This is a genomic window from Isoptericola jiangsuensis (assembly GCF_048320105.1).
GTDB classification, from domain to species: domain Bacteria; phylum Actinomycetota; class Actinomycetes; order Actinomycetales; family Cellulomonadaceae; genus Isoptericola; species Isoptericola jiangsuensis_A.
The window spans coordinates 2,839,094-2,895,136 of the sequence record NZ_CP182942.1 but is presented as its reverse complement, the minus strand read 5'-3'; the positions used below and the strand labels follow the sequence as shown (position 1 = coordinate 2,895,136).

General features: G+C 73.0%; 53 protein-coding genes, 1 tRNA gene, 1 other RNA gene and 1 pseudogene (2 of these 56 only partly in view). 14 read left to right on the top strand and 42 right to left on the bottom strand.

The features are described from left to right. The 14 genes from ACNHYB_RS13285 to recR all read right to left on the bottom strand — a co-directional run. Positions 1–958, bottom strand: partial view of a 3-deoxy-7-phosphoheptulonate synthase gene (locus ACNHYB_RS13285; RefSeq protein WP_418275816.1) — the 5' portion only. The gene continues 164 nt to the left of window position 1, outside the view; 958 of the gene's 1,122 nt are visible here — the first part of the coding sequence; its start codon is at positions 956–958; its stop codon lies off the left edge, out of view. Between the two features lie 404 nt (positions 959–1,362). Further along, complete coding sequence (locus ACNHYB_RS13280; RefSeq protein ID WP_418275815.1) at positions 1,363–1,863, bottom strand: NUDIX hydrolase; 501 nt, start codon at positions 1,861–1,863, stop codon at positions 1,363–1,365. Between the two features lie 37 nt (positions 1,864–1,900). After that, positions 1,901–2,632, bottom strand: coding sequence for a glutamine amidotransferase (locus tag ACNHYB_RS13275; protein ID WP_418275814.1), 732 nt, complete (start codon positions 2,630–2,632; stop codon positions 1,901–1,903). Between the two features lie 79 nt (positions 2,633–2,711). Then, positions 2,712–3,518: an ABC transporter permease gene (locus tag ACNHYB_RS13270; protein WP_418275813.1), complete on the bottom strand. Its 807-nt coding sequence runs from the start codon at positions 3,516–3,518 to the stop codon at positions 2,712–2,714. Further along, positions 3,515–4,537 carry an ABC transporter ATP-binding protein gene (locus ACNHYB_RS13265; RefSeq protein ID WP_418275812.1) on the bottom strand — a complete coding sequence of 341 codons (1,023 nt, stop codon included), beginning with the start codon at positions 4,535–4,537 and terminating at the stop codon, positions 3,515–3,517. The genes ACNHYB_RS13270 and ACNHYB_RS13265 overlap by 4 nt, the downstream gene beginning before the upstream one ends. A gap of 31 nt (positions 4,538–4,568) precedes the next feature. Continuing rightward, positions 4,569–5,339, bottom strand: coding sequence for a hypothetical protein (locus tag ACNHYB_RS13260; RefSeq protein ID WP_418275811.1), 771 nt, complete (start codon positions 5,337–5,339; stop codon positions 4,569–4,571). Positions 5,340–5,344: 5 nt separating this feature from the next. Then, the gene (locus ACNHYB_RS13255; protein ID WP_418275810.1) at positions 5,345–6,118 is read right to left on the bottom strand and encodes a hypothetical protein; all 774 of its coding nucleotides are present in this window, start codon (positions 6,116–6,118) and stop codon (positions 5,345–5,347) included. Next, positions 6,115–7,098, bottom strand: coding sequence for an ATP-binding cassette domain-containing protein (locus tag ACNHYB_RS13250; RefSeq protein WP_418275809.1), 984 nt, complete (start codon positions 7,096–7,098; stop codon positions 6,115–6,117). Before ACNHYB_RS13250 ends, ACNHYB_RS13255 begins: the two co-directional genes overlap by 4 nt. Beyond that, on the bottom strand, positions 7,095–7,469 hold the full coding sequence (locus ACNHYB_RS13245; protein ID WP_418275808.1) for a GntR family transcriptional regulator: 375 nt from the start codon (positions 7,467–7,469) through the stop codon (positions 7,095–7,097). Before ACNHYB_RS13245 ends, ACNHYB_RS13250 begins: the two co-directional genes overlap by 4 nt. Before the next feature lie 196 nt (positions 7,470–7,665). Continuing rightward, a complete protein-coding gene (locus tag ACNHYB_RS13240; RefSeq protein ID WP_418275807.1) occupies positions 7,666–8,781 on the bottom strand; it encodes an aspartate-semialdehyde dehydrogenase in 1,116 nt (371 codons plus the stop codon). A gap of 7 nt (positions 8,782–8,788) precedes the next feature. Then, positions 8,789–10,093, bottom strand: a complete 1,305-nt coding sequence (locus tag ACNHYB_RS13235; protein WP_418275806.1) for an aspartate kinase — start codon at positions 10,091–10,093, stop codon at positions 8,789–8,791. A gap of 120 nt (positions 10,094–10,213) precedes the next feature. Further along, positions 10,214–10,993, bottom strand: coding sequence for a TSUP family transporter (locus ACNHYB_RS13230; RefSeq protein WP_418275805.1), 780 nt, complete (start codon positions 10,991–10,993; stop codon positions 10,214–10,216). A gap of 9 nt (positions 10,994–11,002) precedes the next feature. Beyond that, positions 11,003–11,611, bottom strand: coding sequence for a DUF5063 domain-containing protein (locus tag ACNHYB_RS13225; RefSeq protein ID WP_418275804.1), 609 nt, complete (start codon positions 11,609–11,611; stop codon positions 11,003–11,005). 31 nt (positions 11,612–11,642) lie between these two features. Then, entirely contained in the window at positions 11,643–12,242 is a 600-nt protein-coding gene (gene recR / locus ACNHYB_RS13220) for a recombination mediator RecR (protein WP_418275803.1), read from the bottom strand. 274 nt (positions 12,243–12,516) lie between these two features. Between recR and ACNHYB_RS13215 the strand changes: the two genes are divergently transcribed. After that, complete coding sequence (locus tag ACNHYB_RS13215; RefSeq protein ID WP_418275802.1) at positions 12,517–13,803, top strand: alkaline phosphatase family protein; 1,287 nt, start codon at positions 12,517–12,519, stop codon at positions 13,801–13,803. Positions 13,804–13,808: 5 nt separating this feature from the next. Here ACNHYB_RS13215 and ACNHYB_RS13210 read toward each other — a convergent pair whose 3' ends face one another. From ACNHYB_RS13210 to ACNHYB_RS13175, 8 genes are all read right to left on the bottom strand, one after another. After that, positions 13,809–14,417: a response regulator transcription factor gene (locus ACNHYB_RS13210; protein ID WP_418275801.1), complete on the bottom strand. Its 609-nt coding sequence runs from the start codon at positions 14,415–14,417 to the stop codon at positions 13,809–13,811. After that, complete coding sequence (locus ACNHYB_RS13205; RefSeq protein WP_418275800.1) at positions 14,414–15,634, bottom strand: sensor histidine kinase; 1,221 nt, start codon at positions 15,632–15,634, stop codon at positions 14,414–14,416. The genes ACNHYB_RS13210 and ACNHYB_RS13205 overlap by 4 nt, the downstream gene beginning before the upstream one ends. A gap of 35 nt (positions 15,635–15,669) precedes the next feature. Then, positions 15,670–16,500 carry an ABC transporter permease gene (locus ACNHYB_RS13200; protein WP_418275799.1) on the bottom strand — a complete coding sequence of 277 codons (831 nt, stop codon included), beginning with the start codon at positions 16,498–16,500 and terminating at the stop codon, positions 15,670–15,672. Continuing rightward, on the bottom strand, positions 16,497–17,447 hold the full coding sequence (locus ACNHYB_RS13195) for an ABC transporter ATP-binding protein (RefSeq protein ID WP_418275798.1): 951 nt from the start codon (positions 17,445–17,447) through the stop codon (positions 16,497–16,499). The genes ACNHYB_RS13200 and ACNHYB_RS13195 overlap by 4 nt, the downstream gene beginning before the upstream one ends. Positions 17,448–17,550: 103 nt before the next feature. After that, positions 17,551–19,059: a serine hydrolase domain-containing protein gene (locus ACNHYB_RS13190; RefSeq protein WP_418275797.1), complete on the bottom strand. Its 1,509-nt coding sequence runs from the start codon at positions 19,057–19,059 to the stop codon at positions 17,551–17,553. After that, on the bottom strand, positions 19,056–21,662 hold the full coding sequence (locus ACNHYB_RS13185) for a glycoside hydrolase family 2 protein (protein WP_418275796.1): 2,607 nt from the start codon (positions 21,660–21,662) through the stop codon (positions 19,056–19,058). Before ACNHYB_RS13185 ends, ACNHYB_RS13190 begins: the two co-directional genes overlap by 4 nt. Positions 21,663–21,738: 76 nt before the next feature. Then, positions 21,739–22,137, bottom strand: coding sequence for an NUDIX hydrolase (locus ACNHYB_RS13180; RefSeq protein ID WP_418275795.1), 399 nt, complete (start codon positions 22,135–22,137; stop codon positions 21,739–21,741). Beyond that, positions 22,134–25,040 carry a DNA polymerase III subunit gamma and tau gene (locus ACNHYB_RS13175; protein ID WP_418275794.1) on the bottom strand — a complete coding sequence of 969 codons (2,907 nt, stop codon included), beginning with the start codon at positions 25,038–25,040 and terminating at the stop codon, positions 22,134–22,136. The genes ACNHYB_RS13180 and ACNHYB_RS13175 overlap by 4 nt, the downstream gene beginning before the upstream one ends. A 112-nt stretch (positions 25,041–25,152) precedes the next feature. On the opposite strand from ACNHYB_RS13175, the gene ACNHYB_RS13170 reads away from it, so the two are divergent. From ACNHYB_RS13170 to ACNHYB_RS13155, 4 genes are read left to right on the top strand one after another with little or no spacing between them, the layout of a single operon-like run. Continuing rightward, positions 25,153–25,329: a hypothetical protein gene (locus ACNHYB_RS13170; RefSeq protein WP_418275793.1), complete on the top strand. Its 177-nt coding sequence runs from the start codon at positions 25,153–25,155 to the stop codon at positions 25,327–25,329. A gap of 54 nt (positions 25,330–25,383) precedes the next feature. Beyond that, positions 25,384–25,965 carry a TetR/AcrR family transcriptional regulator gene (locus ACNHYB_RS13165; RefSeq protein ID WP_418275792.1) on the top strand — a complete coding sequence of 194 codons (582 nt, stop codon included), beginning with the start codon at positions 25,384–25,386 and terminating at the stop codon, positions 25,963–25,965. Continuing rightward, positions 25,962–26,693 (top strand): ABC transporter ATP-binding protein, encoded by a 732-nt coding sequence (locus ACNHYB_RS13160; protein ID WP_418275791.1) that lies wholly within the window; start codon positions 25,962–25,964, stop codon positions 26,691–26,693. Before ACNHYB_RS13165 ends, ACNHYB_RS13160 begins: the two co-directional genes overlap by 4 nt. Beyond that, positions 26,690–27,481 (top strand): hypothetical protein, encoded by a 792-nt coding sequence (locus tag ACNHYB_RS13155; protein WP_418275790.1) that lies wholly within the window; start codon positions 26,690–26,692, stop codon positions 27,479–27,481. The genes ACNHYB_RS13160 and ACNHYB_RS13155 overlap by 4 nt, the downstream gene beginning before the upstream one ends. Before the next feature lie 19 nt (positions 27,482–27,500). Here ACNHYB_RS13155 and ACNHYB_RS13150 read toward each other — a convergent pair whose 3' ends face one another. From ACNHYB_RS13150 to ffs, 11 genes and pseudogenes are all read right to left on the bottom strand, one after another. Further along, positions 27,501–30,191, bottom strand: coding sequence for a Tat pathway signal sequence domain protein (locus ACNHYB_RS13150; protein WP_418275789.1), 2,691 nt, complete (start codon positions 30,189–30,191; stop codon positions 27,501–27,503). Next, on the bottom strand, positions 30,188–30,850 hold the full coding sequence (locus ACNHYB_RS13145) for a DUF1961 family protein (RefSeq protein ID WP_418275788.1): 663 nt from the start codon (positions 30,848–30,850) through the stop codon (positions 30,188–30,190). Before ACNHYB_RS13145 ends, ACNHYB_RS13150 begins: the two co-directional genes overlap by 4 nt. Further along, positions 30,847–31,551, bottom strand: a complete 705-nt coding sequence (locus ACNHYB_RS13140) for a rhamnogalacturonan acetylesterase (RefSeq protein WP_418275787.1) — start codon at positions 31,549–31,551, stop codon at positions 30,847–30,849. Before ACNHYB_RS13140 ends, ACNHYB_RS13145 begins: the two co-directional genes overlap by 4 nt. Then, positions 31,551–32,435, bottom strand: coding sequence for a carbohydrate ABC transporter permease (locus tag ACNHYB_RS13135; RefSeq protein WP_418275786.1), 885 nt, complete (start codon positions 32,433–32,435; stop codon positions 31,551–31,553). The genes ACNHYB_RS13140 and ACNHYB_RS13135 overlap by 1 nt, the downstream gene beginning before the upstream one ends. Then, on the bottom strand, positions 32,435–33,406 hold the full coding sequence (locus ACNHYB_RS13130; protein ID WP_418275785.1) for an ABC transporter permease: 972 nt from the start codon (positions 33,404–33,406) through the stop codon (positions 32,435–32,437). The genes ACNHYB_RS13135 and ACNHYB_RS13130 overlap by 1 nt, the downstream gene beginning before the upstream one ends. Positions 33,407–33,469: 63 nt before the next feature. Beyond that, entirely contained in the window at positions 33,470–35,008 is a 1,539-nt protein-coding gene (locus ACNHYB_RS13125; RefSeq protein ID WP_418275784.1) for an extracellular solute-binding protein, read from the bottom strand. A 33-nt stretch (positions 35,009–35,041) separates the two neighbouring features. Next, complete coding sequence (locus ACNHYB_RS13120; protein WP_418275783.1) at positions 35,042–35,695, bottom strand: DUF624 domain-containing protein; 654 nt, start codon at positions 35,693–35,695, stop codon at positions 35,042–35,044. A 231-nt stretch (positions 35,696–35,926) separates the two neighbouring features. Continuing rightward, complete coding sequence (locus ACNHYB_RS13115; protein ID WP_418278052.1) at positions 35,927–36,526, bottom strand: methionine ABC transporter permease; 600 nt, start codon at positions 36,524–36,526, stop codon at positions 35,927–35,929. 59 nt (positions 36,527–36,585) lie between these two features. Beyond that, a pseudogene (locus ACNHYB_RS13110) lies at positions 36,586–37,691 on the bottom strand (methionine ABC transporter ATP-binding protein). A gap of 94 nt (positions 37,692–37,785) precedes the next feature. Next, complete coding sequence (locus tag ACNHYB_RS13105) at positions 37,786–38,748, bottom strand: MetQ/NlpA family ABC transporter substrate-binding protein (RefSeq protein WP_418275782.1); 963 nt, start codon at positions 38,746–38,748, stop codon at positions 37,786–37,788. Between the two features lie 391 nt (positions 38,749–39,139). After that, positions 39,140–39,236: signal recognition particle sRNA small type (gene ffs / locus ACNHYB_RS13100), an RNA gene on the bottom strand. Between the two features lie 147 nt (positions 39,237–39,383). Here ffs and ACNHYB_RS13095 point away from each other — a divergent pair. Both ACNHYB_RS13095 and ACNHYB_RS13090 read left to right on the top strand, forming a co-directional pair. Next, a tRNA-Ser gene (locus tag ACNHYB_RS13095) sits at positions 39,384–39,468 on the top strand. 165 nt (positions 39,469–39,633) lie between these two features. Next, positions 39,634–40,215, top strand: coding sequence for a GNAT family N-acetyltransferase (locus tag ACNHYB_RS13090; protein WP_418275781.1), 582 nt, complete (start codon positions 39,634–39,636; stop codon positions 40,213–40,215). 20 nt (positions 40,216–40,235) lie between these two features. Here ACNHYB_RS13090 and ACNHYB_RS13085 read toward each other — a convergent pair whose 3' ends face one another. After that, a complete protein-coding gene (locus ACNHYB_RS13085) occupies positions 40,236–40,769 on the bottom strand; it encodes a hypothetical protein (protein ID WP_418275780.1) in 534 nt (177 codons plus the stop codon). Between the two features lie 208 nt (positions 40,770–40,977). Between ACNHYB_RS13085 and ACNHYB_RS13080 the strand changes: the two genes are divergently transcribed. The 3 genes from ACNHYB_RS13080 (at position 40,978) to ACNHYB_RS13070 (ending at position 43,973) form a co-directional block, all read left to right on the top strand. After that, on the top strand, positions 40,978–42,882 hold the full coding sequence (locus ACNHYB_RS13080) for a glycoside hydrolase family 35 protein (protein WP_418275779.1): 1,905 nt from the start codon (positions 40,978–40,980) through the stop codon (positions 42,880–42,882). Between the two features lie 88 nt (positions 42,883–42,970). Then, positions 42,971–43,267 (top strand): type II toxin-antitoxin system VapB family antitoxin, encoded by a 297-nt coding sequence (locus tag ACNHYB_RS13075; protein ID WP_418275778.1) that lies wholly within the window; start codon positions 42,971–42,973, stop codon positions 43,265–43,267. Positions 43,268–43,304: 37 nt separating this feature from the next. Then, entirely contained in the window at positions 43,305–43,973 is a 669-nt protein-coding gene (locus tag ACNHYB_RS13070) for a LytR C-terminal domain-containing protein (protein WP_418275777.1), read from the top strand. 9 nt (positions 43,974–43,982) lie between these two features. On the opposite strand, the gene ACNHYB_RS13065 is transcribed toward ACNHYB_RS13070, so the two are convergent. The 5 genes from ACNHYB_RS13065 to ACNHYB_RS13045 all read right to left on the bottom strand — a co-directional run bounded on the left by ACNHYB_RS13065 (position 43,983) and on the right by ACNHYB_RS13045 (position 50,446). Continuing rightward, positions 43,983–46,106, bottom strand: a complete 2,124-nt coding sequence (locus ACNHYB_RS13065) for a glycosyl hydrolase (protein WP_418275776.1) — start codon at positions 46,104–46,106, stop codon at positions 43,983–43,985. Further along, a complete protein-coding gene (locus ACNHYB_RS13060; RefSeq protein ID WP_418275775.1) occupies positions 46,103–46,834 on the bottom strand; it encodes an HlyD family efflux transporter periplasmic adaptor subunit in 732 nt (243 codons plus the stop codon). Before ACNHYB_RS13060 ends, ACNHYB_RS13065 begins: the two co-directional genes overlap by 4 nt. Then, positions 46,831–48,612 carry a glycosyltransferase gene (locus ACNHYB_RS13055; protein WP_418275774.1) on the bottom strand — a complete coding sequence of 594 codons (1,782 nt, stop codon included), beginning with the start codon at positions 48,610–48,612 and terminating at the stop codon, positions 46,831–46,833. The genes ACNHYB_RS13060 and ACNHYB_RS13055 overlap by 4 nt, the downstream gene beginning before the upstream one ends. Before the next feature lie 275 nt (positions 48,613–48,887). After that, positions 48,888–49,811, bottom strand: coding sequence for an LLM class F420-dependent oxidoreductase (locus ACNHYB_RS13050; protein WP_418275773.1), 924 nt, complete (start codon positions 49,809–49,811; stop codon positions 48,888–48,890). A 65-nt stretch (positions 49,812–49,876) separates the two neighbouring features. Beyond that, positions 49,877–50,446, bottom strand: coding sequence for a disulfide bond formation protein DsbA (locus ACNHYB_RS13045; protein WP_418278051.1), 570 nt, complete (start codon positions 50,444–50,446; stop codon positions 49,877–49,879). A 117-nt stretch (positions 50,447–50,563) separates the two neighbouring features. On the opposite strand from ACNHYB_RS13045, the gene ACNHYB_RS13040 reads away from it, so the two are divergent. Next, positions 50,564–50,803 carry a hypothetical protein gene (locus tag ACNHYB_RS13040; protein WP_418275772.1) on the top strand — a complete coding sequence of 80 codons (240 nt, stop codon included), beginning with the start codon at positions 50,564–50,566 and terminating at the stop codon, positions 50,801–50,803. Positions 50,804–50,855: 52 nt separating this feature from the next. Here the strand turns inward: ACNHYB_RS13040 and ACNHYB_RS13035 are convergent, their stop codons facing one another. The 3 genes from ACNHYB_RS13035 to ACNHYB_RS13025 are packed head-to-tail and all read right to left on the bottom strand — an operon-like array spanning position 50,856 to position 54,095. Next, a complete protein-coding gene (locus ACNHYB_RS13035; protein WP_418275771.1) occupies positions 50,856–51,425 on the bottom strand; it encodes an ECF transporter S component in 570 nt (189 codons plus the stop codon). A gap of 37 nt (positions 51,426–51,462) precedes the next feature. Continuing rightward, entirely contained in the window at positions 51,463–52,341 is an 879-nt protein-coding gene (locus tag ACNHYB_RS13030) for an energy-coupling factor transporter transmembrane component T (RefSeq protein ID WP_418275770.1), read from the bottom strand. Further along, positions 52,338–54,095: an ABC transporter ATP-binding protein gene (locus tag ACNHYB_RS13025; protein WP_418275769.1), complete on the bottom strand. Its 1,758-nt coding sequence runs from the start codon at positions 54,093–54,095 to the stop codon at positions 52,338–52,340. Before ACNHYB_RS13025 ends, ACNHYB_RS13030 begins: the two co-directional genes overlap by 4 nt. Before the next feature lie 223 nt (positions 54,096–54,318). On the opposite strand from ACNHYB_RS13025, the gene ACNHYB_RS13020 reads away from it, so the two are divergent. The 3 genes in view from ACNHYB_RS13020 to ACNHYB_RS13010 are tightly spaced (at most 42 nt apart) and all read left to right on the top strand, a layout consistent with a single transcriptional unit that may run on beyond the window. After that, the gene (locus ACNHYB_RS13020) at positions 54,319–55,080 is read left to right on the top strand and encodes a TetR family transcriptional regulator (protein ID WP_418275767.1); all 762 of its coding nucleotides are present in this window, start codon (positions 54,319–54,321) and stop codon (positions 55,078–55,080) included. Between the two features lie 16 nt (positions 55,081–55,096). Then, complete coding sequence (pnuC, locus tag ACNHYB_RS13015; protein ID WP_418275766.1) at positions 55,097–55,789, top strand: nicotinamide riboside transporter PnuC; 693 nt, start codon at positions 55,097–55,099, stop codon at positions 55,787–55,789. 42 nt (positions 55,790–55,831) lie between these two features. Further along, positions 55,832–56,043, top strand: the beginning of a protein-coding gene (locus tag ACNHYB_RS13010) for a GOLPH3/VPS74 family protein (protein ID WP_418275765.1). It continues 481 nt past the right edge of the window; only the first 212 of its 693 coding nucleotides appear in the window; it begins with the start codon at positions 55,832–55,834; the stop codon falls past the right edge of the window.

The window sequence follows — 56,043 nt, the reverse complement described above, 5'->3', positions numbered from 1 at the left end:
CCGAGATGCCGCGCTCGCCGTCGGCCAGACGCGCCGCGATCTCCCGCACCACCTCGGCCTGGCGCACGTGGTCCTTGCCGGAGTTGCCGTGCGAGGCGTCGACGACCACGCCCGCCTCGACGCTGCCGCCGAGGCCCGAGGTGCGGGCCACGGCGAGCGTGCCCGCGACGTCGTCGGTGCTGTAGTTCGGCCCGCCGCGCCCACCGCGCAGGATCACGTGGCAGTCCGGGTTGCCGGCCGTCTCGACGGCGGCCGCGCGGCCCTCGGAGTCCGCCCCGAAGAAGGTGTGCTCGCTCGCGGCCGTGATGCAGCCGTCGACGGCGATCTGCACGTCGCCGTCCGTGGCGTTCTTGAACCCGACCGGCATCGACAGCCCCGACGCGAGCTGGCGGTGCACCTGCGACTCGGCGTTGCGCGCACCGATCGCACCCCAGGTCACGGCGTCGGCGATGTACTGCGGCGACGTCGGCTCGAGGAACTCGCACGCGGCCGGCACACCGGCGTCGAGCACCCCGAGCAGGACCTCGCGGGCCAGGCGCAGGCCGTGCTGGACGTCGTGGGAGCCGTCCAGGTGCGGGTCGTTGATGAGGCCCTTCCACCCGACGGTGGTGCGCGGCTTCTCGAAGTAGACCCGCATGACGACGACGAGGTCGTCGGCGAGCTCGCGCGCCAGCGGCGCCAGCCGGCCCGCGTAGTCGAGCGCGGCGGCCGGGTCGTGCACGGAGCAGGGCCCGACGATGACGACGAGGCGGTCGTCCTCGCCGCGCAGCACCTCACGGACCTCCCGGCGCGAGGTGGTGACGAGGTCGCTGCGGGTGGTGCCCAGCGGCAGCTCGGTCCGCAGGGCGCGCGGGGCGGGCAGCGGGTCGAGGGCGCGGACGCGCAGGTCAGAGGTTTCGGCCATCAGGTCAGTATCTCGTGCGGATCCGGCGGCGCGCGCGGCGGTGGTGCTGTTCATGGCGGTGCTCCTGGGTCGTCGTGCGGTGCGTGGTCGGGGCGGCCGGTTCCGGCACGTCGCCGCACGCGTTCCCATCCCGACCGGGAGCCCGTCCGACGACGAAGGGCCCGGACGCGTACGCGTCGCAGGCCCTGTGCTGGCTCCGGTGGAAGGTGTCGGTCAGGCGCGAGCCCGCCGAGCTCCCAGCGGAGCCGGCGTAAAGCGCCAATACCAACGGATGTTCACGACGCCGAGAGTACGCGGCGGCGCGCACACCGTCCAGGCGTGTCCACGATCCGGGCCACCAGCCGCCTCGGCCCGGCATCACCCGGTGCGGCCGCCCGGTCACGACGTCGTCCGCCACGACGTCGTCCGCGCGAGCGACGGCGCGCGATCCACGGCGCGCACCCGTCGACGACGGCGCGTCAGGTCCGGGCGAACAGGGCCGCACGGTCCGGGGAGGCGAGGAACTCCCGCTCCAGGTCGAGCCGTTCGCGCGAGGACTGCGCGAGGTCGTCCGGGACGTCGTCGGGCGCGAACCAGCCGACCTCGAGGGACTCGTCGTCCGCGACGCGCACGCCCGCGGCCGCGGCCGGGGAGACCGGCCGGCCCAGGAACAGGGTGTCGAGGTAGGCGGACCGGTCCCCGTTGGGGTAGGTGATCACCGGGGTGGCGAACACGCCGACGACGGCGGTCACCTCGATGACGACGGCCGTCTCCTCGGCGACCTCGCGCACGATCCCGACGGCCGGCTCCTCGCCGGGGTCGAGGATCCCGCTCGGCAGGGCCCACTGCCCGGTGTCGGCGCGACGGCCCAGCAGGAGGCGTCCGTCGTCGTCCCGCACGACGGCGCTCACGCCCGGGAGCCAGAGCAGGTCCGTGCCGATGCGGGAGCGCAGGGAGGCGACGAAGTCGGGGATCGGCATGCGGTGACCCTACCGACCGCCGTCGTGCGGCGACGGATCAGCGCCGGTAGCGCTCGACGAAGTTGCGCAGGATCCGCATCGGGTGGGTCACCGGGCGGGTCGACGCCCGCCCGATCACGGCGTCGGCGTCCTCGGGGGCGAAGTACCCGTACTCCCGGTACACCCGTACGCGCTGGGTCAGGCCCTCCAGGTCGAGCTCGGGGTGGAACTGCGTGGCGTACAGGTTCTGCCGCAGCCGGAACATCTGCACCGGGGAGCGGGGCGAGAACGCGAGCCGTACCGCGCCGGGCGGCAGCACCCGCACCGCCTCCTTGTGGCCGACGAACGCGGTGAAGGCCGGCGGCAGCCCGGCGAGCAGCGGGTCCTGCGCCCCTTCCCGGGTGAGCTGGATCGTCGCGAGGCCGACGCCCTCGCCGAACGCCCGGTCGATCACTCCCCCGCCGTGGACGCCGAGCGTCCCGACGCCGTAGCAGGCGCCGAGGAACGGGAAGTCGCGGTCGACCACCTCGTCCAGCAGGTGGGACATCTCCTGCTCGACGCGCCGCTGGGTGGCCGACTTCTCGTCGTCGGGGTCCGAGGAGTTGAAGGGCCCGCCGCCGACGAGGATCCCCGAGTAGTCGTCGAGGTCGACGGCCGGCATCGGCCTCGACTCCAGCCGGACCCGGTGCACCTGGTCCGGCCGGAGCCCGCCGAACCGGCAGAGCGCCGCGAGCTCGGCGTCCGCGGCGACGTCCTCGGCACGCGTCGCCAGCAGCAGGAACGGCTTCATGCCCCCGAGAGTAGGACTCAGCACGCCGCGGTGCGTGCCGAGTCCCGGCACGCGTGGATGCCCACGCGCGCCAGGACCCTCAGGACCAGCGGAACAGCCGGACCGCCAGCGGCAGGAGCACCGCCGTCCACACGGCCATGACGACGAACGGCAGCACCGGGACCCCGTCGCCGAACCAGCCGGTGTCCATGGCCTGGGCCGCCGCCCCCATCGGGGTGTACACGCCGATGTCGCGCAACAGGTCCGGCATGATCGGACCCGGCGTCCACAGCCCCGCCAGGAACAGCAGAGGGAAGTAGACCAGCGACCCGACCGCGTTCGCCGTCGACGGCTTGCTGACCAGCGCCGAGATGAACATCCCCAGGGAGAACATCGACAGGATCCCCAGCACGAACGCCCCGACGACGACGCCCGGCTGCGTGGGAGCCACGATGCCGAACGCCAGCTGCGCCACCACGAGGGCGAGGGCGGCGCCGACCAGGGTCGTGCCGATGTTGATGCCCAGGTGGGCGACGATGATCCCCTGCGGGCGCAGCGGCGTGGTGGACAGCCGCCGCAGCACCCCCTTGTCGCGGAAGGTCGCGAACGTGACCGGCAGCGACAGGACGGCGAGGGTGCCGATCGCCATGGCGAGCACGGTGGGCAGGTAGGCCGCGATCGGGGTGACAGCGTACCAGGCGGAGTCCGGCGGGATGCCCTCGGTCATCGGCTCGCGCATCCCGGGGATCGCGTAGCCGACGCCGATCATCAGCACCGACGGGAAGACCACCCCGAAGAACACCGAGGAGACGTCGCGCATCCAGACGACGGTCTCGATGCGCAGCAGGCGCCCGAAGCCGCGCCAGCCGTTGCCGGCCTTGCGTACGGGAACGGTCGTGGTGGTCATGGTCGGGCTCCTTCTCGGGCGAGGGCGGGCTCGGTGCTCGGGGTGGTGCCGGCGGCGTCGGTGCCGGGTTCGGTGCCGGCGTCGTAGCTGCGGCCGGTGACGGCGAGGAACACGTCCTCGAGGGACCGGGTGACGGTGCGGACGTCGTCGGGCACGAGGTCGGCCTCCGCCAGCGCGGGGACGACGGCGAACAGCACGCGCCGCGTCCCGGTGACGGCGATCTCGTCGGACGACCCGTCGACGGTCCCGACCCGCTGCACGTCGGCGTCGGCGTCGGCGAGCCGTTCGAGCACGCCCCGGGCGCGCTCCACGTCGTCGGCCCCGAACCGCACGACGACGGTGCGGTCGTCGTCGAGGCCCTCGATGAGTCCTCGCGGGGTCCCTGCCGCGACCACGGCGCCCCCGTCGATCACGACGAGCCGGTCGCAGAGACGCTCCGCCTCCTCCATGAAGTGGGTGACGAGCAGGATCGTCACACCGGTGTCGCGGACGCGCTCCACGAGGTCCCACGTGCTGCGCCGGGCCTGCGGGTCGAGGCCGGTGGTGAGCTCGTCGAGGATGGCGATGCGCGGGTTGCCCACGAGGGCGAGAGCGATGGACAGCCGCTGCTTCTGCCCGCCGGACAGCTTGGCGAACTGACGTCCGGCGTGCTCGGTGAGGTCGAGCATGGCGAGCAGCTCGTCCGGGTCGGCGGGGTCGGCGTAGAACCCGGCGAAGAGCCGCACCGCCTCACCGACGGTGATCTTGTCGTGCAGCATCGCCTCCTGGAGCTGGACGCCCAGGATGTCGCGGACGGCCTGCGGGTGCTTCTGGGTGTCGATCCCGGCGACGCGCACGGTGCCGCCGTCGGCGACCCGGAGCCCGGCGAGCGTCTCGACGGTGGTGGTCTTGCCGGCGCCGTTCGGGCCGAGGATCCCGAAGATCTCCCCGGGCTGGACGGAGAACGACACGTCGGCCACGGCGACCTTGCTGCCGTAGGTCTTGCGGAGGTTGCTCACCTCCACGACGGGTGCGGTCATGATGTGCCTCCTTCTGGGTGGGTGCGGTGGTTCACGGACGGAGCTGGACGTGGTGGAGCAGACGGCGGGCGAGGAGGACGGCGAGGGCCGCGGCGAGCAGTCCCCCGCCGAGGGTGCCGACGATGCCGAGCACGACGTCGTGGTACCCGCCGCGGAGCGCGGTGGCGAAGATGCCCGTGCGGGTGGCCAGGTCGGCGAGCACGCACGGGATCAGCAGCGCGGGGAAGAGGACCGCGCCGAACATCAGCAGCCGGGTGCGGGCGAGGGCGACGGCGGCGACGGCGGCGACGCCGACGAGCGTGTACGTGACGACGACGAGGCTCTCGCCCGCGACGGTGACCACCACGTTCGTGACGGACTCGAGGGGCAGCGGGGTGGCGCCGCCCGGCCAGGGGCGGTCCAGCCCGTCGAAGACGCGTTCCTCACCGAGGGTGAGCAGCACCGCCATGACCCCGAACAACGGGCCGACGAGGGCGGCGCCCGTCGTCGCGCCGGTCACGAGGGACCGGCGCGTGCCACCGGCGGCGAGGTGCAGGCGCAGGACGCCATCGGTCACGACCGCACCGACGGCGAGCGCCACCCAGCGTGCGGGTGCTCCGGCGAGCTCGTAGGTGAGCCCGACCATGTCACCGCCCCACCGGTCGATCGCGGCGGGGACACCGGCGACGAACACGGCCCACACGCCCCAGAACCAGGCGCCGGAGACGAGCAGCTGTCGCACGAACCTGCGGCGCGGGGCACGGGCGGCGACGAGGTCGCGGACGGCGCCGGCGGGTGGTGCCTGCACCGGGGTGGAGGTCATGGCGGTCACCTCGTCGGGCGGAGTCGGAGCCGGGACAGGTGGTAGCGGGCCCAGAGGGCCGCCAGGAGCACGGCGACGACGGAGCCGGCCAGCCAGAGGAGGTCGCCCGTCGACCCGGTGTCGGGACGCAGCCGGCCGAGGACGTCGTCGCCCGAGCCGGTCCCGGTGGCGAGCTCGAGCACGAAGAGGATCGCGAGGGACGGGACCAGCAGGACGGTGCCGCGCATCGCCCCGTGCGTCTGGTAGGCCGTCGCGACGGCGACACCGACCAGCACGTACCCGACGGTCACGACCGCCTCGGACAGTCCGTTGTGCACGAACCAGCCGACGCCCGGGTCGACGACGTCGATCGGGGCGTGCCAGGTCCAGCCCAGTGCGCCGAACACGGCGCGCTCGATGAGCAGCGCGGCGACGTTCGCCGCGCCGTACAGGACCGCGACGACGACCGAGGAGACGACGGACCCGGCGAACAGGGCCCGGCGCGTCCCGCCGGCGGCGACGTGGTTCGTCGTGATCGTCGCCACCATGATGATCGCCAGGGTGAACGCGAACCAGCGGGCGCTGTACTCGGCGCCCACGAGCACGCCGTTGCGCATGTCGTTGCCGGCGCGGTCGACGATGAGGGGTACCGCCACGGCGACGAGCGTGAAGATCACCCAGAACGCGGCCCCGACGATCATCGAGGAGCCCGCGACGGACCTGACGACCCGCCGCACGGCGCGGGCGTGCGCCCGGGCGGTGAAGGTGTCGCGCTCGGTGCGCGTGGTGGCGACGCTCATCGTGCAGCCCTCGCAGGGTCGGTGCCGCGGTCGCGCCGCGGGTCGGTGAGGCGGACGAACAGGTCCTGCAGCGGCAGGGAGCCGATCTCGACGCCGGCTGCGCGAGCGCCGGTCACGTCGTCGTCGTCGGGTGTTCCTTCGAGCGTGACCTGGACGGTGGAGCCGAGCTGCTGGCGGTGCAGGACGCGCCGTGCGCCCGCGATCCGCTCGACCGCCGTCGTCGGCCCGGTGAGGCTGAACCCGCGCGCCTGCATCTCCTCGGCCGTCTCGGCCAGGAGCACCGTGCCGCGGTCGACGACGACGACGTCCTCGAAGAGGCGCTCGACCTCCTCGACGAGGTGGCTGGACAGCAGGATGGTGCGCGGGTGCTCCGCGTAGTCGGCGAGGATCTCGTCGTAGAACGCGTACCGGGTGGGGGCGTCCATGCCGAGGTAGACCTCGTCGAAGATCGTCAGCGGGGCGCGGGAGGCGAGGCCGATGGTGGCTCCGACGGCGGACCGCTTGCCGCGGGACAGCGCGGCAGGCTTCTTGCGGGTGCTGACCTCGAACATCTCCAGCAGGCGGCCGGCGAGGTCGGCGTCCCAGGCGGGGCGCAGGTCGGCGTAGTACTTGAGGGTCTCGGAGACCTTCTCGTCGTCCTGCAGGTCGCCGCTCTCGCGCACGAGCTGGACGTTGGAGGTGACCCACGGGTTCTCCCAGGGGTCCTCCCAGTCCTCCACGGCGGCACCGTCCGGACCGAGGCGCACGGTGCCCTCGGTCGGTCGGGTGAACGCGGCGAGCAGGGAGAGCATCGTGGACTTCCCGGCCCCGTTGCGCCCCAGGATCCCGGTGATCACCCCGGGCCGGAGGTGCAGGCTCGCGCCGTCGAGCGCGGTCGTGGCGTCGTCCGCCACGAGGCTCCCCTCCTTCGTCATACGACGCTGCTTGCCGAACCGGACGACGACGTCGTCCAGCCGTGCGCCGAAGGGTGCGGGGGTCATGACTCCTCCGTCGGGGTGGGGTGGGTGCCGCGGACGTGGGCGACGATCTCCTCGGTGCTGATGCCGAGGACGGCGGCCTGGGCGAGCGCCGGGGCGAGGACCTCGTCGAAGTAGGCGGAGCGGTGCTGGTCGAGCAGGCGCTGCCGTGCGCCGGGGGCGACGAACATGCCGAGGCCGCGACGCTTGTAGAGCACGCCCTCCTCGACGAGGCCGCTGAAGGCCTTGGCCGCCGTGGCGGGGTTGATGCGGAACGTCGTGGCGAACTGGGTCGTGGACATGACCTGCTCCTCCTCCGCGAGCTCACCGGCGAGCACCTGCGCCCGGATCATCTGTGCGATCTGGACGTAGATCGGCTCGGGTCCGTCGAACACGCGGGCCTCCTCACGATGGTTCTCTAGTGCTGGGGTTCATTACTCAACTAATGAACCACGGATCCACGACGGCGTCAACTCCTTCCGGGCGATCCGCCGGCCGGGACGACACAGGGCCCCACGACGGACGAACCGTCATGGGGCCCTGCCACCTCGCGAGAGAGGTGCTACCTCGCGATGGACGTGCTACCTCGCGTCAGACGTCGGCACCCGCCGCCGCCTCCGCGAGATCGATCGTCGCCAGCTCGGCCAGGTCGGCAGCGACCAGCTCGGCGATCTGCACCGCGTTGAGCGCGGCGCCCTTGCGCAGGTTGTCGTTCGCCACGAAGAGCACCAGCCCACGACCGTCCGGCACGGACTGATCGGTGCGGATGCGCCCCACGAACGACGGGTCGGCGCCGGCCGCCGCGAGCGGCGTCGGGACGTCCGCCAGCTCGACGCCGGGAGCGCCCGCCAGCAGCACGCGGGCCCGCTCCGGGGTGATCGGCGCGGCGAACTCCGCGTGGATCGCGAGCGAGTGACCCGAGAACACCGGCACCCGCACGCACGTGCCGGCGACCGCCAGGTCCGGCAGACCGAGGATCTTGCGCGACTCGTGACGGAGCTTCTGCTCCTCGTCCGTCTCGCCCGACCCGTCGTCCACCAGGTTCCCCGCCAGCGCGATCACGTCGAACGCGATCGGCGCCACGTACTTCTCCGGCGTGGGGAAGTCGACGGCGGAACCCGAGTGGGCGAGGCCCTCCAGGTCGCCGGCGACCGCGGCCCGCGCCTGGTCGGCGAGCTCGCGCACGCCCCCCAGCCCGGACCCCGACACCGCCTGGTAGGTGGCCACGCGCAGCCGCTCCAGCCCGGCCTCGTCGGCCAGCGGCTTGAGCACCGGCATCGCCGCCATCGTGGTGCAGTTCGGGTTCGCGACGATGCCCTTGCCGGCCTCGGCGATCGCCTCGGGGTTCACCTCGGAGACCACCAGGGGGACCTCCGGGTCGAGACGCCACGCGGAGGAGTTGTCGATGACGACGGCACCCGCCTCGGCGAACCGGGGAGCGTGCTCGCGCGACGTGCCGCCACCGGCGGAGAAGATCGCGATGTCGATGTCGGCGAGGTCGTCCGTGGCGGTCGCCGCCACGTCCTCCACGACGATGTCGACGCCCTCGTAGGACAGCGTCGAGCCGGCCGAACGGGACGACGCGAAGAAGCGCAGGTCGCGCACGGGGAAGGACCGCTCGGCCAGCAGGCGCTGCATGACGCCGCCCACCTGGCCGGTCGCACCCACGACGGCGACGTCCACGCCGGACTCGTTGATCAGTGCCATCGGGGGCTCACCGACCCGTTCCGGCGTAGACGACGGCCTCGCCGTCGGCGGAGTCCAGCTGGAAGGCCGTGTGCACGGCACGCACCGCCTCGTCCAGCGAGTCGGCACGGGTCACGACCGAGATGCGGATCTCCGAGGTGGAGATCATCTCGATGTTCACCCCGGCGTCGCGCAGCGCGCCGAACAGGCGGGCCGAGACACCCGGGTGGGACTTCATGCCGGCACCGACGAGGGAGAGCTTGCCGATCTGGTCGTCGACCTGGAGCTCGTCGAACTTCAGCTCGTCCTTGACGGCGTTGAGCGCCGCCATCGTCGAGCGGGCGTCACCCTGCGGCAGGGTGAACGAGATGTCCGTCAGGCCGGTGGACGCGGCGGAGACGTTCTGCACGATCATGTCGATGTTCGCGCCGGACCCGGCCACGACCTCGAAGATGCGTGCCGCCTGGCCCGGCACGTCGGGCACGCCGACGACGGTGATCTTGGCCTCGCTGCGATCGTGCGCGACGCCGGAGATGATGGGGTCTTCCATGACTGCTTCCTCCTGCTCGTCGTGCGACGCGTTCGGGTCGATCTGGTCACCGTGGGTGCCCGTCACCATGGTGCCCTTGGCACCGGAGAACGAGCTGCGCACGTGGACGGGGACGTCGTAGCGCCGCGCGTACTCCACGCTGCGCAGGGCCAGCACCTTGGCGCCGGAGGCCGCCAGCTCGAGCATCTCCTCGTAGGTGGTGCGGTCGATCTTGCGGGCGGTGGGGACGATGCGCGGGTCGGCGGTGAAGACGCCGTCCACGTCGGTGTAGATCTCGCAGACGTCGGCGCCGAGCCCGGCGGCCAGGGCGACCGCCGTCGTGTCGGAACCGCCGCGCCCGAGCGTGGTGACGTCGTTGCCCGAGCTGACGCCCTGGAACCCCGCCACGATCGCGACCTGCCCCTTGGCGAGGGTCTCGCGGATGCGGAACGGGACGACGTCGACGATGCGGGCCTTGCCGTGCACGGCGTCGGTGAAGACGCCCGCCTGCTGGCCGGTGAAGGACTTGGCCTTCACACCGAGGGTGGTGATCGCCATCGCGAGGAGCGACATCGAGATCCGCTCGCCCGCGGTGAGCAGGATGTCCATCTCCCGCTGGGGAGGAACCGGACTGATCTGGGCGGCGAGGTCGACCAGCTCGTCCGTGGTGTCGCCCATGGCGCTCACCACCACGACCACGTCGTTGCCCGCGCGCTTGGCCTCCGCGATGCGCTTGGCCACCCGCTTGATGGACTGGGCGTCCGAGACGGACGACCCTCCGTATTTCTGCACGATGAGTGCCATGTGTGCTGCTTCCTGTCGCCGGCCTCCGTCTCTCTCAACGGTCCGCCGGGGCTGATGCTTGCGCCCAACATGGTAGCGGCAGGCCACCTCGGCGTCAGTTGCACCGTGCAGCGGCGGCGCTCAGAGCAGGTCGTCAAGGACGTCGTACCCCAGCTTGCAGATGAGCGCCCCGACCACGACGACGAACACGATCCGCACGAACCCGCTGCCCTTCGCGACCGCCATCCGCGCCCCCACGTACCCGCCGACGAGGTTCGCCAGCCCCATCGCCAGACCGAGCCCCCACAGCACCGCACCGTGCGGGACGAAGAACGCCAGCGCGCCCAGGTTGGTCGCGAAGTTGACGATCTTCGCCAGGGCGGAGGCCGGCAGGAACGCGTAGCCCAGGATGCTCACCAACGAGATCACCAGGAACGTCCCCGTACCGGGGCCGAGCAGTCCGTCGTAGGCGCCGATGACGGCACCGATCCCCGCCGCCGTCCACCGGTGCCGGTTGCCCTCCCAGCGCAGGTCGTCGTGGGCGCCGAGACCGGGCTTGAGGATCGTGAACACCGCGACACCGATGAGCACCACCAGGATGATCGGCGTGAAGAGCTCCGCCGGGATCTGGCTGGCCAGCGCCGCCCCGCCGTACGCACCGACCAGCGCCGCGAGCGCCATCGGGCCCGCCGTGGTCAGGTCCGGTCCGACGCGCCGGTAGTAGGTGAGCGCACTGACCGACGTGCCCATGATCGAGCCGAGCTTGTTGGTGGCCAGCGCTTGGATGGGCGAGATGCCGGGCACGAGCAGCAGCGCGGGGAGCTGGATGAGCCCGCCACCTCCCACCACGGCGTCGACCCACCCGGCGGCGAGGCCGGCGAGGACGAGGAGGAGGACCGTGGTGAGGTCGAGATCGAGCACCCGCCGATCCTAGGCGGAGCCGGTCGCCGCGGCGCCGGGCTCAGGCGTGCAGGGCGTCGTACTCCGCCTCGGCGGCGATGTCGTCGTCGACGTCGAGCCGCAGGTGGGCCAGCACGCCCTGGATGACGCGCAGCGCGGACGACGCCCGCTCCCCCAGCACGACAGGTAGGAGAACTGCCACCACCACAGGGCCTCGAGCTCGTGACCGTCGTCGTAGTGCTGCAGGCCCTTGGCGATCTCGGCGGCGACGCAGGCCAGGTCCCCGGAGACCGACGCGGCGGAGACGTCGGCACTGAGCACGGGGTCGGACACCTCGACGTAGTCGTCGAACCCGTCGAACATCTGCGCCAGGGCGGTGCGCAACGGGTCGACGTCGGTCTCGCGTCCGGCGTCGGGCTCGAAGCGTTCGACGGGGACGACGTCGACGATCGCGGCGAGGCGTGCCCCGGTGGCCAGCAGGTCGGAGGTGGCGAGGAGGAGCAGCGGGAGCTCGGCGCCGGGGAACCCGCCGGAGGCGACCTGGCTGGTCGTCGACAGGAAGGTGCGCGCCTCGGTGGACATCTGGACCGCGACGTCGCGGAGCTCGGAGTCTGCGGCGATCTCTGGCACGGTGCTCACCTGATCCTGTCGGGGGGCCTGCGCGCCGGGTTCAGCCCGCGACGACCCTTCTGCCCTCGAACGCGCGTCCGAGGGTGACCTCGTCCGCGTACTCCAAGTCTCCCCCGACGGGCAGCCCCGACGCCAGGCGAGAGACCGTGACGCCCAGGGGGGCGATGAGCCGCGACAGGTAGGTGGCGGTGGCCTCGCCCTCGACGTTGGGGTCGGTGGCGAGGATGACCTCGGTGACGACGCCGTCGGCCAGGCGGGTCATGAGCTGGCTGATCCGCAGGTCGTCGGGGCCGACGTTCTCCAGCGGGTTGATGGCGCCGCCGAGCACGTGGTACCGCCCGCGGTACTCCCGGGTGCGCTCCACCACGACGACGTCCTTGGGCTCCTCGACGACGCAGATGACGTCGTCGGCGCGGCGCGGGTCGGCGCAGACGCGGCAGGTCGCGGACTCGGCGACGTTGCCGCACGTCTCGCAGAACTGCACGCGGGCCTTGACCTCGGTGAGCGCGTCGACCAGGCGCCGCACGTCGGCGGCGTCGGTGGCGAGCAGGTGGAACGCGATGCGTTGCGCGCTCTTGGGCCCGACGCCGGGAAGCCGGCCGAGCTCGTCGATCAGGTCCTGGACCGCGCCTTCGTACACGTGCTCAGCGTACGGCCCGCAGCCGACACCGCCTGCGCTGCCCGCCTGCGCTGCCCGTCACGATCTGGTCGGCAGTTCGTGATCTGTTCGGCAGTCGCTCCTGCCGAAAAGATCACGAGCTGCCGACCAGATCACCGGCACGAGGGCACGGCGCCGGCGGTGCATGACGCCCGGGTGTCCGTCGACGATCGGGACGACGACGACTCGATGGCCGTCCGTCGAACCGTGGTGCGTCCGACGGCATCCATCGTGACGCCCGCCTAGGTTCCGGCTCATGAGTCGCCGCACCCTACGGCCGATCACGGCCGCCACCGCCGTCCTTTCCGCCCTCGCACTGACCGCCACCTCGGCGACCGTCGTCCAGGCGGACGACCACCCACCGGCCGATCACGTTGTCCTCGTCGCGCTCGACGGCTTCGACGCCGACTACGTCGGCCGTGCTCCGACGCCGCACCTGGACGCGCTCGTCGAGAACGGCTCGCTCACCACGTCGACCGGCGTCATGCCGTCGATCACGAACCCCTCGTGGTCGTCGGTGGCGACCGGCGCCTGGCCCTCGACCCACCACAACACCGCGTACTGGTTCGACCCGACATCCGGGACCGCCCGGGGCCAGCAGCGTGATCTCGCCGTGCCGACCATCGCCCAGGCCGTCCGCGAGCAGGGCGGGACCGTGTTCTCCGCCCAGTGGTTCATCCTGCAGGACTACGGTGTCACCTACGGCGACCCGCAGGGCCTGTACACCCAGCCGGGTGGTGACTGCTCACGGCGCGTCGACGACGCCGTCGCGGTCATCGCCGGAGAACCCGTCAGCTCCGGCGGGGCGATGGTGACCACCGAAGTGGTGCCCCAGCTGCTCACCGTCTACTGCGACACCCTGGACGCCATCGGCCACCGTGGCGGCGCCGAGGACCCTGCGCTCGCCGCCGCCCTGACCGAGGTCGACGCACAGATCGGCCGACTGGTCCAGGCCACGAAGGACGCCGGGATCTACGGGCGCACGGCTTTCATCGTCACCGGCGACCACGGCATGACCACGTTCGACCGCGGGTTCGCGGACGAGGCGCTGGCGGCGATCTCCGACGTCGGCTACGAGGCGGAGATCCTCACGGCAGGGCATGCGCCCGCCCCGAGCACCGACGTCGCGATCGTGGTCGGCGGGGTCGCCGACCTCACTCTGCTCGGCGACGCGGCGGGTGACCGCAGGGCCGAGCTCCGGATCCGTCGGGCGCTCGCCACGCTGCCGCAGGTGCGCGCCGTCTACGGCGAGACGGCGCAGCGTCTGATGCACATGAGCCCGCACCACGGCGACCTGATCGTCGAGCCGAAGCCGGGCTGGTCGTTCGGCACGGACCCGGCGACCGCCGTCGGACGGCACGGCGCGACCACCGAGCTGCAGGTGCCCCTGGTCATCGCCGGCTCCGGCGTGCGCGACGGACGCTCGCCACGAGGTCCGCGGCACGTCGACCTCGCCCCGACGATGGCGGCGCTGCTCGGGATCGAACCGCCGTCCGGCAGCGAGGGCAGGGTGCTGCGAGAGGTGCTGAGCGGCCGCCGCTGACCGGATCAGGAGATCCAGCCCTTTGCCCGCGCCGCCCGGGCGGCCTCGTGGCGGTTCGTCACGCCGAGCTTCGCCACCGCGGACGACAGGTAGTTCCGCACGGTCCCCGGTGCGAGCGCGGCCCGCACGGCGACGTCCTCCACGGGGGCGCCGTCCGCGGCGAGCTCCAGGACGTCGGCCTCCCGGGCGGTGAGGGGCGAGTCGCCGGCGGAGATCGCGTCGGCCGCGAGCTCCGGGTCGACGTACCGGCCGCCGGCGGCGACCTGGCGGATCGTGTCGGCCAGGACGGCGGCGGAGACCGACTTCGGCAGGAACCCCCGCACCCCCGCCGAGAGCGCCTTCTTGAGGTGCCCGGGCCGGCCGTGGCCGGTGACGATGACGACGCCGCAGCCCGGCACCTCGGCACGCACGGCCTCGGCGACCTCGATCCCGTCCGCTCCGGGCATCTGCAGGTCGAGGACGGCGACGTCGGGGCGGTGCCGGCCCAGCATCGCGATCGCCTCGGTCCCGCTGCCCGCCACGGCCACGACCTCCAGGTCGTCCTCCAGGTCGAGCAGCCGCGCGACGGCGTCGCGGATGAGGGTCTCGTCGTCGGCGAGGACGATGCGGATCATGGGGTCGCTCCGGTGGTCGGGACGCTCGCGACGACGGTGAACTCCTCACCGTCGGCCGTCGCGTCGAGGGTGCCGCCGACGGCGGCGAGTCGTTCGCGCAGGCCGGCGAGGCCGCTGCCGTCGGGACTGCGGCCGCCGTCGGCCGCGGCGCCGTCGTTGACGATCCGCAGCGCCACCGCGCCGCCGTCGTCGTCCAGGTCGAGGCGGCACCGGGTGGCCCGCGAGTGGCGCACGACGTTCGTCACCGCCTCCCGCACGACCCACGCCAGGGCCTCCTGGCGCGGCTGGTCGAGCGCCGGCACCTCCCCCACGACGCGCACCGTGATCCCGGCGGCACGCAGCACCGAACGCGCACCGGCGAGCTCGGTGGCCAGGTCGGCGGACCGGTAGCCGGCGACGACGCCCCGCACCTCCCGCAGGGACTCGTGCGCGAGGGTGCGGACCTCGTCCATCTCGTCCGCGGCGCGCGGGTCGCCGCGTCGGGCCAGCGCCGCCGACAGCTCGCTCTTGACGGCCACGGCCGACAGCGCGCGACCGACGACGTCGTGCATGTCGCGGGCGATGCGCAGCCGTTCCTCCGCGACGGCGAGTCGCCCGGCGACGGCGCGCGCCTCCTCCAGCTCGCGCACCACCTCGAGCACCCACATCGACAGCCGCACCGTGGCCAGCCAGAACAGGGTCGCCGCGTACAGGAAGACCGCGAGCGAGATCGTGCCCGCGGGCACGGAGCCCTCCAGCGCGGACGCCGCCACGACCAGCACGGGCACCGCGAGCGCCGACACCGCCAGGCGACGGAACGGGAAGCCGGTCGCCAGGGCTCCGAAGGTGGCGGCCCCGCACACGCCGATCGTCACCGAGCGCCCGTCGGACCAGTCGGACCCGCCCGGCAGCAGCACCAGCACGAGCCCGACCAGGAGCGCCGTGCAGACGGCCAGCGCGACGAGGGCTGGTTCGGCCCGACCGCCGGAGACCAGAGGACGGTCGAACCCGACGTGGACGGTCCACCAGCACACGGCGACGTGGACCAGGGCGACCACGGCCACCGTCCCGAGCGCCGCCTGCGACGGCAGCGGCGCACCGCTCTCCAGGAGTGCGAGCACGGCGTACAGGTAGAAGAAGGCTTCCAGCGGCACGAACAGGTAGAGGGTCACGCGGGTGTACAGCTCGACGCCACGGGCACCCCCGGCGAGGGACGCGGAAGGCCGGTGCGGACTCACCGCGCCAGCCTGCCACGTCCTCGGGTCGCGACGACTCATCGACGCGGTGCCCACCGCATCCAGCGCTTCGCGGCGAGCCCGGCCAGGCACGTCCACACGACCAGCACGCCCACGGGCTGCGCGGCGGCGGCGAACGTCTCGGCCACGCCGAGGGTGGCGCCGTCGACGTCCTGCCCGGCCAGACCGAGCCGCATCAGCTCGGTGACGGGCGCCAGCGGGGTGAACCGGGCGACGGTGCCGATCGTGCCGTCCGGGGGCATCGGGAAGATGCCGGCGAAGGGCAGCACCAGGACGATGACGGGCAGGGTGGTGAACTGCACGGACTCCACCGTGCGGGACATGCCTGCCGTCGCGGCCGCGAGCGCCGACAGGACGGCGGCTCCGCCGAGCCCGGCGAGGATCACCAGCACCGGGTTCACCATGCCGGGGTTCTCGACCAGCAGGGTGACGGCCACGTAGCCGAGGACGAGCTGCACCAGGATGATGACCGCCGGCGGCACGGCCGGGGCGAGCAGCACGTCGAGCCGCGTCGACGACCCGGTGAGGAGCCGTTGGAGGACACGGTCCTCGCGGCGTGCCACGTAGGCGGTGGTGACGTTGTAGTAGACGACGAACACGAGGGCCACGACCAGCAGCGTGTTCAGGACGCCGACGGCGGTCAGGCGCCCCCCGTCGCCGCCGACGGCTCCCATCGTGGTGAACAGCAGCACCATCGCCACGGGCAGGGCCAGCGCGTACAGCAGGGCGGTGCGGTTGCGCAGCAGCAGCACGGCCTCGGCGCGGGTCAGGGCGGCCAGACGGCGCAGCCGTGGTGCGGTCGGGCGTGCGGTGCGGTCGGTGGTCGGGGTGCGGGTCGTGGTGCTCATGCGGCAACCTCCTCGTCGACGTCGGCGCCCTGCGCGAGGGTCAGGAACGCCTGCTCGAGCGACGCGGCACGCGCCTCGAGCTCCTCCAGGACGACGCCGCGCTCGCGCGCCCAGGTCAGCAGGTCCTCCAGGTCGTGCTGCAGCGCGGTGGTCTGCAGCAGCACGCGGGCGCGGACGACGTCGGCCCCCACGAGCCCGGACAGCAGCGGCAGGTCCGACGGCGTGAGCGTCAACCGTTCCCCGCCGGAGTCGTGCGGCACGAACTCGATCCGGGCTGGTTCGGCGGACACGGTCTCCGCGACCGTGCCGGACCGCACGACGCGGCCGGCCCGCATGATCGCGACGCGGTCCGCGAGCTCCTCCGCCTCCTCCAGGTAGTGGGTGGTGAGCAGGACGGTGACGCCGTCGTCGAGCAGGCCGCGCACGAGCGCCCAGACGGCCCGGCGGCTCTCGGGGTCGAGGCCGGTGGTGGGCTCGTCCATGATCAGCAGGTCGGGACGACCGAGGATCGCCATCGCGAGGTCGAGGCGGCGGCGCTCCCCACCGGAGAGGCTGCCGACGCGGACGTCGGCGCGGCCGTCGAGCGCGAGGGAGGCGAGCACGTCGTCGACGTCGCGCGGGTCGGCGAGCGTGCCCGCCCACATGCGCATCGTCTCGGCGGTCGTGAGGTCGCCGGAGAACCCGGCCTCCTGCAGCATGATGCCGAGGTGCGGCACCACGTGCTGCCGCTCGGCGTACGGGTCGCGGCCGAAGATCCGGATCTCGCCGGCGTCGGCCGGGGCGAGGCCCTCGACGAGCTCGACGAGCGAGGTCTTCCCGGCGCCGTTGACGCCGAGCAGGGCGAGCAGCTCGCCGCGGCGGACGTCGAGGTCGACCCCGCGCACGGCCTCGAACTGGCCGTAGCTGCGGCGGACCCCGCGGACGGTGAGGATCGGCTGGTTGGTCATGCCTCCAGCCTGGTCGGACGGTGCCGCGTCAGGTAGTGCGGCGCGTCACCGGTCCGTGTGCGGTCGTCACGGCCGGGCCGTGACAGACGTCATGCGGCCAGGATCAGACGCCGAGTCCGGTGGCGCGCAGCAGTGCCGTCGGCCCGAAGGCGACGTTCTGGTCGACGGCGACCTCCACGTGGCGGCCCTCGCCGTCCCCGCCGAACTGCAGCGTGACGTCGAGCGCGAACGGGGTGCCCTGCCAGACCATCCTCGCCACGAGGGTGTCGTGCGCGGTCCATGCGGCGGCCGCGGCGACGGGGAGGGGCTCGCCGTCCAGCTCGACGCTGCCGCGCACCCAGTGCCCGGCGCCGCACCGCACCGTGCGCGGCGAGCCGTGCGCCCCGGTGGTCCAGGACAGCTCGATGACGTCGGCGTCGTGCCGGACGGCGACGCTGTGCCAGCGCAGGAAGGCCCGACCGTGCCCGCCCTCGTCGACGGCGGCGCCGTCGTGGTGCTGCAGCAGGAACTCGGAGCCCTCGACCATCGCGCCCACCAGGGTGGAGGCGCTGCCGCCGGGCACCGCGACCGCGAGCTCGTCGAGCGTGAAGGGCGCGCCGCCGTCGGGCACGGACGACGGGGCGCCCGGGGCCGACGACGGGACGTCGGTGCACGCCGGACCGAGCAGCTCGAGCACGGCCTCGAGCTCCTCGGCGGTGCGCGTGGTCCCGCTGGTGAGGACGACGACGAGGTCGAGGTCCGGGCGGACGACGGCGAACTGACCGAACGCGCCGTCGGCCCGGAAGGCCCCGAACCGGCAGCGCCAGAACTGGTAGCCGTAGCCCTGGTTCCAGTCGACGTTCTCGTCGGGACCGTTCGGCACCTGCGCGGACGTCATCTCGTCGACCCAGGAGGCGTCCACGAGCTGGTCGTCGCCCCAGCGGCCGCGCTGCGACCAGAGCTGACCGAGCGTGGCGAGCTGCTCGGTGGTGAGCGTCAGCCCGTACCCGCCGACGTCGATCCCGCGCGGGCACTGCTCCCAGGTGGCGCCCGTGATGCCGAGCGGGGCGAACAGCCGCGGCGTCAGGTAGTCGAGCAGCCGCTGACCGGTGAGGCGGTGCAGGATCGCGGCGACCAGGTAGGTCGCACCCGTGTCGTAGACGAACCGGGTGCCGGGCTCGTACGTCACCGGGGCGGCCAGGATGTCGCGCGCCCAGCTCGACCCGGGCCGGTGCAGGTTGTGCAGCGTGAAGCTCATGGTGTCCGTGGCGTGCCCGCTGGTCATCGTCAGCAGGTCGCGGACCGTCATCGCGGCGAGGTGGGCGTCCGGATGCTCCGGGGCGTCGTCGGGCAGCAGGTCGACCACGCGGTCGTCCACGGTCAGCAGGCCCTCGCCCACCGCGATGCCGACGGCGGTGGCGGTCACCGACTTCGACACCGAGTACATCCGATGGGGCTCGTCCGCGGTGAACGGGTCCCACCACGCCTCGGCGACCACCCGGCCGTGGCGCAGCACCATGAGGCTGTGCACGTCGTGGATCTCGTCGAGGACCTCGACGAGCCGGGTCAGCGCCGCCGGGTCGACGCCCTGCGACTCGGGGGTGGCTCGGGGCAGCAGTCGCGTCGTCGTCACGCCGGCCATTGTGCCGCAGCCTCCGCGGGGCGCTCCGGGAGCAGGTCGTTCGCCGAGACCACCGCGGCGGCGAAGGCCACGGCGTCGGCCCCCGACGTCGACGACACCCGCAGGGTGGCGGTCTCCCCCGCCCGCAGCGTGATCAGCCCGCCGTCCACGCGGGCGGACGGGTCGACGACGTCGGCGTGGCAGAACACGTCCCGCACCAGCGAGTGCGCGGTGAGGGTGAGCTCGCACCCGTCGTCGACGGTCTTCGCCTCGACGGTCAGGGCGTCCGGGTCGAGACGCTGGTCCACGACCTCCGCACCGTGCACGACGGCGGTCTCGAACGTCCGGTGCGCCGCCACGGCGACGAGGAGCTCGACCGAGGCGTCGTCGAACGTGGCGACGTCGTCGGGCACGGTGAGCGTGACGGCGCCGCGCGCCGGCACCTGCGCGACGAGGTCGACGGTGGCGAGCACCGCGCCGTCCACCGTCTCGCGCGTGACCGTGAAGGACTCGTCCACGGCGTCGCCCGTGTCGTTGACGAGCACCAGCGCAAGGGTGTCCGCCTCCGGCTCCACGCCCTCCCACGCCTCCTGCCACGCCTGCGGCGAGACCCGTGGCTGGAACGTCGCCAGACGTGGCGAGCAGGCGGCGCGCAGGGCGTACCAGAGCGGCTTGCGGTGCTCGTCGTGGTCGACGGCCGCCCACGACACCACCGGCCAGCTGTCGTTGAGCTGCCAGACGACGACGCCCGTGTTGTGCGGGGTGAGCGAGCGCGCGTGCTCGATGCCGAACCGCACGGCGTGCGCCTGGTTGAGCTGGGTGGTCCAGTGCCACTGCTCGATCGTGGCCGGGTCGGGCAGGTGCCCCTGCCAGCCGCGCTCCAGCTTCGCGTTGCCCAGGTTCGCCTTCTGGTGCACGAGCATCTGGTGGCCGAACGGGGCGAGCGGCTCGTCGTGCACGACCCGGGCCAGCGTCGACCAGGCGGGCGGCCCCTGGAAGCCGAACTCGGACAGGAACCGCGGCCGGTACCGCCGGTACACCGTGTAGTCCTCGCGGTTCCACACGTCCCAGATGTGCATCGTGCCGTAGCGCTCGTCGTTCGGGTGACGGTAGTCCCCGAAGGAGAAGGGGCTCGCCGGGGAGTAGGGGCGCGTCGGGTCCAGCTCGGCGACCACGCGCGGCAGCAGGTCGCTGTAGTAGGCGTCCCCCCAGCCGCGGCCCTCCAGCGGGCCGGCCCAGCCCCAGTCGACCGAGCCCCACGTGTTCTCGTTGTTGCCGTTCCAGAGCACCAGGGAAGGGTGCACGCTCAGGCGCGTCACGTTCTCGCGGGCCTCCGCCTCGATCTCCGAGCGCAGCGGCTCGTCCTCGCTGTAGGCCGCGCACGCGAACGGGAAGTCCTGCCACACGAGCAGGCCCCGCTCGTCGGCGAGGTCGTACAGGTCGTCCGACTCGTAGACGCCGCCGCCCCAGATGCGCAGCAGGTTGAGGTTGGCCTCCAGCGCGTCGTCGAGCCTTCGCGCGTACCGGTCGCGGTCCACCTGCGTGAGGAACGCGTGGTCCGGGATCCAGTTGGCGCCGCGCACCAGGACGGTCTCGCCGTTGACCTTGAGCAGGAACGGGGCGCCGGCGGCGTCCGGGGTGGTGTCCAGCTCGACGGTGCGGAACCCGACCCGCCCGGTCCAGCGCGCGGCGTCGTGGCCGGGTGCGACGGAGGTCCCCGGCACCCCGGCGGTCACCTCCACGTCGTAGAGCGGCTGGTCGCCGTGGCCGACGGGCCACCACCGCCGCACCCCCGCCACCCGGGCGCTCACCCCGGCCGACGTGCTGCCCGCCACCACGACGCCGGTCGCCTCCACCGCGGCACCGCCGGGTCCGGTGACGCGCACGACGACGGGAACGTCCGCGTCCGGTCCGACGCCGTCACGCTCGATCTCGACGTGCGCGGCCAGGACGCCGTCGAACCCCTCGCCGGCGCCCGCGGGGACGACGTCGACCAGCGGGCGCACCGACACGAGCCGCACCCCGGACCAGGCGTCGACGCCGATCGGCTTCCACACGCCCGCGCCCGCGACGTCGATCCCCCAGTCCCAGCCGAACGAGCAGGCCATCTTGCGGAGCTGGTTGTACTCGTGGTGGTTGACCCGCGGGAGCGCCCCGTGGCGGGCGGCACGGGCCGCGGCCTCCGGCACGGGGGCCGCGAAGGTCACCGTCAGGGTGTTGTCACCGGCGCGCAGCAGCTCTCGCACGTCCCACCGGTAGGAGCGGTGCATGTTCTCGGTGCGCGCCACCTCGGTGCCGTTGAGCACGACCGTGGCGACCGTGTCCAGGCCGCCGGCGACCAGGTCGTGACGACTCGCGCCGTCGTCCTGCCAGGCGAAGGTGGTCGAGAAGCGCCAGGACGTGTCGCCGATCCACTGCTGGGCGGCCTCGTTGTCCCCGTCGAAGGGGTCGTCGATCAGCCCGGCGGCCACCAGGTCGAGGTGCGCCTCCCCGGGGACGGTGGCGGGGATCCCCTCGCGCAGCGCGTGCGCCACGGCCTGCGGGGCATCCGCCGCGAGCTCGACGGCATCGAGCGTCCAACCCGTCGACAGGGGGTGCGAGGGAAGGAAGGGCATCGGTGATCTCCGCTGATCGGTGACGTTCGGCCTGCGGGTCGAACCTACGCGCCGCGACCGACGACGGCCACGGCCATCAGGCCTGCGACGCCGCGACCGCGAGCAGGTCCACCGACAGCGGCGCGACCGGCAGGCTGCCCGGCGCGGCGGGGTCGACCCACACCACCTCGTCGATCTCGGCGCGCGCCACGGGCTCGAACCCGCCGGGCAGCGGCACGGCGTACACGTGGGCGTCCACGACGTGCCCCGGCTCGTTGGCGGCGACCGCGGCGCGACGTCCGAGGGGTACCAGCGCCGCCACCGGCACGTCGAGACCGATCTCCTCGGCGCACTCGCGCACGAGGGCGGCATCCGGCGCCTCGCCCGGCTCGATCTTGCCGCCCACCTGCATGAACGCCGTCGTGCCGCGCTTGCGCACCAGCAGGAACCGCCCGTCGCGCACGATGACCGCCGCGACGATGTGCAGCGTCGTCACGGCTGGTCGGTCACCTCCTCGACGACCGTCCCGTCGAGCACCTTGACCACCAGCGGCACCCCGACCAGGCCGACGGAGGTGATGTCCGGGTCGTCGTCGGAGACGTCGTCGTAGTCGGTCGTCGCGGCCCCGGCGGGTGCGCTCGGCGGGAGCGGGGCGGGCGGGGCGGGTCGACCACCGAAGCGCTGCGCCTGCCGTGCGGCGTCCTCCGCGGCCTGGCGCGGCGACGGTGCCGCTCGGGGCTGGGACGGCGCGGCCTGCCCCGGGTCCGAGGTCCCCGGCTGGGTGCCCTCGTTCCCGGCGGCCTGGTTCTGGTCCGTCGTGGGCTGTGCCACCGACGACGCCGCCGGGACCCCGGGCGCCGTGCGTGCCGACGCGAGCGCGGCGGCAGGGTCCGGTCGGGCAGGGTCGGGTCCGCCGCCCGACGACGGCGCGTCCGCGGCGGTGCTGCCGGACGCCGTCGAGGACGGCTCACCGGCCAGCCAGGCGGCGTCCGCGGCGTCCGCGGCGGACATCGCGCTCGCTGCGGCGGCCTCTCGCTCCCCCGGCGCACGGTCGACCGGCGGCACGGCCGTTCCCGGCGACCCGGCAGGGTTCACCGACGGGTCCTGGCCCGAGAACGACGGCGTGGCCGTCGCCGCGCGGTCCGCGCCCGAGGCGGCACGGCCCGTGGGTCCGGGCGGTCCTGTAGGAGCGGTGTCCGGGCCCGGGTCGCCGAGGTCGGGGTCGTCGGGCTCGTCGTCCGGCTCGGAGCGGGACGCCGGCGGACCGTCGGACCGCTCCCGGCCGCCCTGCACCCCTGCCGGGTCCCCGGGTCCCTCGACGCCGACCGTGACGTCGACCTGGGCCCGCACACCGAGGGTCTGGTAGAGCGACTCGGCGAAGGACTCCAGGTGACGCGGCTGCGAGAAGTTGCGGGCCAGGCCCTCGGTCCGGAAGGCCAGGACGACCCGGTCCCCCGTCAAGGAGGCCACCTGCGCGTTGTCGCTGACGAGGGCGCGGGTCACCGGGCTGCCGAGGTTGGCCACGACCTCGTCCCAGCGCCGACGGACCTCCTCGGCCGTCACCCCGCCGGCACCCGGCGCGGCCTGCGTCTCAGCGGGCTGCTCGATGCCGGGCTGCTCGATGCCGGGCTGCTCGGCGGCGGTCGCTGCCGGAGCAGTCGGCGCCGATGCGACCGAGGACGCCGAGGCAGCGCGGTCGTCGGTAGCACCCTCGTCGACAGCACCCTCGTCGACAGCGCCGTCGTCGGTAGCACCCTCGTCGACAGCGCCGTCGTCGGCAGCACCGTCGTCGACGGCTGCGGACGGAGCGACCGGGGCGGTCGATTCCTGTCCGGTTGCCGGCGACGGCGCGGGCGACGGCGCGGCTTCCGCAGGAGCGGACGACGCGGGGGCTGACACGGTCGGGGCTGACACGGTCGGGGCTGACACGGTCGGAGCCGACACCTCCTGCACGGCCGGAGCGGGCAGTGCCGGAGCAGCGTCAGCCGGAGCAGCGTCAGCCGGAGCGGGCGCCGCCGTCGCCGAGCCTGCCGACGACGCCGAGGTGGCACCGCGCGCCGCGCGGCTCTGCTGCAGCGCCGCGCGCACCGCGGCGGGGCCGGTCAGGTTGGCCGCACCGCCCAGGTCGGTGGGCCCGCCAGGACCCGCTGGCCCGGCAGAGCCCTGCGCGGTCGGCGCGGACCCGGCCGCCACGGGCGCCGCCCCACCGGCCGGCACCACCGCACCGGAGGCGACCGCGCCGCGCTCCAGGCGGTCGATGCGCGCGGCGAGACCGTCGGTGCCGTCGTCGGCGCCGGGCAGGAGCAGCCGTGCGCACAGCAGCTCCAGGTGCAGGCGGGGCGAGGTCGCGCCGGTCATCTCGGTGAGCGCGGCGTTGACGAGGTCGGCCGCGCGGGACAGCTCCGCGACACCCAGGTTCCCGGCCTGGTGACGCATGCGTTCGAGCTGGTCGGCAGGGAGGTCGCGGAGCACGGCACCGGCGGCGTCGCCGGAGACCGCGATGACGATGAGGTCGCGCAGCCGTTCGAGGACGTCCTCCACGAATCGCCGCGGTTCGTGCCCGGTCGCGATGACGTGGTCCACGACGCGGAAGATCGAGCCGCCGTCGCGTGCCGCGATCGCGTCCACGACGTCGTCCAGCAGCGTGGCGTGCGTGAAGCCCAAGAGCGCGACGGCGGCGTCGTACTCGACGCTGCCGGCCGCACCGGCGATGAGCTGGTCGAGCACGGAGAGGGTGTCGCGCACCGAACCGCCCCCGGCGCGGGTGACGAGCGGGACGACGCCGGCGCCCAGCTCCACCCCCTCGGCGGTGCAGAGCTGGTCGAGGTAGGGCCCGAGCACGTCCGGCGGGACCAGGCGGAAGGGGTAGTGGTGGGTGCGGGAGCGGATCGTCCCGATGACCTTGTCCGGCTCCGTCGTGGCGAACACGAACTTGATGTGGGGCGGCGGCTCCTCGACGATCTTGAGCAGCGCGTTGAACCCGTGCGACGTGACCATGTGGGCCTCGTCGAGCACGAAGATCTTGTACCGGTCGCGAGCGGGCGCGAAGGTGGCCCGCTCACGCAGGTCACGGGCGTCGTCGACGCCGTTGTGGCTCGCGGCGTCGATCTCGACGACGTCGAGCGAGCCGGGGCCGCCACGCGCCAGCTCGACGCACGACGGGCACTCGCCGCAGGGGGTGTCGATCGGGTTCTCGGGGGTGTTGCGGTGGCAGTTGAGCGTGCGCGCGAGGATGCGCGCCGACGTCGTCTTGCCGCAGCCGCGCGGCCCGGAGAACAGGTAGGCGTGGTTGACGCGCCCGCTGCGCAGAGCCTGCATGAGCGGCGCGGTGACGTGCTCCTGGCCGATCACCTCGGCGAACGTCTCGGGCCGGTAGCGGCGGTACAGAGCGGTGGTCACCCCGCCAACCCTAGACGCCGGAGCCGACACGAACACCCTGTCCACGTCGCCGCCCGACGCCACCTGCTGGACGGGCCCCGCCGTCCGGGAAGGAGACCGCTGGCGTGCGGGCATGACAGAGCGCATCGAGGGTCTGGACGTGTACGCCGCGAGCTCCTACCGGGTCGCGGTCTCCTCCGGCAAGCGGGTGACGCGGAAGGTCCCGCTGATCGCTGCCGTCGACGTGGAGACCGGCGAGGTCACCTTCTCGGTCGCCCCGGAGGACGTCGAGAAGCTGCAGCGGGACTGATCTGCACCGGCGGCCACCATGTGAGTCACTAACATTCGGTCGTACGATGGTCGGGTGGCACCGTCCCCGCGCACCCGCCGTACCCACGAGCGGCTGCAGACCGCCGCCCTGGCGCTCTTCGAGCGCCAGGGCTACACGGCCACGACCGTGACCCAGATCGCCGACGCCGCGGGCGTCACCCCGATGACCTACTTCCGGCACTTCCCCACCAAGGACGCGGTCGTGGTCACCGACCCGTTCGACCCGCTCATCGCCGAGGCCGTCATCGCCCAGCCGCGCGAGCTCGCGCCGTTCGAGCGGGTCCGGCGCGGCCTGCTCACGGCGCTCGACGACGTCGCACCCGACGCGGACGACGTCGCCCGCCGACGCGTCGCCGTCGTCGCCGCCGAACCGTCGCTGCGCCCCGCCGTCGTCGCCGCGACAGCCGCCACCGAGACCGCGATCGTCGAGCGGCTCGTCGCCGACGGCACCCCCGCGCTGGACGCCGCCGTCGCCGCGGCCGCGTGCCTGGCGGCGTGCACCGCCGCACTCCTGGCCCCGGCGCACGACACCACCGCGCCGGGCTCGCTGCACGCCCGCGTCATCCGTGCCCTCGCCGTCCTGCGCCCCACGGACACCCTCGGTGCCACGTCATGACCGCCCTGGAACTGCGCGGCGTGCACCACGCGTTCGCCGCGCGGCCGGCGCTGGACGGGCTCGACCTGACCGTGGCCGCCGGGGAGGTCGTCGCGCTCGTCGGCCTCAACGGCGCGGGCAAGACGACGGCGCTGCGGGTCCTCACCGGCCGTCTGCGCCCCGACGGCGGCAGCGCACGCGTCCACGGTGAGGACCCGGCCCGCCTCGGGCCGGACGCAGCGCGCCGGTTCGGGCACTGCGTGGGCACCGGCCTGGTCTCCCCCGACCTCACCGTCACCGAGAACCTGCACGCCGCCGCGCTGCTCCACGGACTGCCCCGCGGCGACGTCGCCGCCGCGAGCGCCGTCGTCGTCGACCGGCTCGACCTGGGCGGTTGGGCGCACGCCCACGCCCGCGCGCTGTCGGCGGGCAACGCGCAGCGGCTGGGCATCGCCTGCGCGGTGGTGCACTCCCCCGACGCGCTGGTGCTCGACGAACCGACGTCGACCCTCGACCCGCAGGGCGTCGTCCTGGTGCGGCGTTCGGTGCGGCTGCTCGCCGACGACGGCGCCGCGGTCCTGGTGTCGTCGCATCATCTCGACGAGGTCGCCCGGGTCGCCGACCGGGTGGTGGTGATGCACGCCGGGCGGGTGGTGGGCGACCTGGAACCCGGGCCCGAGATGGAGCGCCGCTTCTTCGCGGCGGTGCTCGCGGCGGACACGGGGGCGGCGCTGGGGGCCGACCGGTGAGCGGCCTCGGGACGGCGCTGCGCGTGGAGGAGATCGTCTGGCGCAGGTCGCGGGTCGCCCGGGTGGCAGCGCTGCTGCTGGCGCTGCTCCTGCCGGCGGCGTGCGTCGGGCTGGTGACGCTGGCGCGGTCCGGGGCGCTGGTGGGTGCCGGCGGGGCCAAGCTCAGCGGGTTCGGCGGCGCGGACGCTGCCACGGACCAGCTCGTGGCGGTCGGTCAGGTGGTGTCGGTCGCGGGGCTGCTCGCGGGTGGTTTCGCGCTGGCGGCGGCGTTCGGCGGGCCGTTGGCGGACGGCCGGGCGGGGAGCTGGTTCGCCCTGGCGGTGCCGCGGGGCACGACGGCGCTCGCCCGCTGCCTCGTGGTGCTGGCCGCCACGGCGGCGGGCACCCTGGCCGCCGTCGTGGTGGTGACCGGGTGCGCGGCGACGACGGCGGCCCTGGATCCCGGGACGGCCTGGGGCGACGCGCACTGGCAGGCGGCGGGTCGTGCCGTGGTCGCCGGGCCGCTGTCCGTCGCGCTGGCCGCGCCGTTCGCCGTCGTGGCGTCGTGGACGCGCAGCCCGCTGGCCACGGTGGGTGCGTTGATCGGCGTCGTGGCGCTGACCCAGGTGGTGGTCATGCTGGGGGCGGGCGCCTGGTTCCCCTACGCCGTGCCCTCCCTGTGGACGGGGACGGGCGGGGCGCAGGCGGCGGCCTCGGTCGGCCCCGGTGCGCTGGTGCTCACCGCGGCCGTCGCTCCCGCCGCCTGCGCCGCCGTCGTCGTCCGGTGGCGCCGCCTCACCGACGTGTGACGGCCGCCGGTCGCGGAGGTCAGCCGTGGCGGCCGAGCCGCTCCCCCACCAGCGCGAGGTTCTGGATCGTGGCGAGGCTGCACTGCGCGGCGTCGTTCGTGGACAGCGTGGGCGCCTCGTCGAGCGGCACGAGCACCTCCGGCGGCAGCAGGCGCACCGGGTGGAACGCCTCGGGACCCATGAACTCCCCGCCGCGGAAGTAGGACGTCCAGGCCAGGTCGCCCAGGGCGTCGTCACCCGTGTGGCGCGCGGCGTACGCGGCGAGCCGTGAGTGCGCCTGCTCCAGGTGGGTGCCGGCCGGCGCGACGCCGAGCTCGGCCTCCTGCACCTCCGGCGCGGCGAGGTAGAGGCGGCAGTACTGCAGCCACGCCTCCTTGAAGCCGGGTGCCTCGACCTGGCCGGTGTCGATGAGCGACACCAGCTCCGAGCAGATCTCCACGAGTCCGAACACGGCGGACAGGTGCGAGACGACGACACGGTCCCGGTCGGTGGCGAACCGGCCCGTGTCCAGGTCGTAGAGCCCCTCGCCGGTGAAGAACCCGTGCTTCAGCGCGCCGATGTCTCTCATGGTGCCGACCAGGCGGTCGCGGGACCGTTCGTTGCCCGTGGTCTCCCAGTCGGCCAGCCACGTCGCCGCCAGCGCGCTCCAGTCGGTGCCGAGCCCGACGGCGAGGGCGTCGCGCCGCGGGGAGTACGTGGCGGCGTCGGGGCGCACCTTGCGCGTCGGGTCGAGGCCGAGGAAGCTCCGGTCGGAGTCCCGCAGCTCCAGCATGAGGTCGCGGGTGTGCTCGTCGCCGGTGAGGACGTGGTGGAACCGCCGGTAGGCCGGCGTCGAGATCCGCACCTGCTTCGCGCTGCAGCCCCAGTGCTGCACGTTGTGCCGGGACCCGAGGCCCTGCCACGGGCCCGCGTGGTAGACGTCGACGTCCCCCGTGTGCCGCGTCATCGCCTCCGCCAGCCGGAACACGTCGGCGCGGCCGGTGCGCAGGAACGACGTCCACAGCCACAGGTCCGGCGACAGCTCGGAGTTGTCCCACGCGTAGCCGCCGACGTCGTAGCGCCACACGTGCCGGTCGCCGTCGTAGGCGTGCATGACGTCGCCGAAGTTCCAGAACCCGTACCAGGACCGCTGGTCGACCTGCCCGACGTAGAAGTCGAGCATGGTGGCGAGGCGGTCCTCCAGCTCGGCGCGTTCGGGCGTGCTGCGGTCCACCAGGTCCCAGTCGCCGAACACGCCCGCGGCGTGCAGCGCCTCCGGCGTGGGCACGAGCTGCGGGCGGGTGGCCGTGGCGGCCGCGAGCGAGGCGAGCGTCCCGGCGTCCGGCGTGGCACCGAACGCGGTGACGGTGAGCTCGTGGGTGCGGCCGATGCCGTGCGCGCTGCCGAAGCCGGGCTCGTAGTCCTCGTAGGTGATCTCCAGCGCGTCGAGCTGGTCGTCGTAGGAGTCCTGCCCGAGCCCGTCGTGGTAGAACCGCAGGTCCATCGGGGCGGCGTCGGGCGACCACAGCCACGTCGTCAGCGAGCCGACCTCGCCCGCGGCGCCCGCCACGTCGATCCCCGTCGGGTGGGACTGCCAGAAGCCGGTGAGCCCGACGGCGAGGCCGCCGCCGACGTCACCGAGGTAGGCGAGCCCCTGCGAGCGCGTGCCCTGCGCGACGTCGATCCACGGGCGGTCGGGCGCGGTGCGCTTGGTCACCGTGAACCCGTTCGCGGTGAGCTGGCGCAGCGACCAGTCCGACCAGGTGGGCACCCGGTGCAGGCGGTCGGTCACGCGCGACGACCACGTGTCCAGCGGTGGCGTCGGCCGCCCCTCGACCTGCGCGGTGCGGACCTCCGCCCCGGGGTCGCGGCGCAGACCGGTGACGCCCTGCACGGCCTCGCGCACCAGGCCGCCGTCGGCCCCCGCGAGCCGGACGTGCCGGTCGTAGGGCGCCTCGCGCAGCGGGACGTCGAACCGCAGGCCCAGCGAGGACAGGAAGTCGGCGTCGGGATCGCCGTCCCACACGAACGAGTGCACCACCCGGAACGTCGGTGCGCCGGCCGCCAGCACCAGGCGCACCGTGAACGGCAGCCACTCCCGCTCGGCGTCGCGGTGCACGCCGGTGACGCGCACGACGGCGCGCACGGGCCCCGCCTGCTCGACGACGGTGTCGTGCACCACGCCGACGGCCTCCCGGCGGGAGGCGAGGTCGGGCTCGGGCCGGTCCTGGCGGCTCGACACGAGCCGCCCGTCGCGGGCGACCTCGACGCCGTCGACGCGCAGCGACCGCACGACGGCCTCGCCGGAACGTCCGACCACGACGACGACGGCCCCGGTGTCGACCTCGATCTCGTCGTCGCGCTCGACGACGGACACACCGCCCGCGCCGTCGTCGACCGCCCCGCCGCGCGCGGCCGCGACCTCGCCACCGACCACCCGGTAGCCGTCCGACGCCGCAGCCGTGGCGCCGAGCGCCACCCCCGCCCACTTCACGCTGCCGTCCGGCCAGGTCGCCAGCGCCCACGTCTGCGCCGCCACCGGGGTGCCGTCGTCGTCCACCACCGCCAGCGCGGCCGCGTCGAGCACGACGCCCGGCCGCACCGGGACGCCGCACGTGACGCCTCCGGTCGTCAGGTCGGCGGCGGCGTCGTCCAGCCAGCGCAGCGGGACGTCCACGACGCCCTCCGTGCGCTCGCCGCGGTCGGTGTCCGGGACGGTGGTGGTGCTCATGACAGGGGGGTCACCTCGAGGTTGCGGTAGTGGGCGACGAGCGGCGCCATCTGGCGGAAGCCGAGGCGCCCGGCGCCGAGCGGCGCCGCGTCGTGGAACGTGAAGAGGGTCAGGTCGTCGATCGCGAACTGCACGGCCGCCCCGCGCTTGGTGACGCGCACGCGGTAGTGCCCGTCGGCGTCGTCGGGGCCGGGCAGCGGGTCCGCGCCCTGCGCGACCAGGTGGAAGCCGGGGCTCTTGCGCAGGTTGCAGGTGCGGAACCGTCTCTCCGTGGCCCACTTGCGGCGCAGGTAGGACACGTGCAGCGTCGACACGTCGCCCGAGTGGTACTGGGGGTAGTGGCCGGTGCGCTCGGCGAGCGACGGGTCGAACAGGTCACGCCCGTCCGTGCCCGTCGCCGCGAAGAACAGCATCGCCAGGCCGTCCCCGGCCAGCGGCCGGACGTCCCACGCGATCTCGACGTCCGCGGCGAACACCTCAGGACACCACAGCGTGAAGTGCGCGTGGTCGCCCCGGTCGGCGGCGACCAGCTCCGCCTCGTCCGCGCTGCTGGACAGCACCATCCCGCCGTCGCGGTGCTCGATCGCCACCGGCCCCTCGGCGACCCAGCCGTCGAGGTCCGACGGCCGCGCCAGGGTGCTGCGGTACACCGACGTCACGGCTGGACCAGCCAGGCGCCGAGCGGCTCGGCGGAATCGCGCGAGCCGTCGATCGCGCCGAGCGCCTCGGCGACGTACCCGGCCACCGCCCGGGCACCGGCGGTCGTGTAGTGCGTGTTGTCCCTGGCCAGCGCCGCGTCGACCTCGAGGCCGAGGTCCGCGGCGGCGCCGTGGCAGAACAGTGCCGCGGACCGCTCCGCACCGAGCCAGGTGTACAGCCACCGCGTGAACGTCGTCAGCTCGATGACGGGCACGTCGAGGTCCTTGCCGAGCGCCCGCACCGTGGCCGGGTAGGGCCCGTGCGACCAGCGCAGCGACCCGTCGTCGTCGAGCAGTCGCCGTTCCACGCTGGTGGCCAGCACCGGCCGGGCGCCCGCGGCGCGCGCCTCCGTGACGAACTCGGTGAGCCGACGCCGGTACCCGCCCTCGGCGGCGAGCTCGTCCGGGTCCTTCTGGTCGTTGTGCCCGAACTGGATCACGACGGTGTCGCCCGGCCCCAGCTCGGCGACGAGCCGGTCCCAGCGGCCCTCGTCACGGAACGACTTCGTGGTCGCCCCGCCGATCGCATGGTTGCGCACGTCGTGCGGGACGAGGGCGGCGAGCTCGTCGCCCCAGCCCAGCAGCGGGATCTCGGGGTGGCCGCTGGTGCGGCCCTCGTCGGTGGGGGCGACGGTGGAGTCGCCCGCGAGATGGATGGTCATCAGCCCTTCACACTTCCGATCAGCATGCCCTTGGCGAAGTGCTTCTGCAGGAACGGGTACGCGAGAAGCACGGGGATGGTCGCGATGATGACCACCGCGAACTTGATGCCCTGAGCGGGCGGCGGGACCTCGGTGTTGAGGTCTTCCGCGGACAACGACGCCGACGCCGTGACCTGCCGCAGGATCATCTGCAGCGTCCACTTGCTGGTGTCGCTGAGGTACAGCAGCGGCGACATGTAGTCGTTCCAGATGCCGACGGCGTAGAACAGCGCGAACGTCGCCAGCACCGGCTTCGACAGGGGCAGCACGACGTGCCACAGCACCTTCAGCTCGTTCGCGCCGTCGATCTTCGCGGCTTCCTCCAGCTCCTGCGGGAGCTGCTGGAAGAAGTTCTTGATGATGATGAGGCTGAACGGGTTGATCGCCATGGGCAGGAACAACGCCCAGTACGAGTCGAGCAGGCCCAGGTCCTTGACCACGAGGAACGTGGGGATCATGCCCGCGCTGAACACCATCGCGAAGACGATCAGGCTGAGGAACGTCCGCCGGCCCGGCAGGTCGATCTTCGACAGCGGGTAGGCCATCAGCGCGGTCAGGCCGAGCTGGATCAGCGTGCCGACGAGCGTGACGACCACGGTCGTGACGAACGCCCGCACGAAGATCTCCGACGACAGGATCGACTCGTAGGACGCGCTGGTGAACTCGTGCGGCCACAGGAAGAACGGCCGGGTGGTGATCTCGTACTCCGTGGCGAACGACCCCGCGAGCACGTACAGGAACGGCAGGAGCGCGACGAGCCCGACGACGACGAGCACGACGACGTTGACGACGTCGAAGGCACGCCCGGCGCGCGTGTTGAAGCGCTGGTAGGTCGTCGATGCCATCAGAAGATCCCTTGCTGGTTGAACCGCTTGGCGAGCCAGTTGGTGCCGAAGATGAGGATCACGCCGACGATCGCCTTGGACAGGCCCACCGCCGTCGAGTAGCTGTAGGCGCCCTGCTGGATACCGGTGAAGTAGACGTAGGTGTCGAAGACGTCGGCGACCGACCGGTTCAGCGCGTTCGACATGAGGTAGATCTGCTCGAACCCGGTGTTGAGGATCTCGCCGGTCTGCAGGATGAGCATGACCACGATGGTCGGGCGGATCGCGGGCAGCGTGACGTGCCAGGTGCGCTGCCAACGTCCCGCACCGTCGATGATCGCGGCCTCGTACTGCTCCTGGTCCACGCCGGCGAGCGCCGCGAGGAAGATGATGGTGCCCCAGCCGGTGCTCTTCCAGATGCCCTGCAGCAGGATGAGCGGCCGGAACCAGTCCGGGTCGGTGAGGAAGTCGGTGTTGGTGCCGAAGATCCCGTTCAACGACGTCCACAGGGGGCCCGTGTCGACGGCGAAGAGCAGCGTCGTCAGGGACACCACCACGGTCCAGGACAGGAAGTGGGGGATGTAGACCAGCGTCTGCACCGTGCGCTTGAGGATCGACAGCCGCAGCTCGTTGAGCAGCAGCGCCAGGATGATCGTCAGCGGGAACGCGATGCACAGCCCGAGAGCCGCGAGGATGAGGGTGTTCGCGAGCAGGCGGGGGAAGTCCGGGTTGGTGAAGAAGTCCTCGAAGTGCTTCAGCCCCACCCACGGGCTGCCGTCGATGCCGAGGAACGGCACGTAGTCCTTGAACGCGATGCGCGCGCCCCACATCGGCCAGAACCGGAACAGGACGAAGTAGACGATGCCGGGGAGCATCATCAGGAACAGCCAGCGGTAGCGAACGACGCGGGACACGACCGTGCTGCGACGGCGTGGTGCGGGTGGTGTCGAGGTGGCCGCGGCGGCGGCCTGGACGTCGGCGACGGTGGTCACGATGTCTCCTAGCGATCAGGCGGTGCCGGGCGGCCGCAGCAGTGCGGCCGCCCGGCACCCACGTCAGCCGAGCTCGGCGTAGAGCTCGTTGATCTCGGTGGTGACCTGATCGCCACCGGTCTCGCGCCAGCGCTGGATCGCCGCGTCGAGCCCGGCCTCGTCGATCTGCCCGGCGAGGTACTGCACGCGGGCGTCCGCCACGATGAGGTCGAGCTGGGCGCCCTGGCTCATGTACGTCTCGGAGATCAGCGGGGCGGCCGGGTTGAAGACCGCGTTCTGCAGGTCCTCGGCCTGGAGGTCGAGGCGCTCCTGGGCGAGCTCCTGGTCGTACTCCGTCTCCGGCTCGGGGAGGTAGTTCAGCGTGCCGGGCACGTTCATGCCGAGCTGCGCCCACGATCCGGCGACCTGCTCCTGGTACTCGGCCTGCTCCGGCGGCACGACGGCGTAGCCGTCCTCGACGGTGTACGTCTCGCCCTCGATGCCGTTGGTGATCAGGTCCTGGCCCTCCTTGGTGTTGAGGGTGTCGAGCACCTTCAGCACCTGCTCGAGCTGCTCCTCGGTCCGGACGTTGGTCTTCGGGATCGCGAGGAAGCCGGAGTAGCCCGCCGTGGGCAGGGCGTAGGTCCCGTGGGGGCCTTCGAGCTGGCCGACGAGCTCGACCTTCTCGTCGTAGGTGTCCGGGTCCTCGTCCTTGAAGAGCCCGGCGAGCTGCGAGGCGCGGGACTGGACGTCGATGATGATGCCGCCCTTGCCGTTGAGGAACGGCTCGTTCCAGGTGGCGGGGTCCATGGTGGCGTAGTCGGAGTTGATGTAGCCGCCGTCGACGAGCTCGCGCTCGTACTCCACGGCCTCCTTCCACTCCGGGGTGGTGAACGTGGGGACGAGCTCGCCGCCGTCGTCCTTCCAGACGTTGCCGGCGCCGTGCCAGACCTCGAGCGTGTCGTAGGGGCTGGACGACCCGATGCCGCCGGGCCACTGCGGCACGATCAGGCCGTACGTGTCGTCCTCGCCGTTGCCGTCGGGGTCGTCCTCGGTGAAGGCCTTGGCGATCTCCATGAGGTCGTCGGTGGTCTCCGGCACGTCGAGGCCGAGGTTCGCCAGCCAGTCCTTGCGGATGATCACGCAGGTTCGGATGACGTCGCGCGCCCGGTAGATGCCGTACACCTTGCCGTTGACGCTGGCGGCCTCCTGGACCTCCGGCGTCTCCGGGACCAGGTGGGGGTACTCGCCGGAGGCGAGGTACTCGGTGAGGTCCCAGAAGCCGCCGGCCTCGGCGGTGGAGACGAAGCTCTGGTCCTTGCCCTGGACGACCATGACGTCGGGGATGTTGTCACCGGCGAGGACCACGTTGGTGCGTTCGCCGTACTCCGCGTTCGGCACCCACTGCACGTCGAGCGGCATGCCCACCAGGTCGGCGAGCGCCGCGCCGACGGCGTCGTCGTCCTCCGGCGGGACGGCGGAGAAGTAGGGCGACATGACGGTGAGCGACTCGAGGGCCGCACCGTCGGAGCCGCCGCCCTCGGTGTCGCCGCCGCTGCAGGCGGTCAGGACGAGGCTGCCGGCGGCGAGGGCCGCCAGCGGTGCCAGACGTCGGATGCGCATGGTGTCTTCCTTTCGTTCGAGCGTCGTCGTCGATCACTCGGGGGTCGTGGCCGTCACGTTCCGGTCGTTGGCGGCGTAGAAGGACAGGCTCAGCGCGGTGCAGAGGTACACCCAGGCGCCGAGGGAGATGACGGGCAGCAGGCCGGGGACCATCGCGGTGACGACGACGGCGAGCGCGGTCGTGGCGGCCAGCAGGAGCGGCGCGCCGGGGAACCGGATCATGAAGGCCCAGGCGAGGCGCACGCAGTCGCGGCGACGCAGGTCGTAGTGGGCGTCCATGGTCAGGGTGAGCAGGACGTGCAGCACGCAGAGCGCGGCGACGACGGCGAGGCCCACCACCAGCAGCGCCGGGGCCGTGCCCTGCAGCGCCAGGTGGCTGGTGGCGAGCAGGGCGAGGGTGACGGCGGCGGGGGCGGTGAGGAGGTTGGCGTGCAGGAAGCCGCGGGCCCAGGCGCGGGCGAAGGCTCGCACGGGCAGCACGCGGCGGCCGCGGAGCCGGTCACGGCTGCAGGCGGCGGCTGCTGCGAGGGCAGGTGCCCAGCCGAGGACGACGCCGCCCGCGAGGGTGAAGACGATCAGGAGCAGGTTGAGGACCCCGGCGAACACGATGGTGTCGACCGTCTCGTACCAGCGGGGCATCGTGCGTGCGCTGGTGTCGACCGTTGCGGTCGTCGACGTGGCCGTCATGGCCCCTCCTCATCTCCATCGATGTATGGGCGAGGCGGTCCTCACCCGGTCCGTTCCGTCCGACCGCCGTGGTCGGCACTGGGAAAGCCTTTCCCCGCGTTGAATGGATTCAGAGTAGGGAGGAACCAGTTGCCCGTCAAGACGGTCCTCACCCGCTCCGGGCGCACCGGCGACGCCGATCCTCACGCTCCGCGCCCCGCGGGAGCAGGAGGATCCGCGCCGCCGGGCGGGTCAGCGGTGCTGCGCCCGCCGCGCCAGCAGGTTCCCCAGCCCCTGGACCACCTGCACGATCACGATGATGATCACCACGACGATCGCCGTCGTCGCCCAGTCGTACTGCCGGTAGCCGTGCACGATGGCGAAGTCGCCCAGCCCGCCACCGCCCAGGTACCCCGCGATGGCCGACATGTCGAGCACCCCGACGAACAGGAACGTGTACCCGAGGATCAGCGGCGACAGCGCCTCGGGGATCAGCACGGTGCGCACGATCCGCAACGGGGACGCACCCATGGCGCGTGCCGCCTCGACCACCCCCGGGTCGATGGACACCAGGTTCTGCTCCACGAGGCGCGCGAACACGAACGACGCCATCACGCACATCGCGAACGTGAACGCCTCGATGCCGATCGTGGAGCCCACGACCGTCCTCGTCACCGGCCCCAGCGCGACGAGGAAGATGATGAACGGGATCGGCCGCACGATGTTCACGGCCACGTCGATCACGGCGAACACGCCCCGGTGGGCCAGCAGGTTCCCCGGCCTCGACAGGTAGAGGCCGAGGCCGATCAGCAGGCCGAAGAACCCGCCCACCACGATCGCGATGCCCACCATCCACCACGTCTGCAGGAACGCCTCCCACAGCAGCGGCCCGAGCCGGGCCCAGTCGGTGCTCACAGGACGCCCCCTTCCACGGCGCCGACCGTGCGCGGCACGACGGCGGTGGTCTCGTCACGCGGAGCGCGCACGGTCCCGTGGTCGGCGAGGTCCGTGACGGCCCGCAGGCCCGCCACCGCCGACCCCACCGCGGCGTCGGCGCCGACGAGCTCAAGCGTCAGCGAACCGTAGGGACGCTCGGCCACCTCGGTGATGCCGCCGAACACCACGGTGCCGTCGACGTCGTGCTCGCGCAGCACGTGGGCGACGCGCGCGGACGAGCCGTTCACGTCGTCGACCCCGACGGTGACGAGGCGACCGGGATGCCGTTCGCGGAGCCGGCCGAGCACGGCCGCCGACGGCCGGTCCTTGAGCGCGGTGGACACGAACCGGCGCGTCACCGGCTCGCGAGGGGCGCTGAAGACCTGGTAGGTGTCGCCGAGCTCGACGACCCGGCCACGCTCCATCACCGCGACGCGGTGACAGATGGAGCGCACCACGTCCATCTCGTGCGTGATGACCACGACGGTGATGCCGAGCTCACGGTTGACGCGCTGGAGCAGCCCGAGGACGTCGGCAGTGGTCTCCGGGTCGAGGGCCGACGTCGCCTCGTCGGCGAGGAGGATCTTCGGGTCGGTCGCCAGCGCCCGGGCGATGCCGACGCGCTGCTTCTGCCCGCCGGACAGCTGCGACGGGTGGACGTCGGCCTTGTCGGCGATGCCGACGAAGTCGAGCAGCTCGCGCACCCGCTCACGACGGCGGGCCCGGGACCACCCGGCGACCTCGAGCGGGTAGGCGACGTTGCCCGTCACCGTGCGCGACGAGAGCAGGTTGAACTGCTGGAAGATCATGCCGATCCCGGCGCGGACGGGGCGCAGACGGGCCTCGGACAGTCCGGTCAGGTCGACGCCGTCGACGACGACGGCGCCGCTCGTCGGCACCTCCAGGGCGTTGACCAGCCGCACCAGGGTGGACTTGCCGGCACCGGAGTACCCGATGACGCCGAAGATCTCCCCGCACGGACGTCGAGCGTGACGCTCTCGACGGCGCGCACCTCGACGTCCCTGCCCCGGGACGCGAAGACCTTCGTGGCCTCGCGGAAGCTGATGATGGGCTCGCTCACGACTCTCCTGTTCGACGGCCCGCGAGGTGGCACGGGAGCAGTGCCTCCGGTGCCACCTCGCGGGGCGGTTGCTGCCTGGCGGGGAGGGCAGCGGTCACTGTGCGGCGAGGTCGGTCTCGATCTCGTCGAGGATGCCCTGCAGGTCGGCGGCGTCGTTGTCCTTGATGACGCCGGTCCCGCCGGACGCCTCGAGCACACCCTCGGTGACCTCCGGAGAGTGGTAGATGTCCACGAGCTGGTTGAGCGTCTCGTCGTCGGCGTCCTGCGCACGGGACACCCAGATGTTGATGTACGGCTCGGCCGCGGAGGCGTCGGGGTCGTCGGAGTAGATCGCGTCGTCGGACGTGAGCCCGGCCTCGCCGACGAAGTCGTTGTTGATGATGGAGGCGTCGACGTCCTGCAGCGCGAGCGCCGTCTGGGCGGCGTCGACGGGCGTGACGGTGACCTTCGAGGACTCGGCGATCACGTCGGACGGCGTGGAGAACGAGTTGCCGCCGTCCTCCAGCGTGACGAGTCCGGCCTCCTGGAGCACCAGCAGGGCGCGCGCCTGGTTGGTGTCGTCGTTGGGGATGGCGACCTCGCCGCCCTCGGGGATCTCCTCGACGGAGCCGTGGGTGGCCGAGTACAGGGCGAGGGGGTAGACGGCGGTGGCCCCGATCGGGGTGAGGTCGCTGCCCGAGGCCACGTTGTAGCCGGCCAGGAACTGCAGGTGCTGGAACTGGTTGAGGTCCAGGTCGCCGTCGGTGAGCCCCTGGTTGGGCAGCTGGTAGTCGGAGAAGTTCACGATCTCGACGGCGATGCCCTCGGCCTCGGCGGCCTCGGTGAACGTGGTCCAGTAGTCCTCGCCGGAGGAGACGACGCCGATGCGGATCGGGTCCTCGGCGGACCCGGCGGCCGAGCCCTCGGCGGCGACGTCGCTGCCGGGGGCTGCGCAGGCGGTGAGGGTGAGCGCGACGGCGGCGAGCGCGATCCCGGCGCGGGTGGCGGTGCGCACGGTGGTGCGAACGGCGGTCCGGGCGGCGGGGCGGGCGGCGGGGCGGGCGGCGTAGCGGGACATGGTGGGTCCTTTCGCGGATGGGCAGGGTGGTGCCCGAGGCAGGGTGGTGCGGCAGCCACGGCCATCAGCGCGGGGCGAGCGCGGGTGTGCCCGGCGAACCGGGCCGGGACGACGGCGGTGCCGTCGTCGTGCGGTCAGCAGCAGGTCAGCGGACGACGCACATTCGCCCCGCGAGGCACGCCCGACAGCACAGGGCGCAGGGCGCGGCCATGGGCGCGCTGCTCGGTGTGCGGGAGGCGTGGCGGGTCATGGCCCCAGGCGATCACGCGGATTCGCGGTTCACCAACTCACCCACGGTGAAATCTCGCATCGCGGACATAGGCGCGCTCATATCGCGAGATGGTGTGAGGGACGCCACTCGTGAAGCGGCCCTCGGACCCCTTCTGGGCAAAGAGAGGACCCCTCGCACACCCACCAGAGCTCACTTACCCTTGCTGCCTTCCGGCCCTGGGGGAGTTCGGCGAGATGGTGCCGCACGAGGGGTCTGCCCCCACCCTAACGGAGACCTGCCGCCAACCCGAAACCGCCGACGTCGTCGGGTCGCGCACCTCACATCCGGCCGATTCGAAGTCGGGGCCCGGTGTCGGCTATCCTTCTCAGGTTGCCTGCGCAGACGTGCTGTGGGCGGCACCAGAGGAGGATTCGCCTAGCGGCCTATGGCGCACGCTTGGAAAGCGTGTTGGGTTCACGCCCTCGGGGGTTCGAATCCCCCATCCTCCGCCGAGAAGGCCCCGGGAACCGCAAGGTTCCCGGGGCCTTTTGGCGCCCGCCGACGGCTCGGCCCGCGGGCCCACCCCCACGGCTCTCGCCCGACGCACCCACCCGGGGCGTGCAGAGGTACGTTGGAATGACGAGTTCTCCAGGCAAGCCCTCCAGGAGGGACCCATGAGCACGGACATCGAGGTCCGGCCGGCGAGCACGTACGACGACGTACGGACCCTCGTCGGCCCGAAGCGCCCGGGCGCGAACGTCTGCTTCTGCCTGAGCTACCGGATCGGCTCGGCCGAGAACCAGGACCTGCGCGGGACGGCACGCGCGGACCGGGTCCGCGAGCTGTGCGCCGAGGATCCCGCGCCGGGCGTCATCGCGTACGACGGCAGCGAGCCGGTGGCCTGGGCCGCGATCCACCCGCGGTCGGACACCTCGTTCGCGACCAACCGCAAGATCCCGCACGTCGACGACCTGCCCGTCTGGTCGCTGTGGTGCGTGCGCGTTCGCCCCGGGCACCGCAAGCAGGGGCTGACCCGTCCGCTGATCGAGGGAGCGGTCGAGTTCGCCCGCGCCGCGGGGGCGCCCGTCGTGGAGGCCTACCCGGTCGACAACGGCACCGAACGGGTCGATCTGACGATGGCGTACGTCGGCACCAGGGCGATGTTCGCCGACGCCGGTTTCACCTGGGCCGCCGACACGTCGTCGGTCCTCAACGGGTTCCCGCGCGTGCTGATGCGACGCGACCTGCGTCGCTGACCCGCCCGCGTCGACTCTCCCTACTCGTCGATGGAGGCCGCCTCGATCGACCGCACCGCCGCCTCTCTCAGGGCCTCCTGCAGCTCAGGCAGCCGGATCGTCCGTGCCATCGCCTCGAAGGTGAGTCCGCCGGCGACCAGGGCAGCGCCGAGTCGTAGGTGAACGTCCTCCTGCGGCCGTGGGGGCCTCTCCCACGGAACGAGCCGCCACCATCCAGCCGGCAGGACGAGACCGGGCGGGCGGCCTTCGATCCCCCATCCGTCATCCATGACCGAACGCAAGAACTCATGCCCGGTACCTGACTGCGCCTGCACCACCGACGCGGCATCGGCGAGACGCATCGCCAGCTGAACCACCGAGAACTGCAGACGTCGATCGTCGTCGCGCCGTCCACCGCGTGATCCCCAAGGGTCCGGCAGCGGTCCACCATGAGATTCCGGCCACGGGAAGGGAAAGAGGTCGGGGGGGATCGGGGGTTCGAAGTCGTCCGGATCGAAGCACGGACGGAAGTAGCAGTGCAGTGCGGGGTGGATATAGGTGGTCATCCTGGCCACGAGTAGCTCATTCATCGGTCCTCGCCCTCCGGGCGCTGCGGAACTGAACGGCTGAACACGTCTCTGAAGCGTGTGTGGACGTGACCGTCGACGCCGGCCCGTCGAAGAGCGGTGGCGACCGCTGCACATGGCGTCCTTTCATCGAACACCCGAGCAGGTTCGACGTCAACGTCGTTCCAGGGCACGACGTCCATGATTGAATCGGTTCATGCGCTCCTTCGACATCGGTGCCGAAGACTTCCTCCTCGACGGCGAGCCCCTGCAGATCATCAGCGGCGCCCTGCACTACTTCCGCGTCCACCCCGACCAGTGGGCGGACCGCCTGCGCAAGGCCCGCGCGATGGGCCTCAACACCGTCGAGACGTACGTCGCCTGGAACCTCCACTCCCCCGACCCCGGCACGTTCCGCACCGACGGCCGCCGCGACCTGGGCAGGTTCCTCGACCTGGTCGCCGCCGAGGGCCTGCACGCCATCGTGCGCCCCGGGCCGTACATCTGCGCCGAGTGGACCGGCGGCGGGCTTCCCGCCTGGCTGTTCGCCGACCCGGACGTCGGGGTGCGACGCGCAGAACCACGCTTCCTGGCGGCGATCGGCGAGTACTACGCGTCGCTCGCGCCGATCCTCGCGCCCCGGCAGGCATCCCGCGGCGGCCCCGTGCTCATGGTCCAGGTGGAGAACGAGTACGGCGCCTACGGCACGGACCCCGTCGAGGAGCGCCGCCGCTACCTGCGCACGCTCGCCGCGATGCTGCGCGACCTCGGGATCGACGTCCCGCTGTTCACCTCCGACCAGGCGAACGACCACCATCTCGCGGCGGGCTCGCTGCCCGAGCTGTTGACGACGGCGAACTTCGGCTCACGCAGCACCGAACGGCTCGCCACCCTGCGACGCCACCAGCCGGACGGGCCGCTGATGTGCATGGAGTACTGGAACGGCTGGTTCGACACCGTCGGTCAGCCCCACCACGTCACCGACCCTGTCGCCGTCGCCCGGGACCTCGACGACCTCCTCGCGGCCGGCGCCTCGGTGAACCTCTACATGTTCCACGGCGGCACCAACTTCGGTCTCACCTCCGGCGCCAACCACCAGGGCACCTACCTGCCCGTCACGACGTCCTACGACTACGACGCCCCCCTGGCCGAGCACGGCGCCCCGACGCCGAAGTACGCGGCGCTGCGTGACGTGATCGCCCGGTACGCGCCCCGCCCCGGGGCCGGCCCAGCGCCCGCGAGCCCGGCGCCCGCGGCATCCGCGAGCCCGGCACCCGCCGCCGTCGACGGCGGTTCCGGCGGCGTCGACGTGCCGGTGGCGCTCGCGCGCACCCTGCGCCTCACCGACGTCGACGACCTGCTGGGCCCGTGGACCGCCGCCGACCGGCTGCCGTCGCACGACGACGTCGGCGCGTGGGACGGGTTCGTGCAGTACCGCACGCAGGTCTCGGCCGACGACGCCGTGCTGGTGGTCGACGAGGTGCGCGACCGCGCGATCGTGTTCCTGGACGACTCCCCCGTCGGCGTGCTGGACCGCACCACGCACGCGTTCGCCGTCGCGCTGCCGCCGCGCGCGGGAACCCTGACGCTGCTGGTCGAGGACCAGGGCCGCGTGAACTACGGGCCGCGCATCGGCGAGGCCAAGGGCGTCGTCGGGCCGGTCCGGACGGCTCGGCGCGAGCTCACGGCGTGGGAGGTGCGACCGTTGCGGTTCGACGTCGACGACGCGCTGGACCCCGCGGTGGCGGACGCGCTGCGCGCCGCACCGACCCACGGTCCGGCGCAGGACGACCCCGTTCACGACGACCCGGCTCCGCACGCTCCGGCGACGACGCGACCCGTGGCCGGCCCGGTCCTGGCGCACGGCGAGGTCCCGTCGGGCCGGGTCGCGGCGGGCGTCGACCTGTTCCTGCGCCTGGACGGCTGGACCCGGGGGGTGGTCTGGTTCAACGGCTTCTGCCTGGGCCGTCACACCGGCGCGGGTCCGGCCCGGACGCTGTACGTGCCCGGGCCGCTCGTGCGAGGTTCCGGTGAAGAGGTCGTGGTGCTGGAGCTGCACGGCGCCGCCGCCCCCCTTGTGACGCTCGTGACCGCGCCTGACCTAGGATCGACCGACGGATGACGTCTCGACAGAATACGTGGCCGTATCGTCATCGCCTCTTGAAGATAATTCACCCGGTCGGGCTGCCGCTGCCCCTACGATGGCAGCCATGATCTTCAAGGCCGTAGGTGAAGGGCGCCCGTACCCGGACCACGGACGCGACGCCAGCGGCAACTGGTCCGACGTCCCGCCGCGCCAGGTGCGCCTCGACGAGCTCGTCACCACCAAGCGCAACCTCGACCTGGGGGCCCTGCTCGCCGACGACTCGACGTTCTTCGGCGACCTCTTCGCCCACGTCGTGGAGTACCGCGGCATCCTCTACCTGGAGGACGGACTGCACCGGGCCGTGCGCGCCGCGCTGCAGCAGCGCCCCATCCTGCACGCACGTGTCCTCACCGTGAGTTGACCCCTCTGATTTCGGCGAACTCGGGTAGTTTCGTCGCGTGACCACACCAGCCCAGGACCCCGTACGGGTCTCTCGCCGTCGCCGCAAGCACGAACGGCAGGCCGTGGTCTTCGGGGTCCTGATCGCATTCCTGGTGATCGCCGGCCTCGGGGCCGCGGCGATCTACTCGGGCACGATCACCGCGCCCTTCTCCGAGCCGATCAAGTCCCCCAGCCCGCCCACCGCGACCATGCAGCCGGTCTGCCTGCCCGAGACCGCGGACGGCACCCCGCCCGTCCCGTACGAGGACGTCCGGGTGCGCGTCTACAACGGGGCCGACCCCCGGTTCGCCCTCGCCGGCGCCAACGAGGACGTGCTCGCCGACCGCGGCTTCGACATCCGTGACACGGGCGACTTCTCCCGGTTGATCGTCGGAACCTCGGAGATCCGCTACGGCCTCACCGGTGTCGCCGAGGCGTACACGCTCGCGGCGCAGTTCGGTGACATCGAGCTCATCCTGGACGACCGCGAGGGCGGCGTCGTGGACCTCGTCGTCGGCCCCGAGTGGGTCGAGCCCCTCCCCGAGGACCAGGTCCCGCTCGCCGCGGGCGAGCCGATGGAGAACCTGCCGGGCTGCCTGCCCGCCGACCAGCTCACCCCCGTCGAGCGGGAGTACGGCCTGGGCCGCGAGCCCGACGCCGACGTCACCGAGGTGGCACCCGAGTAGTCCCGGGCACTACCCCGCCCGGGTCATCAGCCAGGCCAGCATCCAGGCGCGGGTCGACCCGTCGTCGATGCGCTCGGCGGGCAGGTCCCGGGCGACGTCGAGCGCCGACGCCGCGTCCTCGGCGCCCAGCAGCCCCGCGTACATGAGGAGCTGGTCGCCGAACATCACGTCCCACGTCGCGCCGTCCTGCCACAGGTCGTCGGTGCCGAGCGCCTCGACGAGGTTGACGCGCACGCGCTCGGGGTCGTCTCCCAGGTAGGTGGAGATCCCGGTGACGGGCAGCACGAGGATCCCCAGCGCGGCGCTCTGCTCCGCGGAGAACCACGTGGCCCGCTCGCGCTTGCCGTCCCACACCAGCGACGTGACCGAGGCGTCCAGCCCTTCGGTGACCGGGTCCGCGGTGTCGAAGTCGGTCCAGTAGGCCCGCGCGGAGGACGCCTCGAGGGCGAGCATCCAGAGCGCCTGGTCGGCCAGCGGGTCGTTGCCGCTCGCGTCGGCCCACAGCGCCAGCCCGTGCCAGGCGGACACCGCCTCCGACGACGACTCCTGGTTGTTGCCGTCCGCGAACGGCGAGGTCCCCGAGGCCCACGAGTGCCCCATCACGACGTCCATGACCCGCAGGGCGGGCAGGGGGGCACCACCGTCGACGGGCACGTCCGCGGCGGCGGCGACGTCGGCCGCGAGCAGGTCGAGCACCGGGGCGACCTGGGCGGCGAGGTCCGGGTCGTCGGCGGCGAGCACGCCTGCCGCGTACAGGAAGTACCCGTAGTGGAAGTGGTGGTCGTTGCCCTCGTCGGACCCGAAGGAGGCCGCCTGCCCGACGACGGTGCGCAGCTGCGGGTCGAAGGTGAAGCAGCGTTCGGCCCGCTCGGCACAGCCCTCGGGCTCCGCCCAGGTCAGCAGGTCGGCCGTCACGCTGTCGTGCAGGTCCGCGGCGACGGCGTCGAGGCCCAGGTCGCGGGCCAGCATCCACAGGTTCGTGTCCCGCGCGAGCGCCTTGCCGCCGAAGTAGGTGTCGGCGGGCCGGACCTCGGCCAGCACCTCGGCGGCGTCGGCGCGGACCTGGTCGGCCAGCTCGTCGCGCTCGTCCTCGCCCAGCCCGGAGACGTCCAGGTCGGGTGCGGGGGCCTGCCCGGGCGAGCGCCAGCCGAGCGTGGAGGCGAGGCACACGTCCACCGTGCCCAGCACCGTCGCGTACGAGCCCAGGCCGCAGGTCGCGGAGTCGGCGGCGTCACGCTGGTGCGGCCAGCGCACGACGACGGCGTCCCCGCCGCCCGCGGTGGCGTACGTGACCGAGGTGGTCACCGAGTCGTCGCCGGTCTCGTGCGCGACCTCCGACGAGGTCACGGTGTCCCGCGCGGCGTCGACGAGGTCGCCGAGCGCCGTGGCGTCGTCGGGGGCGGGCAGCCAGGAGACCGTGTCGCCGTCGGCGAGCGCCAGGGTGGTGCCGTCCTGGGAGAGCGCGGTGGTGACGTCGAGCCCGTCGGCGCCGACCAGGACGTGGTCGCGGCCGTCGATCGTCGTGACGGCGACGTCGTCGGGCAGGTCGCCCGTGGCGGCGGTGAAGGCGGGCCCGAGGGTCAGGTCGCGGTCCCCGGTGGCGGTGAGGCTCAGCACGGGCGACCCGCGGGTCAGCCGCAGGTGGCCCAGCACGGTGTCGTCCCCGGCGACGAGGTCGACGGCCACGGTGGCGGCGTCGTAGCCGACCACGACGCCGGTGACCGGTTCGCCGAGGTCGGCCTGCACCTGGGGGGTGTGCGCCCCGGCGATCAGGGAGCCGTCGGTGCGGACCTGCGGCAGCCCGTAGGTGAACCCCGAGGCGGTGAGCCCCACGGAGATCGGCAGGGGGAAGACGGGCTGCGGCACGTCGCCGAACACCAGTCCGGAGAACCACCGGTTGGTGGGCGGCGACAGGCCGGGTGCGAGGCGCATCGGCACGTCCGGTCCGTCGGCCTCGGGCAGCACGGTGGGGTCGACGTCCGGGGCGGACGCGTCCGCCATCGCGACGCCGGTGGCCGTCTCGGCGGCGGCGGTGGTGGGTGCGGGGCTCGCCGAGCAGCCGGCCACGAGGGCGACGGCGCAGAGCGCGCCGGCGGCACCGAGCGCGCGGGACTCGCCGGGACGGCGGGTCACAGGCCGATCCTCTGCAGGAACCGCTGGAAGGCCAGGTCCGGTCCGGCGAGGGGGCCGTCGTCGCGCAGCGCGACGCTCGCCTGCACCGGGGTGCCGGGCATGACGAGCCCTTCACCGGCCTGCTGGACGAGCGAGGCGCTGGTGACCTTGATCGTCGCCTCGGCCTCGTTCCTGGTGCTCTGCACGGCGATGGAGGCGACCTCGCCGGGCAGCTCGGACTGGTCGGGCAGCACGATGCGGACGTAGGAGCCCTTCGCGATGCGGGCGAAGTCCGCCGGGTCGAGCAACAGCTTGGCGTCGACGTACGTGGTGCCCTCGCGCTGCATGGTCGCCAGCACCTCGCCGGACTGCACGAACCCGCCGGGCGTCGCGTCGAGCTCGGCCACGACGCCGTCGGACGGCGCGGTGATCGTCATCTCGCCGTCGTCGGTGACCTCGTAGGTGGCGGCCTCGCGCGAGACCATCCCGATGGACAGGTCGTGGGCGAGCACGAGGCTGCGGATGGTGAACACGGGGTCGCCCTCGGCGACCACGTCGCCCTCCTCGACGAACGACTCCACGACGGTGCCGGCGTAGTCGGTGCCGACGGAGATCTCCTCGGACACGATGGTGGCCTGCGCGGACGTGGCCTGGCTGAGGCGGCGGTTGAGCACGAGCGTCAGGGTGGCGCACAGCGCCAGGATCACCACGACGCCGACGGCGAGCTTGATGCGGGTGGACCAGGTCATGCGGCACCTCCGGAGGTGACAGGGGTACGACGACGGTCGGCACGGCGGGTGGTGCTGCGGGTGGTGCGGCCGGTGGCGCGGCGTGTGGCGCGGCGCGCGTCCCGGCGGACCTCACGCTGCTCGGCGACGGCGACGAGGTGCTCGCGCACCGCCGTCACCATGAAGCCGCCGAGGATGACGGTGTTCGTGACGTTCCACGCCACGGCGAGGCCGGGCAGGCCCGGGTCGCCCCAGTGCTTCCACACCCCCACCACGGAGGTGACCAGCAGGAAGACGAAGCACAGCACCTGCGGCACGATCACCTCGAACGGTGACGTCGCACCCCCGACGCGGCCCGTGACGGTCCACGCCTGCTGCTTGCCCGTCAGCGCGTTCCACAGGGCCTTGACGTAGATGGGCCAGGACACGGCGGCGAGCAGCAGCACCTCCCACCGGAACGATCCGAGCGTGAAGAACGCCAGGGCGATCTGCAGTCCGTAGAAGCCCAGGTAGTACAGCGCCCACGTGCCCACGGACACGTCCAGGCGCATCGGGGTCAGGTCCAGGTAGATCTGCAGCGGCGGCACGAGCAGGAGCAGCAGCGGCGCGATCCCCGACAGGTAGTGCGTCGAGGTGACGAAGTACTGCAGGCGCTGGTCCATCGTGAGGTTGCGTCGCGGGGACAGCGGGTTGTGCTGCAGCAGGATCTCGAAGCCGCCCGTCGCCCAGCGCAGCTGCTGCTTGGCGTAGGCGACGATCGTCTCGGGGGTGTCCCCGACCGCCAGCGTCTGCGGGACGTAGATGCTGCGCCAGCCCCGTTCGTGGAGGTGCAGCGACGTCCACACGTCCTCGGACTTGGAGTCGGTGTACATGCCCCCGATGTCGTCGATCGCCGCCCGGCGGAACACGACGTTGGTGCCGACGCAGAACGCCGCGTTGAATCGGTTGCGGCCCGGCTGCACGAACCGGTAGAACACGGCCTGCATGTACCCCGCGCCGCGGGAGATGAGCGAGTCCATGTTGCCGTACGTCTGCGGCGACTGGACGAACGCGACGTCGTCGCGCACGAAGAACGGGACGGTCTCGGTCAGGAGCTCCGGACGCGGCACGAAGTCCGCGTCGAGGATGACGAAGTAGTCCCCCTTGGCGATGCTGAGCGCGTGGTTGACGTTCCCGGCCTTCTGCCCGCCGCTCGACAGCCGGCGGATGTACCGGGCGCCGAGCGTGGCCGCCAGGTCCCGCACGTCGTCGCTGCGGCCGTCGTCGAGCACCCAGGTGCGGTGGTCGCCGTGCACGGCCACGGCGGCCCGCACGGTCGTGGCGATCGTGTCGAGGTCCTCGCCGCACGTGGTGATGAAGATGTCGACCGTGGCGGGCCGGTCCTGGAGGAACAGCCGCCAGCGCGTCGGGTCGTCGGTGGCGCCGTCGCGCAGGATCTCCGGCGGGTCGAAGAGGCGTTCGCGGGCCTGGTGGTAGGCGAAGTCGCGCGGGTTGTAGCCCGAGGAGAGCACGGTCCACATGGCCAGCAGGGCCAGGCCGAGCAGCACGGACTCGGCGGTGACGACGAGCACGTACGGCAGCAGGTCACCGCGGTTGTCGGGGTTGAGCAGGAAGACGGCGTAGGCGACCGCACCGAGGGTGGCCAGCAGCATGAGGAGCATCAGGGACGGCGAGTGCGCGGCGGCGTTCGCGTCGCGCCGCCGTGCGGCGGCCTGCGGGTCGCCCTGGATGGTGGTCGGCTCCGAGGGTGGACCGACGGGGAACGGAAGCTCCCGGCCGCGGGTGTCGAGGGTGGTCATCGTGAGGTCCCTTTCGCGAGCTGCGACGTGCGTTCCAGGTACTGCACTGCACATCGGGGACGTCGCCCCCAGGACGCAGAAAGTGGGTCCCCCGCGTTGGGGAACCCACTTCCTCGTCTGAGAGCAACGTAAGCACACCTGTGGCGCCTGTCACTCCTCTAAGCGCTTGCTGCCGAAACCTCCACCAGCCGGCAATCACGGAGTGCACCGCCCGCAACCCGGCGTTCACACGCGGGCAGCGGTTCGACCCCTCCCGGGCCGCCCGCGGGTGCACCTCAGAGCTGCGGGGCGATCTCCCGGGCGACCAGGTCCAGGTGGTCCAGGTCCTGCAGGTCCAGGACCTGCAGGTACACCCGCTGGACGCCGACGTCGCGCAGCGCCCCGAGCCGGTCCACGGCCTCCGCGACCGTGCCGGCCACACCGTGCTCGCGCAGCTCGGCAGGCTCCCGGCCGATCGCCGCCGCACGTCGCTCGAACTCCGCGGGGTCGGCGCCCACGGCCAGCACCAGCGCGACCGACTGCGTCAACGAGTCCGCCGTGCGGCCGGCGTCGGACAACGCCTCCTCGATGACCGTGATGCGCGGGCCGACAGCGTCGACCTCCGGGAACGCCTGGTTGTACTCCGTGGCGAAGCGGGCCGCGAGCGCCGGGGTGCGGCGCGGGCCGCCGCCGCCCACGATGATCGGCACCTGCGCCTGGGCGGGCTTGGGCAGCGCGGGGCTGTCGGTCAGCGTGTAGTGCTCGCCCGCGAAGTCGAACGTCTCGCCCACCGGGGTGCCCCACAGGCCGGTGAGGATCTCCAGCTGCTCGGTCAGCATGCCGAACCGCTTGTCCGGGAAGGGGATGCCGTAGGCGGCGTGCTCGGCGGCGAACCAGCCGGTGCCGAGACCGAGCTCGACGCGCCCGCCGGACATCTCGTCGACCTGGGCGACCTGGATCGCCAGGACGCCCGGGTGCCGGAACGTCGCCGAGGACACGAGCGTGCCGAGCCGGATCGTGGACGTGTCGCGCGCCAGTCCGGCGAGGGTCGTCCAGGCGTCGGTGGGGCCGGGCAGGCCGTCGCCGCCCATGGCGAGGTAGTGGTCGCTGCGGAAGAACGCGCTGAACCCGAGGGTCTCGGCGGCCTTCGCCACGGCGAGCTGGGTGTCGTACGAGGCGCCCTGCTGGGGCTCGGTGAAGACACGAAGGTCGAGGGTCATGGTGCTCCTGGCTGGTTCTGTCCGGGCGGGCCCGGTGAGGGGCGAGGCGTGGGTGCGGGTGCGCCTCAGTCGTGGACCGGCGACTCGGTCCGCGTGCGCTTGAGCTCGAAGAAGTGCGGGTTGCCCGCGAGCGTCACGGCGGCGTCGAACAGGCGGACCGCCTCCTCGCCGCGCGGCACGCGCGTGAGGACCGGGCCGAAGAACGCGACGCCGTCCACGTGGAACGTGGGGGTGCCGACCTCGTCGCCCACGGGGTCCATCCCGGCGTGGTGGCTCGTCTTCAGCGCGTCGTCATAGGCGTCCGACGTCGCGGCGTCGGCGAGCTCGGCGGGCAGGTCGGCCTCGGCGAGCGACTCGGCGACGACGACGTCGACGTCCTTGTTCTTCTGGTCGTGCCAGCGGGTGCCCCACGCGGTGTAGTACCGGCTGAGCGCCTGCGGGCCGTGGTCGGTCTGCACGGCGGCGGCGACGCGGCCCGGCCCCCGGCCGGCCAGCACGCGCTCGCGGTAGTCGGCGGGGATGTCCTTGTCGATGTTGAGCAGGTAGAGGCTCATCAGCTTGAAGGTGAGCTCGACGTCGCGGTGCTCCGCGACCTCGAGGGCCCAGCGCGAGGTCACCCACGCGAAGGGGCACATGGGGTCGACGTAGATGTCGACGACGGGTCGTGCGGAGGTGGCGGTGGTGTCGGTGGAAGTCACCCTCGCACGGTACTCCGCCGTCGCGCCCGGTCGCGGACGCGGTAGCCTCGCGGGGTGCTGAGGAACGCGGTGGCGGCGGTGCGGTCGGTGCGCTGGGCGAGCGTGGCGACCGTCGTCGGCGCCGGGCTCCTGGCTCTGGTCGCCCTGGTCGCAGCCCTGCGGGGCCGGCCCTGGGCCTGGCTGCCGTTCGTCCTGTGCGCCGGGGTCGCCGTCCGTGAGGTGCGCTACCTGCAACGCGCGCTGCGCCGTCCGGCCGGGTTCGACGAGCCGGACCGGCGCAGCACGCCGCGGTAGGCCCCGGCCGCCGTCCCGGCCGGCCGGCCCGTGCTACCTCAGGAGGGCTACCTCAGGAGGCCACCGGTGCCGAGGCGGCGACGGGACGAGGGGTGAGGCCCCGGGCGACGCCCGCCTTCGCGAGCCGCCGCGCGAGCAGCAGACCGATGGCGGTGCACACCACGAAGCTGCCCAGCATGAGGGCGACGAACACCACGAGCACGACCGGCGACATGGCCGCCATGTTGAACGCCGCCCAGCCGGAGGCGATGTACAACGCCCCGAACACGAGCGCGTCGAGGTAGAACAGCCACGACTTCCACACCCGGTAGCGGGTCACCAGGAAGGCGATCTCGACGGCGGCGCCCGCCATCAGGCAGGTGACGATCGACCAGGCGCCCACCGGGGACGCGGAGGACACCACGCCGGCCACGAACGACGTGAGCACCGCCGCGCCCGGACGGCGGATCAGCGCCAGCGCGAGCACCGGCCCGATGATCCACAGCCCGACCATGGGCGCGTACGCCATGGGGGCGGCGGCGGCCAGCGGCGCGCTGGCGAAGTTCGCCGGGATGAGCAGCACGCCCAGGGCGGCGCCGATGGCGGCGCACGTCATGAGGTAGCGGGTGGTCACGGACTGCATGAGGACTCCAGTGTTCAGACGAGGACGGCGGCCAGGTTCAGACGAGGACGGCGGCCAGGACGGCGCACAGCGCACCGCCGGCCCAGATCGAGACGAGCAGGACGACGTCGCGGACGCCGAAGGGGACGAGGACACGTTCGGTGCGCCGCGGGTGGGCGCCGAAACCGCGCGCCTCCATCGCCAGCGAGACGCGCTCCGCGTGCCGGATCCCACCGGCGAGGAGCGGGACGACGGTGGCGAGCCAGCGCCGCACGGCGGCCAGCGGTCCCCGCCCGGACGCCACGCCGCGCACCCGGTGCGCGCCCTGGATCACCTCCAGCTCGTGGCCGAACCGCGGCACGAACCGCAGCGCCGCCAGCGCCGCGTACCCGACGCGGTACGGCAGCCGGGCCTGCTGGGTGAGGGACCGCACGAGGTCCGCGCCCGACGTCGTCAGCCCGCCGAGCAGGACGAGCAGCAGCAGCGCGGCGGTGCGCAGCGCCGTGGCGAGGCCGACGGCGAGCGCCCCGGACCACACCTGGAACGGGCCCACCACGGCGAGCAGGCGGGTGTCGTCGACGGTCGCGGGGTCGGTGAGCAGCCCGAAGGAGAACGTCATGACCAGGCACAGCGCGGGCAGGCCGAGCAGCAGGCCGGCCAGCACGCGCCCACGGGGGCGGCCCATCACGAGGATCGTGACCAGCACGGCCGCGGCGACGAGCGCCGGGGTCAGCACGTCCCGGGTGGTGACGACGAACACCATCACCGGCAACGGTCCGAGGATCTTCACCAGCGGGTTGTAGGAGCGCAGGTCGGTCAGGCTCCCCCGCGGCACGGCCGCCGAGCGCGGGCCCGGCGCGCTCGCGGGCGCTGTCGGCACGCCGGTCGGCACCTTCGTCAGCACGCTGGTCGGCGCGTCGCTCGGCACGGCGGTCATGCCTCGGCCCCGACGAGCTGCACGTCCGGAAGGTCCGCGAGCCGGGTGACGCCCCGCCAGCCGGGGTCGCGCAGGGACCGCATCGCCCGCGCCAGGGGCGGCACCCGCAGCCCGGCGGCCAGCACGGCGTCGTCCCCGAGGACGACGTCGGGCCGTCCGTCGGCGACCACGCGACCCCCGGCGAGCGCCACGACTCGGGTCGCGTGCTCGGCCACGAGCTGCATGTCGTGGGACACGACGACGACGGTGGTGCCGTCGTCGTGCAGCCCCGTGAGCAGGTCGAGGAGCTCGACGGCCCGCTCACGGTCCTGGCCGTAGGTGGGTTCGTCGAGGACGAGGACGTCGGGGCGGCTGACGATCGCGGTGCCGACGCTCAGGCGGCGCTTCTGCCCGCCGGACAGCCAGAACGGGTGCCGGTCGCGCAGGTGGGCGAGCCCGAAGCGGCGCAGCACGTCGTCGACGCGGGCGGCGACCTCGTCCTCGGGCAGGCCTCGGCGGCGCAGGCCGAGCGCGAGCTCGTCGTCGACGCGGGACGTCACGAGCTGGTGCTCGGGGTTCTGGAACACGAAGCCGACCGCGTCGGTCAGGTCGCGCACGGGTGCCCGGCGCGGGTCGAGGCCGGCGACGCGCACCGTGCCGGCGACGTCGCGCCGTCGGGGCCGCAGCACCCCGGCGAGGACCTGCGCGAGCGTCGTCTTGCCCGCCCCGTTGGCCCCGACGAGCGCGAGCAGGTCGCCGCGCTCGACGTCGAGGTCGACGTCGTCCAGCACCGTGCGTCCGCCGCGGCGAACGCTGAGGCCGCGCACGCTGACGACCGGCCCGGCCGGACCGTCGCCCGGACGGGCGGCGACCCGGGGGCGTGCGGACGGCGGGGGGAGACCGGGCAGCGCGTCGAGCGCGGCCGTCAGCTCCTCGGGGTGCAGCGGCAACGGGTCGGCGACGACGCCCGCGGCACGCAGGCGCAGCGCGGCCAGCGTCGCCGTGGGCAGCCACACGCCGAGGTCGGCGAGCTGCTGCGCCTGCCCGGTCAGGACCTCCCGGACGGGACCGTCCGCCACGAGGTGCCCCTCGCCGTCGAGCACCACCACCCGGTCGGCGACGCACACCGCGGCGTCGAGGTCGTGCTCGACGAGCAGCACGCCACGGTCGGCCGCCGCGAGGCCCTGCAGGACGGCGTAGACCTCCTCCACGCCGGCCGGGTCGAGGTTGGCGGTAGGCTCGTCGAGCACGAGCAGGCGCGCGCCCGCCGCGAGCGCGCACGCCAGGGCGAGGCGCTGGCGCCCTCCCCCGGACAGCACGGCCGGGTCGTCGGCGCGCCGCTCCCACAGCCCGACGGTGCGCAGCGCCTGCTCCGCGCGCTCCAGGATCTCGTCGGCCGGGACGCAGAGGTTCTCCGGGGCGAAGCACACCTCGTCGAGCACGGAACCGGTGACGACCTGCGCGTCCGGGTCCTGGAACACCATCGCGACGTCCCCCGCGAGCTCGGGGGTGCGCCGGGCGGCGACGTCGTGCCCGGCGGTGGTGACGGTGCCCTCGACGTCGGCGGCGACGACGTGCGGCACCAGGCCGTTCGTCGCCAGCGCGAGCGTGGACTTGCCGCAGCCGGACGGGCCGAGCAGCAGGACCACCTCGCCCGGGCGCACCTCCAGGTCGACCCCGCAGGGCGCGGGGGCGCCGAGCCGGTACGCGCCGTCGTCGTCCGGCAGGTGGTGCCGGACGCGCAGGCCGCGCAGCTCGAGCAGGGACGTGGTCACGGACACAGGATAGGCAAACCTCACGCGGATGGGGAGGGGCTTCCGCGCAGCGAGACCGGTTCGAGACCGACGCCCACGACCCGCGCCGTTGATCACACCGGCATCGGCGGCCTACGCCCCATCGACCGCGTGAACAACGTCCCGGGTCAGTACATCTAGGCCGCAGGCGTCCCGGCCGGCGGACCGCGCGCGACGCAGTCTCACCCCGGAGTAGCCTCCTGCCATGACCGCCGTCCGGACGCACACCCACGCCCAGGCCGTCGACGCCGCCATCGACCTGTTCTCCCGCCAGGGTTACGAGCAGACCACGGTCGAGGAGATCGCCGACGCCGCCCGGGTCAGCCGCGCGACGTTCTTCCGTCGGTACCGCTCCAAGGAGGACGTCGTCTTCGCCGACCACGAGCTCCTCCTCGAGGAGGTCGTGGTCATGCTGGCCGCCACCCGGCCGGAGGCGCGCGCCAGCGAGGAGATCAACCGCAGCCGCGAGTCCGCCTGGGACCCCGCCGTCGACCCCTACCTGGAGGTCTGCCGTGCGGCCCGGCTCGTGTTCGACCACCACGTCGGCCAGCGTGAGACGTCCCTCGCCCGCCACGCCCTGCTGCAGCAGGTCCCCGCGCTGCGCGACCGCGAGCTCGTGACGACGCACCGCTACGAGCGCGCCTTCACCGCCTACCTGCGCGACACCCTGCCGCCCGACCGTTCGATGACGACCATGTCCATCGCGTTCGCGGCCTCCGTCGTCGCCGTCCACAACGCCGTGCTGCGCCGCTGGCTGCGCAACCCCCACCTCGACCTGCGCCCCGACCTGGAGGAGGCGTTCGCCGACCTGCGCCGCGCGGCCGCCGCGCCGTCCTCCACGACACCCGGGTCGTCGACGACGCCCGACGAGTCCGCCGTCGCCGGACGTCGCGTCGTCGTCGCCGTCCTGGAGCACGGCGCCGGACCCGACGACGTCGCGCGCGCCGTGCGCGACGTGCTCGCCTGACCTCCCGGGAGCCGAGATGATCGACTGGCTGTTCAGCGCGACCTTCACCGTCGGCGACGAGCAGATCCTGTGGCGCGAGGTCATCGGCAACGGGTTCGGCCTCGCGTCCGCGCTCGGCGGCATGCGGCGCAAGGTGTGGGCCTGGCCGGTGGGGATCGTCGGCAACGTGCTGCTGTTCACCGTGTTCATGGGGTCGCAGTTCGGAGACGCCGACCGCGCGAACATGCTCGGCCAGGCGGGCCGCCAGGTCATGTTCATCGCCGTGTCGGTCTACGGCTGGATGCGCTGGCGCGAGACCCGCAAGCAGGCCCTGGAGGTCCGCGCGGACGGCAGGGTGCCGTCGTCGGGCGGCGAGGGCGTGCACCCGCAGTGGGCCACCTGGGGCCAACGCGTCCTGCTGGTCGTCGCGCTGGTCGGCGGCACCCTCGCCCTGACCCCCCTGTTCCGCGTGCTCGGATCGTACGAGCCGGTCTGGGCGGACGCGTGGATCTTCATGGGTTCCCTGCTCGCGACGTACGGGATGGCGCGCGGCTGGGTGGAGTTCTGGTTGATCTGGGTCGCGGTGGACGTCGTGGGCGTGCCCCTGCTGTGGGACGCCGGCTACTTCGCGACATCGCTCATGTACATCTTCTACGGCGCGTTCACGCTCGTCGGGTTCTTCGTGTGGTGGCGGGTCAACCGGCGCGAGCAGGCCGGCCTGACCGCCTGACGGGGGATGTGCCCGGCGTCCGCAGATGGGCATGATGGAGCCATGCTCATCGCGGAGGACCTGCTGCTGCTCGCCTACGACGACACGACCGGCAAGCCGGACGCCTGGCTCACCCACCTGGAGCACCGGGTCGCCGGCGCGCTCCTGCTCGAGCTCGCCCTGGCCGGGCGGGTCGACGTCGCCGGACCGGGCACGACGACGTCCGCAGGTTCAGCGGCCAAGCCCGGCACCGTCGTCGTCCTCGACCCGTCGCC

What these genes read in the sequence shown, in the direction of transcription:
- ACNHYB_RS13210 (WP_418275801.1), bottom strand. Translation starts at nt 14,417, where the DNA reads ATGATCCGCATCGTCCTCGCCGACGACGAGACCCTCATCCGCGACGCC.
- ACNHYB_RS13050 (WP_418275773.1), bottom strand. Translation starts at nt 49,811, where the DNA reads ATGACCCTCGACCTTCGTGTCTTCACCGAGCCCCAGCAGGGCGCCTCG.
- ACNHYB_RS13260 (WP_418275811.1), bottom strand. Translation starts at nt 5,339, where the DNA reads ATGACCTCCACCCCGGTGCAGGCACCACCCGCCGGCGCCGTCCGCGAC.
- ACNHYB_RS13055 (WP_418275774.1), bottom strand. Translation starts at nt 48,612, where the DNA reads ATGACCACCCTCGACACCCGCGGCCGGGAGCTTCCGTTCCCCGTCGGT.
- ACNHYB_RS13215 (WP_418275802.1), top strand. Translation starts at nt 12,517, where the DNA reads ATGAGTCGCCGCACCCTACGGCCGATCACGGCCGCCACCGCCGTCCTT.
- ACNHYB_RS13280 (WP_418275815.1), bottom strand. Translation starts at nt 1,863, where the DNA reads ATGCCGATCCCCGACTTCGTCGCCTCCCTGCGCTCCCGCATCGGCACG.
- ACNHYB_RS13035 (WP_418275771.1), bottom strand. Translation starts at nt 51,425, where the DNA reads ATGCAGTCCGTGACCACCCGCTACCTCATGACGTGCGCCGCCATCGGC.
- ACNHYB_RS13240 (WP_418275807.1), bottom strand. Translation starts at nt 8,781, where the DNA reads ATGGCACTGATCAACGAGTCCGGCGTGGACGTCGCCGTCGTGGGTGCG.
- ACNHYB_RS13185 (WP_418275796.1), bottom strand. Translation starts at nt 21,662, where the DNA reads ATGCCCTTCCTTCCCTCGCACCCCCTGTCGACGGGTTGGACGCTCGAT.
- ACNHYB_RS13060 (WP_418275775.1), bottom strand. Translation starts at nt 46,834, where the DNA reads ATGACCTGGTCCACCCGCATCAAGCTCGCCGTCGGCGTCGTGGTGATC.
- ACNHYB_RS13150 (WP_418275789.1), bottom strand. Translation starts at nt 30,191, where the DNA reads ATGAGCACCACCACCGTCCCGGACACCGACCGCGGCGAGCGCACGGAG.
- ACNHYB_RS13255 (WP_418275810.1), bottom strand. Translation starts at nt 6,118, where the DNA reads ATGAGCGTCGCCACCACGCGCACCGAGCGCGACACCTTCACCGCCCGG.
- ACNHYB_RS13160 (WP_418275791.1), top strand. Translation starts at nt 25,962, where the DNA reads ATGACCGCCCTGGAACTGCGCGGCGTGCACCACGCGTTCGCCGCGCGG.
- ACNHYB_RS13265 (WP_418275812.1), bottom strand. Translation starts at nt 4,537, where the DNA reads ATGACCGCACCCGTCGTGGAGGTGAGCAACCTCCGCAAGACCTACGGC.
- ACNHYB_RS13195 (WP_418275798.1), bottom strand. Translation starts at nt 17,447, where the DNA reads ATGACCAACCAGCCGATCCTCACCGTCCGCGGGGTCCGCCGCAGCTAC.
- ACNHYB_RS13115 (WP_418278052.1), bottom strand. Translation starts at nt 36,526, where the DNA reads ATGGTGGGCATCGCGATCGTGGTGGGCGGGTTCTTCGGCCTGCTGATC.
- ACNHYB_RS13125 (WP_418275784.1), bottom strand. Translation starts at nt 35,008, where the DNA reads ATGCGCATCCGACGTCTGGCACCGCTGGCGGCCCTCGCCGCCGGCAGC.
- ACNHYB_RS13020 (WP_418275767.1), top strand. Translation starts at nt 54,319, where the DNA reads ATGACCGCCGTCCGGACGCACACCCACGCCCAGGCCGTCGACGCCGCC.
- ACNHYB_RS13250 (WP_418275809.1), bottom strand. Translation starts at nt 7,098, where the DNA reads ATGACCCCCGCACCCTTCGGCGCACGGCTGGACGACGTCGTCGTCCGG.
- ACNHYB_RS13120 (WP_418275783.1), bottom strand. Translation starts at nt 35,695, where the DNA reads ATGACGGCCACGTCGACGACCGCAACGGTCGACACCAGCGCACGCACG.
- ACNHYB_RS13275 (WP_418275814.1), bottom strand. Translation starts at nt 2,632, where the DNA reads ATGAAGCCGTTCCTGCTGCTGGCGACGCGTGCCGAGGACGTCGCCGCG.
- ACNHYB_RS13200 (WP_418275799.1), bottom strand. Translation starts at nt 16,500, where the DNA reads ATGAGCACCACGACCCGCACCCCGACCACCGACCGCACCGCACGCCCG.
- pnuC (WP_418275766.1), top strand. Translation starts at nt 55,097, where the DNA reads ATGATCGACTGGCTGTTCAGCGCGACCTTCACCGTCGGCGACGAGCAG.
- ACNHYB_RS13135 (WP_418275786.1), bottom strand. Translation starts at nt 32,435, where the DNA reads ATGGCATCGACGACCTACCAGCGCTTCAACACGCGCGCCGGGCGTGCC.
- ACNHYB_RS13235 (WP_418275806.1), bottom strand. Translation starts at nt 10,093, where the DNA reads ATGGCACTCATCGTGCAGAAATACGGAGGGTCGTCCGTCTCGGACGCC.
- ACNHYB_RS13105 (WP_418275782.1), bottom strand. Translation starts at nt 38,748, where the DNA reads ATGTCCCGCTACGCCGCCCGCCCCGCCGCCCGCCCCGCCGCCCGGACC.
- ACNHYB_RS13140 (WP_418275787.1), bottom strand. Translation starts at nt 31,551, where the DNA reads ATGACCATCCATCTCGCGGGCGACTCCACCGTCGCCCCCACCGACGAG.
- ACNHYB_RS13075 (WP_418275778.1), top strand. Translation starts at nt 42,971, where the DNA reads ATGATCTTCAAGGCCGTAGGTGAAGGGCGCCCGTACCCGGACCACGGA.
- ACNHYB_RS13080 (WP_418275779.1), top strand. Translation starts at nt 40,978, where the DNA reads ATGCGCTCCTTCGACATCGGTGCCGAAGACTTCCTCCTCGACGGCGAG.
- ACNHYB_RS13170 (WP_418275793.1), top strand. Translation starts at nt 25,153, where the DNA reads ATGACAGAGCGCATCGAGGGTCTGGACGTGTACGCCGCGAGCTCCTAC.
- ACNHYB_RS13030 (WP_418275770.1), bottom strand. Translation starts at nt 52,341, where the DNA reads ATGACCGCCGTGCCGAGCGACGCGCCGACCAGCGTGCTGACGAAGGTG.
- ACNHYB_RS13270 (WP_418275813.1), bottom strand. Translation starts at nt 3,518, where the DNA reads ATGACCACCACGACCGTTCCCGTACGCAAGGCCGGCAACGGCTGGCGC.
- ACNHYB_RS13045 (WP_418278051.1), bottom strand. Translation starts at nt 50,446, where the DNA reads ATGTGCCCCTTCGCGTGGGTGACCTCGCGCTGGGCCCTCGAGGTCGCG.
- ACNHYB_RS13090 (WP_418275781.1), top strand. Translation starts at nt 39,634, where the DNA reads ATGAGCACGGACATCGAGGTCCGGCCGGCGAGCACGTACGACGACGTA.